This is a genomic window from Bacillota bacterium (assembly GCA_012842395.1).
Lineage (GTDB): Bacteria > Bacillota > SHA-98 > UBA4971 > UBA4971 > UBA6256.
In genome coordinates this window covers 57,672-115,342 of the sequence record DUSX01000029.1, presented here as the reverse complement: position 1 = coordinate 115,342, position 57,671 = coordinate 57,672, and the positions used below count along the sequence as shown (strand labels likewise).

59 protein-coding genes and 3 tRNA genes (1 of these 62 only partly in view) are annotated in these 57,671 nt (G+C 60.7%); 21 read left to right on the top strand and 41 right to left on the bottom strand.

Annotated features, from left to right (window positions below; translation table 11 throughout):
• Nucleotides 1–37: 37 nt before the first annotated feature.
• The 7 genes from nagZ to GX515_08770 all read right to left on the bottom strand — a co-directional run bounded on the left by nagZ (nucleotide 38) and on the right by GX515_08770 (nucleotide 8,886).
• The gene (gene nagZ / locus GX515_08800) at nucleotides 38–1,678 is read right to left on the bottom strand and encodes a beta-N-acetylhexosaminidase (protein HHY33093.1); all 1,641 of its coding nucleotides are present in this window, start codon (nucleotides 1,676–1,678) and stop codon (nucleotides 38–40) included.
• 37 nt (nucleotides 1,679–1,715) lie between these two features.
• On the bottom strand, nucleotides 1,716–2,612 hold the full coding sequence (gene murQ / locus GX515_08795) for an N-acetylmuramic acid 6-phosphate etherase (GenBank protein ID HHY33092.1): 897 nt from the start codon (nucleotides 2,610–2,612) through the stop codon (nucleotides 1,716–1,718).
• Between the two features lie 280 nt (nucleotides 2,613–2,892).
• Nucleotides 2,893–3,882: an ATP-binding cassette domain-containing protein gene (locus GX515_08790; protein HHY33091.1), complete on the bottom strand. Its 990-nt coding sequence runs from the start codon at nucleotides 3,880–3,882 to the stop codon at nucleotides 2,893–2,895.
• Nucleotides 3,879–4,868 carry an ABC transporter ATP-binding protein gene (locus GX515_08785; protein ID HHY33090.1) on the bottom strand — a complete coding sequence of 330 codons (990 nt, stop codon included), beginning with the start codon at nucleotides 4,866–4,868 and terminating at the stop codon, nucleotides 3,879–3,881. The genes GX515_08790 and GX515_08785 overlap by 4 nt, the downstream gene beginning before the upstream one ends.
• Nucleotides 4,865–5,956: an ABC transporter permease gene (locus tag GX515_08780; GenBank protein HHY33089.1), complete on the bottom strand. Its 1,092-nt coding sequence runs from the start codon at nucleotides 5,954–5,956 to the stop codon at nucleotides 4,865–4,867. Before GX515_08780 ends, GX515_08785 begins: the two co-directional genes overlap by 4 nt.
• 16 nt (nucleotides 5,957–5,972) lie before the next feature.
• The gene (locus tag GX515_08775; protein ID HHY33088.1) at nucleotides 5,973–6,941 is read right to left on the bottom strand and encodes an ABC transporter permease; all 969 of its coding nucleotides are present in this window, start codon (nucleotides 6,939–6,941) and stop codon (nucleotides 5,973–5,975) included.
• Nucleotides 6,942–7,116: 175 nt separating this feature from the next.
• Nucleotides 7,117–8,886, bottom strand: coding sequence for an ABC transporter substrate-binding protein (locus GX515_08770; GenBank protein ID HHY33087.1), 1,770 nt, complete (start codon nucleotides 8,884–8,886; stop codon nucleotides 7,117–7,119).
• Nucleotides 8,887–9,482: 596 nt separating this feature from the next.
• On the opposite strand from GX515_08770, the gene GX515_08765 reads away from it, so the two are divergent.
• Nucleotides 9,483–9,623 (top strand): hypothetical protein, encoded by a 141-nt coding sequence (locus tag GX515_08765; protein ID HHY33086.1) that lies wholly within the window; start codon nucleotides 9,483–9,485, stop codon nucleotides 9,621–9,623.
• Between the two features lie 11 nt (nucleotides 9,624–9,634).
• Nucleotides 9,635–9,844, top strand: a complete 210-nt coding sequence (locus GX515_08760) for a hypothetical protein (GenBank protein ID HHY33085.1) — start codon at nucleotides 9,635–9,637, stop codon at nucleotides 9,842–9,844.
• A gap of 120 nt (nucleotides 9,845–9,964) precedes the next feature.
• On the opposite strand, the gene GX515_08755 is transcribed toward GX515_08760, so the two are convergent.
• The 10 genes from GX515_08755 to GX515_08710 form a co-directional block, all read right to left on the bottom strand.
• The gene (locus GX515_08755) at nucleotides 9,965–11,257 is read right to left on the bottom strand and encodes a DUF1015 domain-containing protein (protein ID HHY33084.1); all 1,293 of its coding nucleotides are present in this window, start codon (nucleotides 11,255–11,257) and stop codon (nucleotides 9,965–9,967) included.
• Between the two features lie 2 nt (nucleotides 11,258–11,259).
• On the bottom strand, nucleotides 11,260–12,936 hold the full coding sequence (locus tag GX515_08750) for a phosphoglycerate dehydrogenase (protein HHY33083.1): 1,677 nt from the start codon (nucleotides 12,934–12,936) through the stop codon (nucleotides 11,260–11,262).
• 131 nt (nucleotides 12,937–13,067) lie between these two features.
• Entirely contained in the window at nucleotides 13,068–14,198 is a 1,131-nt protein-coding gene (locus GX515_08745) for an alanine--glyoxylate aminotransferase family protein (protein HHY33082.1), read from the bottom strand.
• A gap of 430 nt (nucleotides 14,199–14,628) precedes the next feature.
• The gene (locus GX515_08740) at nucleotides 14,629–14,859 is read right to left on the bottom strand and encodes a hypothetical protein (protein HHY33081.1); all 231 of its coding nucleotides are present in this window, start codon (nucleotides 14,857–14,859) and stop codon (nucleotides 14,629–14,631) included.
• 407 nt (nucleotides 14,860–15,266) lie between these two features.
• A complete protein-coding gene (locus tag GX515_08735) occupies nucleotides 15,267–16,493 on the bottom strand; it encodes a Ger(x)C family spore germination protein (GenBank protein HHY33080.1) in 1,227 nt (408 codons plus the stop codon).
• A 5-nt stretch (nucleotides 16,494–16,498) separates the two neighbouring features.
• The gene (locus GX515_08730; protein HHY33079.1) at nucleotides 16,499–17,614 is read right to left on the bottom strand and encodes an endospore germination permease; all 1,116 of its coding nucleotides are present in this window, start codon (nucleotides 17,612–17,614) and stop codon (nucleotides 16,499–16,501) included.
• Entirely contained in the window at nucleotides 17,611–19,233 is a 1,623-nt protein-coding gene (locus GX515_08725) for a spore germination protein (GenBank protein ID HHY33078.1), read from the bottom strand. Before GX515_08725 ends, GX515_08730 begins: the two co-directional genes overlap by 4 nt.
• 302 nt (nucleotides 19,234–19,535) lie before the next feature.
• Nucleotides 19,536–20,828: a serine dehydratase subunit alpha family protein gene (locus GX515_08720; GenBank protein ID HHY33077.1), complete on the bottom strand. Its 1,293-nt coding sequence runs from the start codon at nucleotides 20,826–20,828 to the stop codon at nucleotides 19,536–19,538.
• A 230-nt stretch (nucleotides 20,829–21,058) separates the two neighbouring features.
• A complete protein-coding gene (locus GX515_08715; protein HHY33076.1) occupies nucleotides 21,059–22,060 on the bottom strand; it encodes an Mrp/NBP35 family ATP-binding protein in 1,002 nt (333 codons plus the stop codon).
• 33 nt (nucleotides 22,061–22,093) lie between these two features.
• Nucleotides 22,094–22,555: a MerR family transcriptional regulator gene (locus GX515_08710; protein ID HHY33075.1), complete on the bottom strand. Its 462-nt coding sequence runs from the start codon at nucleotides 22,553–22,555 to the stop codon at nucleotides 22,094–22,096.
• A 227-nt stretch (nucleotides 22,556–22,782) separates the two neighbouring features.
• Between GX515_08710 and GX515_08705 the strand changes: the two genes are divergently transcribed.
• The 14 genes from GX515_08705 to GX515_08640 all read left to right on the top strand — a co-directional run bounded on the left by GX515_08705 (nucleotide 22,783) and on the right by GX515_08640 (nucleotide 31,171).
• Nucleotides 22,783–22,992, top strand: coding sequence for a winged helix-turn-helix transcriptional regulator (locus GX515_08705; GenBank protein ID HHY33074.1), 210 nt, complete (start codon nucleotides 22,783–22,785; stop codon nucleotides 22,990–22,992).
• A 125-nt stretch (nucleotides 22,993–23,117) separates the two neighbouring features.
• A complete protein-coding gene (locus GX515_08700) occupies nucleotides 23,118–23,582 on the top strand; it encodes a transcriptional repressor (protein ID HHY33073.1) in 465 nt (154 codons plus the stop codon).
• Nucleotides 23,583–23,586: 4 nt separating this feature from the next.
• A complete protein-coding gene (locus GX515_08695) occupies nucleotides 23,587–23,805 on the top strand; it encodes a DUF5320 domain-containing protein (protein HHY33072.1) in 219 nt (72 codons plus the stop codon).
• 62 nt (nucleotides 23,806–23,867) lie between these two features.
• Nucleotides 23,868–24,353, top strand: a complete 486-nt coding sequence (locus GX515_08690) for a DUF5320 domain-containing protein (GenBank protein HHY33071.1) — start codon at nucleotides 23,868–23,870, stop codon at nucleotides 24,351–24,353.
• Between the two features lie 173 nt (nucleotides 24,354–24,526).
• The gene (locus tag GX515_08685; protein HHY33070.1) at nucleotides 24,527–24,901 is read left to right on the top strand and encodes a dinitrogenase iron-molybdenum cofactor biosynthesis protein; all 375 of its coding nucleotides are present in this window, start codon (nucleotides 24,527–24,529) and stop codon (nucleotides 24,899–24,901) included.
• 319 nt (nucleotides 24,902–25,220) lie between these two features.
• Entirely contained in the window at nucleotides 25,221–25,598 is a 378-nt protein-coding gene (locus GX515_08680) for a dinitrogenase iron-molybdenum cofactor (protein ID HHY33069.1), read from the top strand.
• Nucleotides 25,595–25,753 (top strand): 4Fe-4S binding protein, encoded by a 159-nt coding sequence (locus GX515_08675; protein HHY33068.1) that lies wholly within the window; start codon nucleotides 25,595–25,597, stop codon nucleotides 25,751–25,753. The genes GX515_08680 and GX515_08675 overlap by 4 nt, the downstream gene beginning before the upstream one ends.
• Before the next feature lie 38 nt (nucleotides 25,754–25,791).
• Nucleotides 25,792–26,646, top strand: a complete 855-nt coding sequence (locus GX515_08670; GenBank protein ID HHY33067.1) for a P-loop NTPase — start codon at nucleotides 25,792–25,794, stop codon at nucleotides 26,644–26,646.
• Between the two features lie 97 nt (nucleotides 26,647–26,743).
• Nucleotides 26,744–27,667: a 4Fe-4S binding protein gene (locus GX515_08665; GenBank protein HHY33066.1), complete on the top strand. Its 924-nt coding sequence runs from the start codon at nucleotides 26,744–26,746 to the stop codon at nucleotides 27,665–27,667.
• A gap of 238 nt (nucleotides 27,668–27,905) precedes the next feature.
• On the top strand, nucleotides 27,906–28,241 hold the full coding sequence (locus GX515_08660; GenBank protein HHY33065.1) for an MBL fold metallo-hydrolase: 336 nt from the start codon (nucleotides 27,906–27,908) through the stop codon (nucleotides 28,239–28,241).
• A gap of 68 nt (nucleotides 28,242–28,309) precedes the next feature.
• The gene (locus GX515_08655; protein HHY33064.1) at nucleotides 28,310–28,720 is read left to right on the top strand and encodes an iron-sulfur cluster assembly scaffold protein; all 411 of its coding nucleotides are present in this window, start codon (nucleotides 28,310–28,312) and stop codon (nucleotides 28,718–28,720) included.
• A 355-nt stretch (nucleotides 28,721–29,075) separates the two neighbouring features.
• Entirely contained in the window at nucleotides 29,076–29,582 is a 507-nt protein-coding gene (locus tag GX515_08650) for a MarR family transcriptional regulator (protein HHY33063.1), read from the top strand.
• Nucleotides 29,566–30,366, top strand: coding sequence for an ATP-binding cassette domain-containing protein (locus GX515_08645; GenBank protein ID HHY33062.1), 801 nt, complete (start codon nucleotides 29,566–29,568; stop codon nucleotides 30,364–30,366). Before GX515_08650 ends, GX515_08645 begins: the two co-directional genes overlap by 17 nt.
• Before the next feature lie 70 nt (nucleotides 30,367–30,436).
• Nucleotides 30,437–31,171, top strand: coding sequence for an ABC transporter permease (locus GX515_08640; protein HHY33061.1), 735 nt, complete (start codon nucleotides 30,437–30,439; stop codon nucleotides 31,169–31,171).
• A 655-nt stretch (nucleotides 31,172–31,826) separates the two neighbouring features.
• Here GX515_08640 and GX515_08635 read toward each other — a convergent pair.
• From GX515_08635 to GX515_08600, 8 genes are all read right to left on the bottom strand, one after another.
• Nucleotides 31,827–32,411: a hypothetical protein gene (locus tag GX515_08635; GenBank protein HHY33060.1), complete on the bottom strand. Its 585-nt coding sequence runs from the start codon at nucleotides 32,409–32,411 to the stop codon at nucleotides 31,827–31,829.
• A complete protein-coding gene (locus tag GX515_08630; protein ID HHY33059.1) occupies nucleotides 32,320–32,649 on the bottom strand; it encodes a ferredoxin family protein in 330 nt (109 codons plus the stop codon). The genes GX515_08635 and GX515_08630 overlap by 92 nt, the downstream gene beginning before the upstream one ends.
• 99 nt (nucleotides 32,650–32,748) lie before the next feature.
• Entirely contained in the window at nucleotides 32,749–32,982 is a 234-nt protein-coding gene (locus GX515_08625; protein HHY33058.1) for a thioredoxin family protein, read from the bottom strand.
• A gap of 107 nt (nucleotides 32,983–33,089) precedes the next feature.
• Nucleotides 33,090–34,268: a permease gene (locus GX515_08620; GenBank protein HHY33057.1), complete on the bottom strand. Its 1,179-nt coding sequence runs from the start codon at nucleotides 34,266–34,268 to the stop codon at nucleotides 33,090–33,092.
• A 7-nt stretch (nucleotides 34,269–34,275) separates the two neighbouring features.
• Nucleotides 34,276–34,623: a winged helix-turn-helix transcriptional regulator gene (locus GX515_08615; GenBank protein HHY33056.1), complete on the bottom strand. Its 348-nt coding sequence runs from the start codon at nucleotides 34,621–34,623 to the stop codon at nucleotides 34,276–34,278.
• Between the two features lie 113 nt (nucleotides 34,624–34,736).
• Entirely contained in the window at nucleotides 34,737–35,858 is a 1,122-nt protein-coding gene (gene arsB, locus GX515_08610; protein HHY33055.1) for an ACR3 family arsenite efflux transporter, read from the bottom strand.
• Between the two features lie 97 nt (nucleotides 35,859–35,955).
• Complete coding sequence (locus GX515_08605; protein ID HHY33054.1) at nucleotides 35,956–36,318, bottom strand: helix-turn-helix transcriptional regulator; 363 nt, start codon at nucleotides 36,316–36,318, stop codon at nucleotides 35,956–35,958.
• A gap of 196 nt (nucleotides 36,319–36,514) precedes the next feature.
• Entirely contained in the window at nucleotides 36,515–36,787 is a 273-nt protein-coding gene (locus GX515_08600; GenBank protein ID HHY33053.1) for a hypothetical protein, read from the bottom strand.
• A 150-nt stretch (nucleotides 36,788–36,937) separates the two neighbouring features.
• Between GX515_08600 and GX515_08595 the strand changes: the two genes are divergently transcribed.
• Both GX515_08595 and GX515_08590 read left to right on the top strand, forming a co-directional pair.
• Nucleotides 36,938–37,555, top strand: a complete 618-nt coding sequence (locus GX515_08595; protein HHY33052.1) for a hypothetical protein — start codon at nucleotides 36,938–36,940, stop codon at nucleotides 37,553–37,555.
• A 71-nt stretch (nucleotides 37,556–37,626) separates the two neighbouring features.
• The gene (locus tag GX515_08590) at nucleotides 37,627–38,682 is read left to right on the top strand and encodes a hypothetical protein (protein ID HHY33051.1); all 1,056 of its coding nucleotides are present in this window, start codon (nucleotides 37,627–37,629) and stop codon (nucleotides 38,680–38,682) included.
• Nucleotides 38,683–39,314: 632 nt separating this feature from the next.
• On the opposite strand, the gene GX515_08585 is transcribed toward GX515_08590, so the two are convergent.
• From GX515_08585 to GX515_08545, 9 genes are all read right to left on the bottom strand, one after another.
• Nucleotides 39,315–39,391: transfer RNA gene (locus GX515_08585), tRNA-Arg, on the bottom strand.
• Nucleotides 39,392–39,462: 71 nt separating this feature from the next.
• Nucleotides 39,463–39,557 (bottom strand) — tRNA-Ser (locus GX515_08580).
• 223 nt (nucleotides 39,558–39,780) lie between these two features.
• Nucleotides 39,781–40,938, bottom strand: coding sequence for a succinylglutamate desuccinylase (locus GX515_08575; GenBank protein HHY33050.1), 1,158 nt, complete (start codon nucleotides 40,936–40,938; stop codon nucleotides 39,781–39,783).
• Between the two features lie 24 nt (nucleotides 40,939–40,962).
• Complete coding sequence (locus GX515_08570; protein HHY33049.1) at nucleotides 40,963–41,115, bottom strand: hypothetical protein; 153 nt, start codon at nucleotides 41,113–41,115, stop codon at nucleotides 40,963–40,965.
• A 55-nt stretch (nucleotides 41,116–41,170) separates the two neighbouring features.
• A complete protein-coding gene (locus GX515_08565; GenBank protein ID HHY33048.1) occupies nucleotides 41,171–42,457 on the bottom strand; it encodes a C4-dicarboxylate ABC transporter in 1,287 nt (428 codons plus the stop codon).
• Between the two features lie 85 nt (nucleotides 42,458–42,542).
• Nucleotides 42,543–43,226, bottom strand: coding sequence for a hypothetical protein (locus tag GX515_08560; GenBank protein HHY33047.1), 684 nt, complete (start codon nucleotides 43,224–43,226; stop codon nucleotides 42,543–42,545).
• A gap of 57 nt (nucleotides 43,227–43,283) precedes the next feature.
• On the bottom strand, nucleotides 43,284–44,132 hold the full coding sequence (locus GX515_08555; GenBank protein ID HHY33046.1) for a hypothetical protein: 849 nt from the start codon (nucleotides 44,130–44,132) through the stop codon (nucleotides 43,284–43,286).
• 183 nt (nucleotides 44,133–44,315) lie between these two features.
• The gene (locus GX515_08550) at nucleotides 44,316–45,983 is read right to left on the bottom strand and encodes a dipeptidase (protein ID HHY33045.1); all 1,668 of its coding nucleotides are present in this window, start codon (nucleotides 45,981–45,983) and stop codon (nucleotides 44,316–44,318) included.
• A 128-nt stretch (nucleotides 45,984–46,111) separates the two neighbouring features.
• Entirely contained in the window at nucleotides 46,112–47,785 is a 1,674-nt protein-coding gene (locus GX515_08545; GenBank protein HHY33044.1) for a peptidase C69, read from the bottom strand.
• 458 nt (nucleotides 47,786–48,243) lie between these two features.
• Here GX515_08545 and pgsB point away from each other — a divergent pair, with 458 nt between their 5' ends.
• The 3 genes from pgsB to pgsW are packed head-to-tail and all read left to right on the top strand — an operon-like array spanning nucleotide 48,244 to nucleotide 50,973.
• Nucleotides 48,244–49,437 carry a poly-gamma-glutamate synthase PgsB gene (pgsB, locus tag GX515_08540; GenBank protein ID HHY33043.1) on the top strand — a complete coding sequence of 398 codons (1,194 nt, stop codon included), beginning with the start codon at nucleotides 48,244–48,246 and terminating at the stop codon, nucleotides 49,435–49,437.
• Nucleotides 49,434–49,865: a poly-gamma-glutamate biosynthesis protein PgsC gene (pgsC, locus tag GX515_08535; protein ID HHY33042.1), complete on the top strand. Its 432-nt coding sequence runs from the start codon at nucleotides 49,434–49,436 to the stop codon at nucleotides 49,863–49,865. The genes pgsB and pgsC overlap by 4 nt, the downstream gene beginning before the upstream one ends.
• Before the next feature lie 10 nt (nucleotides 49,866–49,875).
• The gene (gene pgsW, locus GX515_08530) at nucleotides 49,876–50,973 is read left to right on the top strand and encodes a poly-gamma-glutamate system protein (protein HHY33041.1); all 1,098 of its coding nucleotides are present in this window, start codon (nucleotides 49,876–49,878) and stop codon (nucleotides 50,971–50,973) included.
• A 58-nt stretch (nucleotides 50,974–51,031) separates the two neighbouring features.
• On the opposite strand, the gene GX515_08525 is transcribed toward pgsW, so the two are convergent.
• The 7 genes from GX515_08525 to GX515_08495 form a co-directional block, all read right to left on the bottom strand.
• Nucleotides 51,032–51,844, bottom strand: a complete 813-nt coding sequence (locus GX515_08525) for a radical SAM protein (GenBank protein HHY33040.1) — start codon at nucleotides 51,842–51,844, stop codon at nucleotides 51,032–51,034.
• A gap of 559 nt (nucleotides 51,845–52,403) precedes the next feature.
• Nucleotides 52,404–52,495: transfer RNA gene (locus GX515_08520), tRNA-Ser, on the bottom strand.
• A gap of 161 nt (nucleotides 52,496–52,656) precedes the next feature.
• A complete protein-coding gene (gene serS / locus GX515_08515) occupies nucleotides 52,657–53,937 on the bottom strand; it encodes a serine--tRNA ligase (protein ID HHY33039.1) in 1,281 nt (426 codons plus the stop codon).
• 790 nt (nucleotides 53,938–54,727) lie between these two features.
• Complete coding sequence (locus tag GX515_08510; GenBank protein HHY33038.1) at nucleotides 54,728–55,651, bottom strand: pyruvate ferredoxin oxidoreductase; 924 nt, start codon at nucleotides 55,649–55,651, stop codon at nucleotides 54,728–54,730.
• 12 nt (nucleotides 55,652–55,663) lie between these two features.
• Nucleotides 55,664–56,839, bottom strand: a complete 1,176-nt coding sequence (porA, locus tag GX515_08505; GenBank protein HHY33037.1) for a pyruvate ferredoxin oxidoreductase — start codon at nucleotides 56,837–56,839, stop codon at nucleotides 55,664–55,666.
• Nucleotides 56,839–57,237: a hypothetical protein gene (locus GX515_08500; GenBank protein HHY33036.1), complete on the bottom strand. Its 399-nt coding sequence runs from the start codon at nucleotides 57,235–57,237 to the stop codon at nucleotides 56,839–56,841. The genes porA and GX515_08500 overlap by 1 nt, the downstream gene beginning before the upstream one ends.
• Nucleotides 57,237–57,671: the 3' portion of a pyruvate synthase gene (locus GX515_08495; protein HHY33035.1), read on the bottom strand. 144 nt of this gene lie beyond the right edge of the window; only the last 435 of its 579 coding nucleotides appear in the window; the start codon falls outside the window, past its right edge — the gene reads right to left on this strand; the stop codon is at nucleotides 57,237–57,239. Before GX515_08495 ends, GX515_08500 begins: the two co-directional genes overlap by 1 nt.

Here is a 57,671-nt window from a genome sequence, read left to right as displayed (position 1 = left end):
CTCGCGCAACTAACTGGTAGCGACTGATAGCGACCTTCTACAAGGTCAGGCCGCTTCCGTACTCGCATATCCCTGGAATGGACACGGGCAGTCGCCCCTTCGGCTTCGCCAGGCCGAAGATGAGCTCTGCCACAGCTCGCATGGTGCACTCCCTAAAGCCGTACGCGGCTATGTACGTGCTTACCGACGGAAACATCTGGATGTCATAGGGGTTCCTCATGGCCACGACGACGAGAGGCACCCCTGTATCGAGCAGCGCGTTCACGAGCGCGCCCTGCTGTTCGTAGAGGTGCGCATTGTAGGATCCAACCACGACCACGTCTACGTCGCTCGAGAGCACGAGCTTTACCGCATCCGCTATCTCGACGGCGGTTGGCGACTGGGAGAACACGAAGCTGCGCGCGCCCGGGACAAAGCGCCTGATCGCGACCGCGAGAGGCGACTCCGATAGCTGCTCCTCCTCCACTTGCGTCAGCGCGCGGATGTCGGGGGACATCACCAAGAGGTTCCGACACTCCCGCGGCGCGAGCGGCACGAGCCCCTGGCGGTTTGCGAGGAGCGTCACCGATTGCCTGGCGATCTCAAGGGCCACCTGGCGATTCTCCTCGCTTCCCACGCGCTCCAGGCCGCGCAGTGAGAGATATCTCTCCGGGTCGAGCAATCCGTAGCGCGCCTTCAACGCAAGCACACGCCCGACGGCCTCATCCAGCCGCTCCTCGGAAAGCGTCCCCTTCCTCACGGCGTCGCGCACGGCGTCGAGGGCGGCACCTTGTTCTGCCTGATTGTGGCAGAGGAGGACCATGTCTGCGCCGGCGTCCAGGGCGCGGACGGCGGCCTCTCCCGTAGTGAACCTCTTCCGGATGGCGCCCATGAAGAGGTCGTCCGTGAGGACCACCCCTTCGAACCCCAGCTCGTCCCTGAGCAACCCAGTGAGCACGCTGCGCGAGAGAGTCGCCGGAATGGCCGGCTCAGGCTCCACAGCCGGGAAGAACACGTGCGCGGTCATGATCGCCTCCACGCCCGCCCGTATGGCCGCCTCGAATGGAGCAAGCTCCACGCTGGCCAACCGTTCCTTGCTGTGTGCGACCGTCGGAAGGTCGAGGTGGGAGTCCACCGTGACGTCCCCTTTGCCGGGAAAATGCTTCGCCGTCGCGACCACCCCCGAACGCTGGTACGCTCGTATCATGGCCACGCCGAGCCTCGTGACCAGGGACACGTCCTCTCCGAACGAGCGCACCCCGATTCCGGGGTTCCTGGGGTTGTTGTTGATGTCGAGGACGGGCGCGAGGTTCATGTTGAACCCTAGAGCTGTCATCTCGTCCGCTGTAACCTCGGCGGCCCTGCGCGCATACTCCTCCGACCTCGTGGCGCCGAGCGCCATGTTCCCCGGGAATACCGTCTCGCCGCGGGTGAGCCGGGCTACCACCCCGCCTTCCTGATCTATGGAGAGGAGAAACCCCACTGGGTGTCTGCGGCGGGATGCGATCTCCTGGAATCTGTGTGTGAGCGACTGGGCCTGGCTTGGGCTGACTATGTTCCTTCCCAAGAACACCGCGTTCCCCACTCTATACTTGGAGATGAACTCCTCGTCGGATGGGGTCAGCTCAGGCCCGTCGATACCGACCATAGCTATCTGACCGATCTTCTCGTCAATGCTCATGGAGCCCACGCGGTCCACGCTTGATGCTCCCTTCTTCGATCATATCTCGCCCGACTCATATGGCGCCCGAAGCACGCGCGTCGCCCAAGGCCGCGATTCGCACCGCATCCCTCGTGTGACCGCGCGCCGCCTCCAAGGCCCGCTCCGCCTCAACCCGTCCGACCGACGCGAGCGCCATTACGATGGCCGTCTTGATGCTCCCGCCCGCCTCGTCCAGGAGCCGTTCGCTCTCCTCGCCGCGAAGGCCAGTAGCTGTGGATACGATCCTGACGGCACGGCGCTTCAGCTTCCTGTTGGTCGCCTGCATGTCGACCATGAAGTTGTCGTACACCTTACCGAGTCTTACCATGGTCGCGGTGGATATCATGTTCAGCACGAGCTTCTGCGCGGTTCCGGCCTTCAGCCTGGTGGAGCCGGTCAACACCTCCGGCCCCACGGCAAGCGATATCGCGACATCGACGTTCAGGTCCAGCTTGGCTGCGTGGTTGCACACGATCGCCACGGTCGCGGCACCGATATCCCTGGCCGCTTTCAGCGCACCCCTCACGTACGGCGTGACCCCGCTCGCAGATATCCCCACCACCACGTCCTTCTCGGTGACGCACCCTGCAACATCCCCAGCTCCAGACGCCTCGTCGTCCTCGGCCGCTTCAACCGAACGGAAGACCGCCCCCGGCCCGCCTGCGATTATCGCGGAGACTTGATCGGACGATACCCCGAAAGTCGGCCCGCACTCAACGGCGTCCAGAATGCCCAAGCGCCCGCTGGTCCCGGCGCCCACGTACAGGAGCCTTCCTCCGCTTGCCATCTTCGCAGCGATCATGTCCACAGCCTTTGCGATGTCAGGGATCGCCTCGGCCACGGCCTCGGGGACACGCCGATCCTCCTCGTTCATCAGGCGCAGGATCTCTTCGGTGCTCATCCGGTCAAGCCCTCGGGAACGGGGGTTCATTTCCTCCGTCGTGAGGTCAGCATAATCAGTGTTGTCCACACTCACCACCGCTTTCCGCGCCCTCACATCCACTTCGCGCGCGAGAACCGACGAATGCGGCCCGCGTCATGGCGGTCACTGCATGCCACTGCATATCGGCGAGGGTGCGCAAGTTCTCTTCCAGGCCCCGTCGTGCAAGCACCGGCAACCCCTCCCGATAGTCGGAAGTATTTCTACACCCCCAGTTGGGTGCGATCACTGGCGGTCCCTCTCGAAGGCGGGAGCGCCCCGACATGCGCGCTCACCGAGCATGGAGATGGCAAGCGCACAAGTGCCCCCTGCTCACCTCGCGCGGCTCTGGCTTGACTCTCTTGCACGCTTCCGACACATAGGGACACCTCGGGTGAAACGGACAACCCGGAGGTGGATTGATCGGGCTGGGCGGTTCTCCTTCGAGCTTCACCTTGCTTAGTTTCCGTTCTCTCGGGTTCCAGCCAGGAATAGCCGACATCAGAGCTTGTGTGTACGGGTGAAGCGGCTCGTCAAACAACTCCACGGCCGGCGCCGATTCAACCACGTTCCCCAGGTACATCACCATGATCCTGTCGCTCATGTGATGGACCACATCCAAGTTATGGGAGATGAAGACGAGGCACATGTTGGTCTCGCCCTGGATCCCCTTGAGCAGGTTGATGATTTGGCTCTGAACCGAGACATCCAGCGCAGAGGTGGGTTCATCACAGATCAGCAGCCTAGGGTTCACCGCGATCGAGCGCGCAATGGCGATCCTTTGCCGCTGGCCGCCGGAGAACTCGTGAGGATACCTGCGAGCGTATTCCGGGTACAGCCCCACCTTTCGCAAGAGCTCGGCGACGCGCTCGTCTACCTCCGCCGCGCTGTCGAAGAGCCTATGCGTGTCAAGAGGCTCGCGTATTATGTCCCTCACGGTCATCCGCGGGTCCAGTGAGTCGAAAGGATTCTGGAATATCATCTGCACGTCTTTTCTGAACGTCTGTTTGACGCGCTTTCCCAAAGCCCTCGAGATATCATGGCTCCGTCCGCTCGGATCGTGATAGGTTATGGTTCCGGCTGTCGGCTCGTATATCTTCGCAATGGTCCTTCCTAGGGTGCTCTTGCCGCACCCTGATTCACCCACGATTCCTATGGTCTCGCCTTCACTGATCTCAAAGTCGACGGCCTCGAGCGCCCTCACATAGCCTGTGACCTGGAGGAATACGCCGGATCTTATGGGAAAGTACTTCCTGAGACCGGCTGCGGAAAGGATCTTCATCCGGCCTCACTCCCCTCGTACAGCCAGCATGCCACCGTGTGGCCCCGGCCGAGCTCGAACTCGGGCGGCTCGAGCTCCTTGCACTTGGCCATCGCTCTCGGACACCGCGGGTTGAACCTGCAACCGTCTGGAAACTGGTCGGCCCTAGGCACATACCCCTCGATGTAAGGCAGCTCCTTGCCCTTGTACTCCCGCTTGACGCGGGAAGCAAGCAAACCTGCGGTATAAGGGTGGAGAGGGTTATCGAACATCTCCACTACTTGCGCCTTTTCAACGATCTTGCCGGCGTACATCACATGCACCCTATCGGCGATCTCCGCAACGGTGCCGAGATCGTGAGTGATGAAGATGATGGACCCGTCGTACCCGCTCTGAAGGTCCTGCATGAGGTTGAGCACCTGTGCCTGGATGGTGACGTCCAGCGCCGTGGTGGGTTCATCCGCGATGATTATGTCGGGGCTGGTTATGAGCGCCATGGCGATCATGATCCTCTGGAGCATGCCCCCGCTCATTTCGTGCGGGTATTCGTTGTAGCGCTTTTCAGGATCGGGGATGTGGACCAGCCTTAACGTAGCGATTATCCTCTCCTTGGCCTCCGCGGCGCTCCACGGCATGTGCGCCTGGGCGACTTCTGTCAATTGCTGGCCGACGGTATAGAGGGGATCGAACGACGACATGGGTTCCTGGAACACCATGCTGATGCGCATCCCTCTGATCTGCCGGTACTCCGCCTGAGACAGCCCGACCAGTTCGCGATCGCAAAAGACGATGCTGCCCTCGATCTTCGCCGGAGGCGCCTTGACGAGCCCCAGTATGGAGTGGGCGGTAACGCTCTTTCCGCATCCGGACTCGCCGACGAGCGCAAGGACCTCCCCCCTGTCCAGGTGGAAGCTGACGTCGTCCACCGCCCGCACGATGCCCTCGGGCGTCGGGAAGTAGGTCTTCAGATTGCGCACCGTGAGAATGCGTTCGCTCGTGCCGGTCATACCTTCTCAACCGTCCTATATGGATCAACCGCGTCCCTCAAGGCATCCCCCACGAAATTGAAGGAGAGCACGGCTACCATTATGAATAGTCCGGGCACCATCAGCCACGGGTGGGACTCGAGTTCGCTCAGAGACTGGGCCTGGCTGAGCAAAAGCCCCCAGCTAGTCATGGGCTCCTTGATGCCGAGGCCAAGAAAGCTGATGGTGCTCTCGCCGAGGATCATCCCTGGGATGGACAAGGTCGACACGACGATGAGGTAGCTCAGGGTATTCGGTATCAAGTGTCTCGTGATGATCTTCCAATCTGAGACGCCCATCACCTTGGCCGCGAGAATGTACTCCTTCTCGCGAAGGCTGAGCGTCATTCCGCGCATGACCCTCGCCACCCCCATCCAGCCGATGAGAGAAAGCACCGTCACGATCCCGAAGTACACCCAAGTGCTGGGCCAGCTCGGCGGGATGATCACCGCAAGCGCAAGCCACAACGGAATCCTCGGAAATGACCTGAGGAGCTCGGTAAACCTCTGGATGAGCACATCAACCCATCCACCGTAGTAACCCGAGAGCGCCCCTACGATCGCCCCGATGAAGACACTGAGGAACGTCCCGAGGAGGCCGACGGTCATGGACACCCTGCCGCCGACCAGGATCCTGGAAAAGAGGTCACGGCCGAATCTATCAGCGCCGAGGAGGAGAAGCATCGCTTTGTCGGTGGACGCCTCCACGCCGAAGAGGTGCAGGTCTGTCTCCCAAAGCCCCAGGAACCTGTATTTCTCTCCCCTCACAAAGAACCTTATCGGCACCACGGTGGTGGTGTCCTCGACATAGACCAGCTCGAAGGTGACGGGGTCCCTGCTCCTCTTCATCCCGTATATGTGAGGCCCGACCCATCTGCCATCGGGATCCGTCCACCTTATCTTCGAAGGCGGGGCATAAACGAAGTTCCTGTGGGTCTCAGCGAAATTGTACGGGGATATGAAATCGGCGAGGAGCACCACGAAATAGAGTATCGCGAGCGCCACCAGCCCGACCATACCCAGCTTGTGCTTGAAAAAGCTCTCGACAACCCTTTTTCTGGTTCCTTCCATGTGGACGCTCCCAGCTCTAGCTCATCCTTATCCTCGGATCGAGGAAGGCGAGCGCGATGTCAGCAAGCAAGTTTCCGATCTGTGTGATGAACGCGATGAACATCAAAAAGGCCATGACCAGGTACTGGTCGTGATTGAGCAGCGCGTTGTAGAAAAACGGACCCATCGTGGGGAGGTTCAGCACGATGGCTGCGATTATCGTGCCGCTGAATATGTTGGGAAGCTCCGCTCCGGCGATGCTCACCATGGGGTTGAGCGCGTTCTTCACGGCGTGCGTCCTGATGCGTCGCTCGTCTAGACCATAGGCCCTGAGAGCCGTGACGAACGGGGAGCCCACCACATCGAGCATGTTGCCCCTCATCACCCTCATGAGCCCCGCCAGGCCACCCACCCCAACCACCACGATGGGCATCCACAAATGCTTGAGAAGGTCCACGAATTTCGCGAGGCCCCATGGGGCGCCTATGAACTCAACTGAGAACAGCCCTCCGATGGATGTGGCGCCAGCCTTGAGCGCAAAGAACATCATTATCAGCGCGAGGAAGAAATCAGGGATCGAGATGCCGATGAACCCCACGATGGTCATGGTGTAATCCAAGGGTGAATAAGGGTGTAGGGCCGAGTAAATGCCCATGGGCACGGCAAGGAGCCACTGAAACACAACTGTCAAGAGCGCGACCATGACGGTCCAACCCATCCGCTCCCATATGAGGTCCGCGACAGGCCGCTCGTAAGCAAAGGAGTAACCGAAGTCCCCCCTCGTCACCACGGCTTTCGCCCACATCAGGTACCTTATATAAGCGGGCCTGTCGAGCCCGAGCCGCTCTCTCAGAAGCCTGATCTGTTCCGGAGATATCCTTGGGTTATCCAGGTACTGGCTGACGAAATCCCCGGGCTGCAGCTCGGTGATCCAGAAACAGATCACCGACGCGAGAACCATCATGGGGATCATAATGAGGAACCTTCTCGCTATGAACGCCCGCATCCGCGCCCTCTCCCCTGCCAGTTTAGGACCTTAAGCTGAAACCATGACCCGGCCCGGGCCACCGATTACCGGCGGAGGGGGAGGGGGAGGACGATCTCCCCCTCCACGCCCCAACCGAACACGGCTCAGCCGAACCGGCATGCACAAGCGACAAGCGCCGCCGACGTTGCGGACGCTACTGCCTGTATGCTGTATAGGTCGAGAAGTATACCACGCCTTGTTTGTCCTGCCAAACGTTGCCCAGCGACTTGTTGGCCGCGAAGAGGTTCATCTCCTTGGTGACGAAGATGACAGGGACCACGTCGAAGTAGATCTCTTGCACCTCGTCGTAGACGGCCTTCCTCTTGGCCGGATCGGTCGTGACCGAGCCTAGGTCGAAGAGGGTATAAAGCCTCTTCTCCCAGTCAGTCATGTTGCTCGTGATTGCCGTGAGCGTGTTCTTGTCCAGCGTTGAATAGTGCCAGTAATACAGCTGTGTTCCAGGCTGCCATATGGCCTTGCGGAGCTCGAGGTCAGGCTGGTTCCCGAATGCCCTGATGCCTGCCTCGAAATTGCCCGCGCCGAACATGTTCCCGACGAGCGTCGCGTCGAGAATCTGCAGATTGACCTTGATGCCGGCTTTCTCCAGGTCTTCCTTGAAGATCAGAGCGATGTCCTGGTGATCCTGCGGTGCGCTGGCAACTGTCAGCGTGAACTCAACTCTCTTCCCATTGGGGAACAGCCTGAACCCGTCACGGCCCCTGTTCTTGAGGCCGAGCTTGTCGAGGATGGCGTTCGCCTGCTTGGGATCGTACGGTCTCATGATCTCCTCGACCTTCGGATTGTAGAAGGCCTTATTGGAGGGCAGGACAAGGCCCCCGCCAGGGATCGCGAGCCCATTGTACACCTCATCGATGATCCTCTGCCTGTCGAGAAGGAATTCCATGGCCCTGCGGAAGTCAGTATTCCTGAAGAGTTCCCTCAGATCGGGGTTGGCGACGTCGTAATTAAAGGAGATGTGGACCGGGCTCGGCGTCGGCTGGGTGGGCTGGGCCATGAAGACCGTGAACGGCGCTCCCGCCTTCTCCTTAGCCTTCAACACCGGGAAGTCCTTGGCCGAGACTGCCATGTAATCGATCTCGCCGGACATGAATTTCGCGAGCCTGACTTCGTCATCTTTGATGATGAGGTATTCGAGCTTATCGAAGTAAGGAAGCTGGTTGCCGAACCGGTCGACCTTCCAGTAATTCGGGTTTCGCTCGAGGACGACCTTCTGATCCATCACGTACTCGGCGATCCTGTAGGGTCCGTTGGCGATTATCTCCTTCGGGTTGGTGTTGGTGAGCCAAAGCTCGTTGACTGAGTCGGGCCTCTTCTTGTCGATCTTGCTCTCCAGCTTGTGCTTGGGATAAATGTACGCGGCAGAGAGGTTCATGTAGAACGGGCCGAACGGCGACGGTAGAACGGCTTTCACGGTCTTGTCGTTGATCTTGACCCACTGAATCGGCTTTTTCTTCCCGTCGGAAGTATCCACAATGGTAAACCTGTCGACCGAATTGCCCTTGGCCACGGGGTTCATGATGAAGTTCTCAAAGGTAAAGATCACGTCGTCCGCAGTGAGTGGGACCCCGTCCGACCATTTCACGTCCCTCAGGTGAAAGACCACCTCTTTCCCGTCAGGGGACGTCTCCCACGACTCGGCAAGGCCGGGCCTGATCGCGTTGGTGACCGGGTGCAGCTCGACCAGGCCGGTCATGGTCTGACCGATGACTGTGTAGGCGTTGTTATCAAGTGCCCCATAAAAGAGGAACGACTGCGGCGAGGCCGGGAGCGCAAGGCGCAGCGTGCCCCCGCGGATCGGCTTTGCTGAAGGAGTGAGGTCTTCTTGCTCGACGTAGGGCGCGGCCAGTACCGAGGCGCTCATCAGCAGTACACAGGCAAGGACAACCAACCACAGACGTCTCATCGAAAGACCCTCCTTGTCTTGAGACTTTAACCGAGAGCCCACACGACCCATGGCATCTTGCACAAAGCGTCCTTCTCCAAACCGTGCTTCCCCATCGCATCAGTCCTTTCTCGGTGAGTCTATCCCTGGTGGCATACCTTTACTAAAGTGATGGTTCGCTGCCTCACACAGGAATTCCTGCCGGTTTGCGAAAAATCTTCGCAGGATCCATCTGCCATGGAAGAACTTCTTCTCGGATTATGTCGTCCGATAGGAATTTGCGCACACTTGCCGGATCACGAACACCCACGGCCCCTCAACGAGTCGACGACAGCCTCGCGCCCGCACAGCACAGAGAGGAGCGCCCCGCCTCGCGCAGCTTCCCGGGCGCCGCCGGAAGGCAGCGCGTGCCATCCTGCCGGAGTCCACGTGCCCACATGCTGACGAACAGCGCGAACACGTGACGGTCCGCGTGGCGGTGGCAAGAGTCGGACGACGCGAGCAGACGGCGTTCCGACGGGGCGGCATCGCGACGGGTTGACAAGCGATCGGTTGCCTGGTAAAATCAGGATGCGAAGAAAGGAAAGAGATTGATGGTGCAATGCGGGGTGATTGCCGTGAAAGACTCAGGTCTGGAGAAGCGCAAAGAGCTTGTGAGGGAGACAACCCCCCAATACATCCCGCCGCAATTGCGTCTCACCTATGAGGATTATCGCCGGATGTCATCCGGAGAGCGGTACGAGCTCGTGGAGGTGTAGACCTGAGGAAGATGACACCGGCTCCAAGCGTTCTTCATCAAAGAGTCTCCGGAAGAATCGAGAAGGCATTGAGGCAGTGGGTCGATGACCACCAGCTGGGCGAGGTGTATGACGCCCCGGTTGACGTGGTTCTGAGCGAGCACAACGTCGTTCAGCCCGATATCCTGTATGTTTGCGAAGACCGTCTTGGGATAGTCGTGGTCTCGTCGCCGAACGGCTGAAGCCTCCGGCGCTACGCGCGTGCGACCGAGGCCGACGCGTGCCCGCACACGTGCGCAGGCGCACCCCGTCTCTCTTCCCCCTTCCCGCGCGCGGGTGCCTGCGGAGACAGCCCGTCAAGATCAAAGAGACCCCATGTCCCACATGAGCAGGCCCGCGGGCGCCTTCGGCAGGAAATACGTGGTCTTTTTCGGAAAGAGATAGCCGTCGCATGCCTTCTTCAGGATCTCGCTCGCGGCAACCGCCGGCGGGAAAATGGCGACCTGTGCCTTCCCGGAGAGTATCGCGGCGATGTCTGCCGGGCCGTGGTGAGTGTACGCGACCTCACACGCTGCGCCCGGAATAGCCGCTTTGCACGACGCCGCCTCCTCAGCGATCTCAAGGTCTAGACGCCTCAGCATCTCGGGCGTATCACCACAGTAGGCCAGGACCCATAGGCCGGCACGCGTCACCATCGCAAAGGAGGTTCTGTTGCCCGAGCTAGAGATCTGTGAGCAAAGGCGCGTCCAGAGCCGGGAAGCCAAGTCCTCGCAGCCCTCGGGCGCAGGCGGCTTGCTATTGATGAAGAACGCGGCAGCGTCAACAGTGTCGACTATATCAAACACCGAGAGCATCCTTTCCGCGAGGCGGGCTTCCGAGCCCTCGGGCCACCCGGCCACCACCCTATGCGTCGGGAGCACCACCAAACCGGGATCCGCCGTGGAAACGAGCGCCGCCAGGATGCGCATGTGCCTCCGATCACCGGTCTCACGGGCCAGCCTTTTCATGGACTCACACCTATGGTGGCCGTCGGCGATGACAACCGGGCCCGCGCCGACGACCTCTGCAACAGCGGCGGAGGTCGCCGCATCGCGAATCCGCCACACCCTGAGGACTTCCTCCTCCAGGGTTGCAACGAGGTCCGGCTCTGACCCGTCCCGCACGGAAGCGAGGGCTCGCGCAGCCTTCCCAGATGGATCCTCGTAAAGGCCGATCATCGGACTCGGAAGCGCGTGGGTTGCACGAAGGAGGTTGATGCGGTCCTCCTTGGCGTGGGCCATCGTCTCCTCATGGGGCAGGACGCCCTCACTCAGGTCTAGAAGACCAATAACCGCTGTTCGCGTGTATCTCGTACCTTGCCACTCGAACTCGTGCTCACAAAGATACAGGAACGGCTCTCGGTCGACGGCGAGCACGCCTTCCCGGCGCCACGCCTGCCACAGCCTCGCCGCGTTCGCGTAGAGAGCTGGGTCTTGGCCTCCCGGCGGCGGCACAGTGAGTTCCAAGCGGACTACGTTCCAAGGGCTCCGGTCCGCGAGGCGCCTTCCCTCTTCCGCGTTCACGACGTCGTAAGGCGGCGCGATGACCGCGCCAAGATCCGCCCCTACCTTGAGTGGGTCGTAGTACACGGCCCTGAAAGGCATGATTTTCGCCATGGTCAGTCTCCCCGTGCCGCGGCGACTTGAGCCTTGCTGTCAGAGTCCATCCTCGCTCCGTCCCCGTTAGGGACCGCACATTCAAGGTACACAGGCTTCACAGAAAGCACACCCGCAAGGCGCGCTATCTCAGCCAGCGCCTCTGGCGGGGCTGGCGAGTCTATCCCCAGGACCATTATGGCGTCCCCTCCTCTAGCCTTGCGTGCTACCTGCATTTCTGAGATGTTCACGCCGGCCTTCCCGAGCGTCGTGCCGACCGTGCCGATTATGCCGGGTTGGTCCACATGGGGACAAACAAGCATGTACGGAGTGAACGCTATGTCCAGGCGGTACCCGTTGATTTGTACCAAGCGCGGCATTTGCCTTGTGGAAAGCACCCCGGCTACCGACGTGGTCCCCTTGTTCGTGGAGGTTTCGACGGATATCTCCGTCGGATTCCCGCCTCCGTGAGCGCGGTCGGCCCCGTCGGCCACGCGGAGCTCACTCACGGCAATGCCCCGTTCTCTCGTGAGTATCGGCGCGTTCACGGTGTTCACATCCTCCCCGAGAAGCGGGGAGAGGACCCCCTTGAGCACGGCGCTAAGCAGTGGCCGGGTGTCGAGAGAGCTCAGCTTGCCTCCCCAGCCCACCCGGACCGAAGCGATCATGCCCTCGGACCACTGCGACGCGAACTTCCCGAGGACCTCCGCAAGCGGCATGAACGGCGCGATCTCCCGGAAAACCTCGGCCGAAGGCACCGGAACGTTCACAGCATTCGGCACGAGCTCACCCCGGAGCACCGCCAGCATGGCCTTGGCGGTCTCGATGGCGACGCTCGCCTGGGCCTCCGATGTGGACGCTCCCAGGTGAGGAGTCACGATAACGTTGTCCAGAGCGAGAAGAGGGTTGTCAGGAAGCGCAGGTTCGGATGCCAGAACGTCCAGCGCCGCACCTGCGATTTTGCCCGACTTGATGCCCTCTACAAGCGCGGGCTCGTCCACCACCTTGCCCCGCGAGCAGTTGATAATACGAACGCCGTCTTTCATCATGGCGATCGTCTCGCGCCGGATAAGGCCCACGGTCTCCGGCGTCACCGGCACGTGGAGGCTGATGAAGTCCGAGTTCGCGAACACCTCGGCCGGCTCGGCCGGCACCACCCCCATGCTCGCGGCTTTGCTTGCCGAGACGCCCGGATCGTACGCCAGGACCTTCATGCCGAGCGCGAGCGCCCGCTTGGCGACCTCGGCTCCCGCGCGGCCAAGGCCGAAAATGCCTAGCACTTTGCCGCGAACCTCCGTCCCCATGAACCTCGCGCGCTCCCAGCCGCCAGACTTGACATGGGCGCACGCCTGCGGGATATTACGTGCGAGGGCTAGAAGCAGCGCAATCGTGTGTTCCGCGACGGCAACCGAGTTGCCGCCCGGCGCGTTCACGAGCACTATCCCGCGCCTCGTGGCGGCTTCGGCATCGATGTTGTCCACGCCCGCCCCCGCCCGGCCGATGACTTTGAGGCGCTCAGCCGCGGCTATGCACCGCGCCGTCACCTTGGTGGCCGACCTCACCATAAGCCCGTCGTACTCCGGGATTCGCTTCAGCAGAGCCTCCTCGTCAAGCGGCTTTGAGACGTCCACCTCGGCCTCGGTGCGAAGAAGCTCTATTCCTTCCTTTGCTACGCCATCTGTAACAAGAATCTTCACCATCGCGATGACGACCCCCTGGTCCGTTCCCTTTCCTCGTTGAAACCCTTTCCCCTGGCCACAGTCCTGTAAGGCTTGGCTTCACCGGCCCGGCCGGCGCTCGCCCAACCCTCAGCTGCAAGCGCCGCGAATGCTTAACCGCGCAAGACTTGCTCAGCCGCGGCGACCGCACGGCCGAAACCAGGAGTCGGCACCTCTAGGTCTGACAAGGCCATCTCTAGCGCGGAAAGCGTGACGACGACATCGGACCAGCCCACGGCCCCGACGTGCCCGATTCTGAAGATCTTGCCCGCGAGCTCCCCCATTCCGCCGGCAAGGATGACATCGTAGCGGTCCCTGAGCGTCCCCAGAAGCTTGTGGCCGTCCGCACCTGCAGGGAGCTTGACCGCTGTTACCGTATTCGAAGCACAGTCGTCGGCCGCCAGCAGCTCAAGGCCTAGTGCACGCACGCCCGCACGCGTCGCGCGCGCGAGAAGCGCGTGCCGCGCGAACACCGCGTCCAAGCCCTCTGCGAGGATCATCCGCACAGCTTCACGCAGAGAAAAGAGAAGTGAGACGGCCGGAGTATAAGGCGTCTGCGGGGATGGCTTTTCCAGGAACTTGCGGGCACTCACGAAACTGAAGTACACGCTGCGCGCTTTCAGCTTCTCCGCCCGTTCCCAAGCCCTCGGGCTCACCGTGACGAAAGCGAGGCCGGGCGGGCACATGAGGGCCTTTTGCGACGCCGTGACGAGCACGTCTATCCCCCAGGCGTCCGTCTCGATGTCGATGGCGCCCGCGGAACTCACGGCGTCCGCCACGAGCAGCACGTCCTCCCGGTCAATTGCAGCTCTGATACCCTTCAGGTCCATCGTCACCCCCGTGGACGTCTCATTATGGGTTACGACCACCGTGGTGATGGAACTGTCCTTGCAGAGGGCGTCACGGATAGCCTCGGGACTTACAGGGGTGCCAGGCTCGGCTTTCACTATCACCACATCTGCCCCGCTCGCTCTATATATCTCGGCGAATCTCGCGCCGAACTCGCCGGCGACTCCCACGAGCACCCTCTCCCCCGGCGCTGTGAGGTTCGCAGCCGCGGCTTCCATGGCACCCGTGCCAGCAGATGGAAACGTCAGCACCGTGTTCTGAGTCTTGAGGATCTTTTGGAGCCCACGGGTCGTCTCCGCGAGCAGTTCCCCGAACTCGGGGCCACGGTGGTTGATCATCGGAGCCGCTCCGGCCAGCGCGACGGTTTGCGGAACAGGAGTCGGTCCGGGAATCATAAGATACTGGCGGTGTCTCACGGTGCCGATCACTCCTCTCAAGTCAAGCGCCGCTATTTGCGGACTCTGGACCCTCTCGTCCACTCTGGACCATCTATTGGGACGATTTGTTAGGCGACAATACCGCCCGAAAAAGCGAGCGCCCCCGACCGCTCAGCCGCGGACGCGCGCGAGGCCGGGAGGCATTGTTCCCCTCGGTGGTTTTTAACGTGGACGTTGAGGCGCCCGATCGAGGACCCCGGCTTGGCGACCAGTGCCGGCGGCAGTATGGGGCACCCAGCTGTGACGCCGGATCCCATCGTTGCAGCTTGTTAAGCTTGTCACAAAGATAGCAGCTCTAGGTCTCCTATGTCAAGTACATTTTGGGTGCCAGACCGTTTTCTGTGCGTGCTATCCAGCGGCTGCCAGCCCCGTCTCCTCCGAGTGGCTTTCAGAGATCGCTCCGAAGATCGTTCGGAAAGATCATTCTTGTGAGGAATTCGATTCCCTTAGCTGGATTCGGAACAGGCACTCCTATCGTTTGGAGAAGGCTCAAGGTGAAAGCAAGGACAACGAGCGCGATGAAAAGCGCGAGTTCGCCGCGTTCCTTTCGCCGGATTATCCCAGGGAGCTCGTACGCGACGATCGCGGCGAACGCTAGGATCAACAGCACAACGCGCACCCACCAATCCCCCCAACTGCCCCTAAGTGAGGATGCATTAGTCCTCGCCCCTCTTCCGGTAGTTGCGGGGTTGCCGGTGTTGCACTCCGGGGACGGCGCACTTGCGGCGCGCCTCGTTCGAATTCGGCGCTTAAGACAGCCGAATTCTCCACGCCCCGTCGTGCAATCACCGGCACCCCCCCAAGAAAGTCGGCAGCACTTTTGCACCCTCGTTTATTGGTTCTGCGGTTCTGCCTGCACCGGTCTGCCTACACTGGCTTCGCCCTGACCCGTAGCGGGTCTTGTCCTGCGGCAGTCCGTCTCGGCGCGGTGCCTCCTGGCGAGCATACCCAGGTGACGGCCGGAGGTTGCTCGCCCCGCCACGGCCGCGACAGCCGCTCGCTGATTCGCCACCTAGGTCGCCCTCGTCACCTGATCTCTGAGCTCTTCACGGTGAGGCCCGTCCTTCTCAGCTTCGCCTTGACTTCGACCTTTACATCGATCTTGCGAAACTCTTCATCCCATCGGTCCCTGAACTCGTCAGCCCATTTCTTCGGGTACCTCCGGTTCAGTTCGGCGCCGAATCCAAAAATGTCCGAGCCAAGCTCTTGTGCTCTGGCCACAGCAGCCAGCACTTCGTTCTTGATCACCGTGGCCATCCTCCGCTCCATACTGGACCATGCCTCAGGCATTCCGAGCAGATCGATGAAACCTTGGACATCGCCGACATTGGCATCGGCCTCAATCTTCACCGTGACGGTGACCTTCCCGCTCCTGACCTCAGGTTTGAAACCGCCCCTTGCACCGAGGATCTCGAGCCCTACGAACTTCCCCTCCTCGCGAGGGTTCTCGATGACGATGATCCCGCTGCGCACCTTGCCCATGACCCAATTGAACCCCCTGGTCTCTGGCTTATTGAGCCAGCCGACCAGCCGGTCGTCCTTGAAGACCGCGGCTCCGGTGAGCCTGGCCGACCCGCCTATCGTCTCCCTTTTCAATTCCCCGCGAATGTCAAACTCCTGCGGCCTCGGGACGATCTCCGCGCGGGTGGCTATGGGGTCTATCCCTTCCCCTTCGAGTCTTTGCAAGAAATCATTCAGCATGCCTTCACCGATCGTCGACAATCCTTGCCGGGCCCCCTGTACCAGCCCCATGCCGCCCTCTGACGGCATCTGCTCGAGCTCGAACTCCACCTGTAGAAGGTCTGATGCCTTTGCCCCCTTGGCCACAATCATCCATATCCGACGACGTGACTCTCCGTCACGGCAAAACAAGTCCAGAGCGTCCCTGATACCCTTCCGCGCCAACCCTTCACCAATCAAGATGAACCGGTTGTGCGCCCAAAACGGCCGCCGGGGAGACTGGGAGAGGAGGTTGCGTACTGCTTCGAACACGGTGTATCCCGTGCTGCTCACAGTCCAGAAAGGTTTCTCGTCGGCAGCCCCGCGAACCGCTTCGCCGCCTCCTATGGCAAAGGGCTTCGCTATCTGAACCGTGACCTGGATCTTGCCCTGCTGCGGCGCTTCATCGATCCCGGCCGCGAGGACGAACCCTATAGTCTCTATCTCCCGTCGATTCCAGCACCCCGCCGTGGTCATCAACGCCGCCGTGAGAAGGAGTCCAGCTGCAGCTCTCCGCAATCCGATCCACGACACCGGGATCACCTTTCCAGGCCGCGTCCAAGCGGCGGCTTGGTCCGAAGGAACGCGGCGAGGTAGAGAACGGCCATTGTGCCGACCGTCGTGATGAGGGAATAAACCCCGAAAACCTCGAACCGGAGGAAACGCCGCAGGGCGGGGTCACTCTCGAAGGACAGCATGCCGAGCGCGACAGTCATGGCACCAAGCGGGTATACGAACGACTGATACCGCGAGATGCCGAATACTTGAGCGAGTCCAACAGCGCATCCCCAGAGGAACAGGGCGACTTTGATCGCGGAGGTCAGCGTCCACGCTGCCATTATGAGCGCCTCGATCCTTTCAAAGAAGTTGGCAATGCTTATCATCCTGCTCAAGCTGAATGCCGGCATTGCTAGGTCTGGAAGCGCGGGCCCGAAGACAGCAACCAAGGCAACTGCAAGCCACGTCATGAGCGCGCCGCTGACGAGGACAGCGTGGACAGAATAGCGCGCAGCATCCCGTGGCCGGGCAAGGCAGGGAATGATCATGCCTAGGATAATGAACTCAAGAAAGAAGGAAACGACAGTCCCCGTCGGGAGCATAAGTGGGCGGAATCCGCGCGCCAGAACTGGCGCGAGGTTCTTGAAACGCATCTGGTCGTATGGGAGGACCAACACAAGTGCCGCAAAGAAGAGAACGACCCAGAGGATGCTTTCACCCATTCGTCCCACGACCTCGAGGCCGTTCCGGGCGGCGTTGGCCGCTAGAAACACCGTCGCGACCATGAAGACGAGCACGGGCGTCTCCGGCATGATGGCAGTTGTGTATGATTCTCCGAGCTCTCTTGCGGAGCAAGAGGCGACGAGCATCCAGTACCAAACCAGGATCATCCCGGCGAGCTTCCCCAGGCACCTGCCAAGCAAGAGCTCGGCCTGTTCGATGATGGTCTTGTCAGGGGCCCTAAGCCCGAGGCGCGCCACGAGCAGCACGAAGATCACTGACACGAGCGTCCCGAGCAGAGTCGTGACCCAGATGTCCTGCGGCGGCTTGACCGCCGCTGCGGTCGGAAACGTCATGCTTATCGCCGCCGCCCGGATCAGCACGAGAACCGCCGCAAGCTGTCTACCTGATATCTTGCCGCCTTCGACCTCTCTCATCTCACGTCCTCCGTGTCTAGGAGACGTTGAACCTCCTCCCTTTCAGGAGAAGGCGGCCTGGGCTTAAGGCCAGGCGCCTGCCTTATCGGAGCCTTCTTGCCGGTGAACTCGGGCCGGCGGCTCATCGCCCACCAAGGAACTCGCACCAAGGCATCCTTGAGGTCCGAAAGCACCAAGGGAGCAAGTGGCTCGAGGTACGGCACTCCGAATGAGCGCAAGCAAGTCAGGTGAGTCAGGAGAGCGAACATCCCCATGGCCACCCCGAAGAACCCGAGGGCACCGCCCAAGGCTGTCATCACGAAACGGAGAAGGCGTACAGAGATAGCCAAACTGAAAACCGGAGTCGCGAACGATGCGATCCCAGTGAACGCCACCACCATGACCATGGCTGGCGAGGCCAAACCCGCCCGTATGGCCGCGTCACCGACGACAAGGGCTCCTATGATGCTGACAGCTTGCCCAACCACCCTAGGCAGGCGGATCCCGGCCTCGCGCAGTGTCTCAAAGACGAATTCCATTAGCAGCGCTTCTACCACGGCGGGAAATGGTATCCCCTCTCGCTGAGCCGCGATGCTCAACACGAGGGGAGTGGGCAGCATCTCCTGGTGGTACGTGGTTAGAGCAACGTAGAACGCCGGCAAGGTGAGCGAGATAAAGAACGCAGCTATCCTTAGGAGCCTTATGGCTGATCCGGCAAAATACCGCTCGTAGTAGTCCTCGCTTGATGTAAGAAACATCGTGAACGTGGCCGGGACGATGAGAACAAACGGGGTGCCATCGGTGAGGATCGCGACCCTCCCGTCGATCAGCGCCCCTGCAACCCTGTCCGGTCGCTCGGTACGCGCTATCGTCGGGAAAGGAGAGAACGGTGCATCCTCGATGAGTTCCTCTATGTTGCCGCTCTCGTGAATTGCATCGACATCGATCCTCTTGAGTCGGGCTCTCACCTCCTCCACGATGTCCTCGTTGACCACTCCTGCAATGTAGGCGATGGCAACCCTCGTCCTAGTGATGCGCCCTATCGTTACCTCTTCTATCCAGAGTTGAGGGCTCACGATCCTCCGCCGCAGGAGGCTCGTGTTCGTGCGCAACGCCTCAACGAACCCCTCTTTGGATCCCCTCACGGTGGATTCGGTGGTCGGCTCTTCTACGCTTCTCTGCTCCCAGCCGCGCAGGGCGCAGACGAGGCCCTTTGCAACTCCATCAACCAGCACGCCGCCGTCCCCGCGGGCTATGCCGCTGATGAACTCCCCCAGGGTCTCGACTTCTTCAACGTCGCTCGAGGCGAGAAGGCGGGTCTTGAGGTCCTCGTATGCCTGTGCAGGATCGGTCCATTCAAGCTGGAGACCGGTGATCCGCTCCACAACCGCCTCAGCGATCAGTCTCTTGTCCACGAGGCCATCTATGTGTGTGACGAGGACGGAGATCCTTCCCCGGGCACCGGCCCGCAGCTCTCTCGTGACCAGATCCGGGCTGTTGCCGAACGCGGACTCGATCCTCTCCCGGTTGACAGACAGGTCGGCAGATACCAACACCTCAGCGCGCCGCGGCTCGGTTCCTCCGGAACCGCGCACCCCCGCTATCCGTCGGAAGAGAAGTCGCCATAGCGTCCCGAGCACGATGCGTCAACCCCGTTTCACGCATTACGCGCAGCAGTCGCCGTACCCCTCGCGACCCTTCTGTCTATGAGATATGGTCTACGGTGGCACTATGTGGCGTTCGATATCACTCTTGCCTAAAGCAGGCAGATTTATGCGGAGTCATCTGGGAACTTCCACGTGGGAACTTCCACGCCGGGTGGCGCGAATCGGGGCAACAGGACCCCGGGCCGGAGGCTTGCTGGGAGTATTCGGTGGCCGTCACGAAAGCAGCAGAACTAGTGAAAGTAGTGATGAACGATTCCGTTAGGTCTCCGCGAGGCTCACGCCCCGGAACCCGTCCGCCCCTTGAGGACTGAAACAAGCACCTGGTCTGCTGAAGCCATCCCCTCAGAGCCGAGACGCGCCAGGTTGCAGAGGGTTGCCTCGAGGTTAGGCCCCACGAGGCCGTTCCCGGCGGGGACTGCTCTCCCGTTCACCGCAAGCAGAGCTGCCTGGCACGCCGTCATCACGGTGGACCAGACCTTAAGGGAACAGCCTACCTTCCCGCCATCGCACAGCATTCCCGCGAGCGTGGCGACGACGTTCGTCACGGCCGCGGACATCACGCTGACGTCGCCACCGCAAAGGCAAGCGAGTCCGGCTGCGACTCCGGACCCGCCTCCCAAAGCGCACCCGCAAACAGGCGACAGGCGCCCCAGGAACTCCTTGACATAAAGGCTCGTAACAAGGCTCGCCGCGAGAGCGCGCGCCATCTTCTCGCGCGGCGCGCCTAGCTCCTCCGCGCCTAGGAGCACCGGCACGCTGGCGGTGATGCCGAGATTGCCACTGCCACCGCAAGACGCAACTGGCAGCTGCACCCCGGCCATCCGCGCGTCACAGGCCGCGGCCGCGTGGAGTGCCAGTCTGGCCCCGATACCCCGGCCCAGTATGGCCTCGGGAATCGCGCCATGCCGCAAGGCATTTATGCCGATCCCGTCGTCCGTCGCCAGCCCCGCCTTGGCCATCGCGAGATTCAACGAGGCGCGCTCCAATAAGAAATCGAGGTCACCGGGAGGTATGCTGGAGACTGCGGAGAGCACGTCCGCGAGGGTCCCGATAGTCCTTGGGGAGACAACGCCGCGCTCTTGCTCCGCGCTGCTGGCGTTTGTCTCACAGCCATCCACCGCCAAAAGCTTGACCCACGCATGTCTTTCGCGAGTCTCGGCGATCGCGACCCCGCGGTCGGTCACGACCCGCGCGTGGATATATACTCGAGGCACCGAATCCTGGGTGGTCACCGTGACCGGGCAACGTTCACGAAGGCGGCGGGCCTGTTCGACCGCTTTCTCCGACACTAGAGAGAACAACTCCAGGCCGGCGTCGGGGCGGTTCAGGACGACGCCCAAGAGCGCAGCAACCTCGATCCCCGTGTCGCTGGTGCCCGGTATCCCGACCGCCCATGCGTTCTTGAGCACGTTCGTGCTGAGCGAGACAGTGATCTCCCGAGGCTCACCCCCGATAGCGTGGTATGCGGTGGCGGTCGCCAGCGCAATGGCCGCCGGTTCCGTGCACCCGACGGCGGGGGTGAATTCCTTCGTAAGCAGCTCCACGAGGCGCATCCCTGCAGTGACCACGACTGCCTCACCTGCACAACTACCGAGTTTCTTTGACCACCAGGGGACTACCCGAGGCCAAGGTGCGCTGCCGCACCCAACCCACCGCCATCATACACGATTCGCGCCACGCCGCCAAGCCCGCCGCCACCCTCCATGCCTCCACCCTCCACCCTTTGTGCCGTTTTAGCTATGGTAGCAGCCGCCTGCGGTATGCGGCCCTGCCACACATGGTGACGGCGCGACAGCCTTCACTGTACCTTCGACTCATGGTCTTTTGCTTTGAGCTTGTCCATGTGATCCAAGATCTTCACGATGAAATCCACAACGCTGGCAACAGCGTCGGGGTTGTAGTCTTCAATCCGTCCCTTGTCGCACAGCTCGGAAAGCTTCGGGTCAAGCGGCAACGTGGCAAGGAGAGGTATATCCGTGGCCTCTGAGACGGCCTGGCCCTTGCTCGGCCCGAAGACCTCATGCTTGTTGCCGCAGTGCGGGCATATGACATAGCTCATGTTTTCCACGAGGCCCAAGAGGTGGGTGTTGAGGATCCTTGCCATCTTGATGGCCTTCTTCACAACCATCACCGCGAGGTCCTGAGGCGACGAGACTATCACTATCCCGTCAAGGGGGAGTGACTGCATAACGGTGAGGGGCGCGTCGCCCGTTCCTGGTGGGAGATCCACGAAGAGGAAGTCGAGGTCTCCCCACACGACGTCCGTCCAGAACTGCTTCACAACGTTCGCTATTATCGGGCCGCGCCATATCACGGGGTCGTCCTCATGCGGAAGGAGCAAGTTGATCGACATCACGGGTATCCTCAGAGTCTCGCTCTGCACGGGAAGCAGCCCGAACTCGAAGCTGTCTGCACGCTTTTTGATGCCGAACATCCTCGGGATGCTGGGCCCGGTAATATCCGCGTCGAGCACCCCGACCTTGTACCCCTCTCTTGCGAAGGCCGTGGCGAGAAGCGCCGTGACAGACGATTTCCCGACGCCGCCCTTGCCGCTCATCACCGCCAGAACGTGGCGGATGTCGTTGAACTGGCTCTGGGGAAGCTTCTCAATGGCTGACTTCGCCTTGTCTGGGCGAACCCTTTCATCCTGCGCCTTCTCATGTTGAAGCGGGCACGTGCCGTCTGCCGCCGCCTGACACGAGCTGCAATCCTCGGGAGTGCAGCTTTCCGGGGCTCGTTCCTCCAAATCGCGGCCTTCGCCGGCTTGGCTCGCGTTTCGGGTCTCGATCTTCTCGCTCATGGGTCATCCTCCTACTCGCGTATGACGCGCTTTTCAGTCTGGGAACTTGGATACCGAGATATTCGGGTTTCGCGAGTCTTTTTCAAGTCTCGAGCACGACGCGCACCGCGCCTGGTTTTCGTATACTCTGCAACCAGAGCACAGGTCGGCCTTGTCAAGCACCATGTGGCAGTAGGTGCCATCCTCTTTCCAGCAGACCCTGGTGCGCACATTAGGCTGGGCGAGCGTGCCGCCGGGGCAGTTGTCCAGCCACCAGCACGGGTACATGTCCACAAGCGCCCTGACGCCGGCAAGGTTCAGGCCCTTTTGCTCGGTGAGATATCTGATGAACCTGAGCCGCCTGAGGTCATTCGCGGAGTACAAGCGATGCCCTTTTCTGCGCACTGGTCTCACGAGTTTATGCCGTTCCCAGATCCGAAGGGTCTCAGGGTGAACGCGAAGGAGATCGGCAATGACTCCTATGGTATACGCTGGCATGTCGTCGCTGAGGATCACGCGAGGCACCTCCCCCAGGCTCCCGTCGCGGGCCGGACATCGCCTCGGAATCGCCCACCCACATTCTATAGGTACTAATGGTCCTCGTAAATGACTTTCGGGTATCATGCCCAGGCGTTCGCCTCTCCCCTTGAGGACGCCCAGGAGCGGTTTGGGCGAGCCCGCAGGAACAACAGATGCGACGCCTGTCTTCGCAACGCCCTCAGGTGAGGCGGCCACGCGAGACCTTGGCAGGACTCAACACCAAGGCCAAGTACGGCGGGATACTCGGCCCACTCAGGCGAAGGCCCTGCACAAGCCAAGACATAGCCAATGGCCTCGGCCTCAACCCGAATGAGGTCTCGAAACTCCTCGGATCACTCATGGAGCTGGGCCTAGTCAAAACCAGCAGGTCTGCTGATGGGAAGGCATACTTTCATCGGGGATTCGTGGAGTAGGCTCCGCCTATCGCTGGGTCACATGGCAGGGTTTTTTCATCAAGATTATTGACATATGACCACAACCGTGGGTATACTAATAATGAGCCTATGACCATTACCTGAGCCTAGTCAGGAGCATGACGATGATAGGTTGCCCTCCTCAACAAGCGAAAAGCAAGCCAGTCGAGGGGTTCCGGATCACACCTCAGCGTCGGGTCATTCTGGAAACCCTGAAGAGCCATCCAGGCCGGCACCTGACGGCCGAGGAGATCCTTCGCGCCGCCCGCGATAGCGGCTCAAAGCTAAGCATGGCTACAGTCTATCGCGCACTCGCCGGTCTGGAAAGGGCCGGCCTAGTGAGCCGGCTTGCCACCGGTGGTGGCCCGGCGGCATACGAGCTCGTCCCCACGCATTCCGAGCCGCATTGCCATCTCATCTGCCTCGGCTGCGGAAGAGTGTTCGAGATCGGCGGGCTTCTGCCCGAGGGTTTCGTGGAGGTTGTCGCGAAGGCCGGGAACTTCCGGGTCGCGAGCGGGTCCATAGGGATCTTTGGCTACTGCAAACAGTGCGAGTCAAAACAAGAAGCCGCCAAACGGAAGGAGATGTGAAGCGATGCCGCGAGGCGACGGAACGGGGCCGATGGGCCTGGGACGGATGACCGGCAGAGCCGCTGGATACTGCGCGGGATTCCCCGTTCCCGGGTACATGAATCCAGTGCGATTCTGGCGTAGAGCCTGGTGGGCAGCGAGGCTCGGGATGGGCCTCGGGCGAGGCCTTGGCATGTGGGGAAGAAGGCAGGCCGTCATGAGAGGTCGCAGAAGATGGTGGTAACAGTCACGACAAATAGCAGCAACAGTGATGGGAACAGAGCGAGCCGAAAGGAGGTGTAAAGGATGCCTAGAGGCGATGGAACAGGCCCTGCGGGCCTTGGCCCGATGACAGGAAGGGCAGCAGGCTACTGCGCCGGGTACCCCGTGCCTGGGTACATGAATCCCGTCGGCCTTAGGGGCGCGGGATTCTGGCTGAGACCGAGACCCTATTTCGGTTGGGGAGCCGGGTTCGGCCGTGGCAGGGGTTGGAGACGGACATACTACGCAACCGGCCTGCCAGGCTGGGCGCGGCTCGGTTATCCCGGCTGGGCGGTCCCAGGTTATTGGGCCGCACCCGCTGCCCCTTACCCGGCGTTCTACGGCGCTCCCTTTGCGGGTACCGCGTACGCCGGACAGAATCCGGAGGAGGCAGCCAAGGCCGCAGTCGAAGACGAAACCGCTTACCTGAAGGAGCAAGCGGAGTTCCTGAAGGAAGAGCTCAAGGCGATCGAGGAACGCCTGAAGGATCTGTCCGACCCCGAGAAGCGTAAGACCGAGGAGGACAGGTAGCTTCTTTCAGATTCAAAGTCCAGCCATTCAAGACGTCACCCGCTACTCCCACGCGCTGAGGGAGAGAGGAGGCGGACACCCCCAACCCGCCCCCTCTCTCCCGAAGCAAACACCGGGCCAGGATCGTGCTGATGATAGTTGACAATCGACCACCGGGAAAGAGGGTTGGCAAAGTGAGATTGGCAGTAACCGCTCAAGGCATGGACTTGGACTCGGCCATCGATCCGCGCTTTGGCAGGTGTCAGTATTTCGTATTCATCGATACAGACAGTGAAGAGTTCGAAGCTGTCACTAACCAGAGCCTCATGTCGTCGGGCGGCGCCGGCATCCAGAGCGCCCAGTTTCTCGCAGACCGCAAGGTCGGTGCCGTCATCACGGGGAATGTGGGTCCCAATGCCGCACGTGCGCTGCAAGCAGCCGGGATCCAAGTTTACACCATGACCTCGGGAACGGTGCGTGAGGCACTCAAGGCGTACAAAGAAGGAAAGCTTAACACAGTATCGGGAGCCACCGTAGGCTCGCATTTCGGCATGGGACGCTTCAGTTGAATCGAGACCGGCACGCGTCGCGTGTCACGCGTGCCTTTGCTTTCATTAGAGCTGTCCGCGCCACCTAGACTGATGCCGGGCCAACATGCCTGCAGCGTAGTTCGTTCCGATGGCGGTTCGGTTCTGGGTGCCGATTTCACGGGCTAGCAAGGTTGGGCAATGTCGCACAAGGTCGCCGCAGGCAATCGCGCCATCAGGCGCGCGCGTCGGCACCGGCTATCCAAGAGACCTCCTTGAGGGGGTTCTATCAGAGGAGCGCGGCGAAGACTTGTGGCGCCACGCATGTAGGGCGCCGTATTCAGAGGAGGTCGCAGGAATAGTGAAGATCGCAGTGGCAACAGACGGCCATATGGTCGCCTCACATTTCGGCAGATGCCCCGAATACACGATAGTCACAGTGGACGATAACGGAAACGTGGCCAACAAAGTCGTGATCCCCAACCCAGGACATGAACCCGGGTTCCTGCCGGAATACCTCTCGAAGCTCGGAGTCTCCTGCATAATCGCCGGTGGCATGGGCCCGAGGGCACAAGGGCTCTTTGCTGAGAAGAACATTCGGACTGTGACTGGAGCTTCGGGGCTCGTGAGCGACGTGGTCGCTTCGTACCTCGCAGGTTCGCTCGAGCTGGGCGAGAGCCAATGTGAACACGGCGCGCATCCCGGGGGATGCGACCGGCACGACGAGCCTCGCGCATGACGAGGTCGGCAAGCCCGATACGACGAGCCAAAACAACACCGCCGGGGCTCGCGACCGGCCCAGGTGGGGTCGCGCATATCGACCCGGAGAAGTGCACGAGTTGCGGGGCATGTGTTGACGAGTGTCCATTCGAAGCAATACACCTCGAAGATTGACCTCTTCTGCGTCAGAATCGAAACGGTGGAGATGGCCGATGATTGTAGCGATAGCGAGCGGAAAGGGTGGGACCGGCAAAACCACCATAGCAGTGAACCTCGCCTTGACCCTGGAAGGCGACATGCCCGTTCAAGTGGTTGACTGCGATGTCGAGGAACCGAACGTACACCTGTTCCTCCGCCCCTCGATCAACGTTTCCGAACTAGTCACCCTGCCTGTGCCAGCAGTTGACCGGGCCCTCTGCAACGGGTGTGGTAGATGCAGCGAGGTCTGCGCTTTCAACGCGATCATCGCCATCGACACCCAAGTCATGGTTTTCCCCGAGTTATGCCATGGGTGCGGAGGATGCAGCCGGTTCTGCCCGCAAGGCGCTATATCCGAGGAGCCACGGGACATAGGCGTCGTCGAAAGCGGGCGCGCGGGACGGATAGAGTTCGTCCAGGGCAGGGTGAACGTGGGCACCGCCCTGGCCCCGCCAGTGGTGAGGGCGGTGAAAGCCAGGATAGACAGCGCTCGATCGAAAGTGGTGCTTGTCGACGCTCCTCCCGGCACATCGTGTCCTGTGGTGGCGTCTTGCAAGGATAGCGACTTCTGCGTGCTGGTCACGGAGCCCACGCCATTCGGCCTCAACGACCTCGTTTTGGCGATCGACATGGTGAAGGCACTGAACATCCCCTTCGGGGTGGTGATCAATCGTTCGGGGCTCGGCAATAAGGAGGTTCTCACGTATTGCAGGCGAGAGGGAATACCGGTGCTACTGGAGATCCCGTTTGATAGAAGATACGCAGCGTGTTATGCCAGGGGAGGGCGGCTCGTGGAGGAGTTCCCAGAGCTACGTGAGGCTTTCCGGGGGCTCTGGCGCAGGATACGTGTGCTCACTTGCGCCGAATAGTGCGGCGCCGAGCGGTGCGATAAGGCTCTCGCCTTTTCGAGGAACGGCGGACTTGGTCGTGAACTGAGTGACACGGCCTCGAAGGGATGACATGGAGTTGAAGGAACTGCTGGTCATAAGCGGCAAAGGAGGCACCGGAAAGACGTCCCTAGTTGGGGCATTCGCGGTGTTGGCAGACAATAAGGTGCTTGCGGACTGCGACGTGGATGCGGCCGACCTGCATCTTGTTCTGGGACCAAAGATACGCGAGACCAAAGAGTTCTATGGCTCGAAAAAGGCTGTGCTCGACCGCGAGAGATGCGACGGATGCGGTGTTTGTGTGAACGTATGCCGCTTCGGGGCGATAAGCATCGACAACAGCCGTCGCAGCAACATGGCCGGTGCCACGATCCGGATCGATCCTCTTTCGTGCGAAGGGTGTGCCGTGTGTTTCCACGCTTGCCCCCAAGGGGCCATAACCATGGCCGATAACCTCTCGGGTCATTGGTTCATCTCAGACACAGAGTACGGCCCGCTCGTCCATGCCAAACTCGGCGTTGCGGAGGAGAACTCCGGCAAGCTTGTGACTCAGGTACGGCGCGAGGCCAGGTCTATAGCAGAGGAGCGCGGACTGGACTACATCATTACTGACGGACCGCCCGGCATAGGGTGCCCAGTGATATCGTCCATTTCGGGCGTGGACCTAGCGCTCATCGTAACCGAGCCCACGGTCGCCGGCTCGCACGATATGGAGAGGATCCTTCAGCTCGCGAGGCACTTCGATGTCAACGCGGCGGTCTGCATCAACAAGTACGATCTAGATGAGACCAAGGCGGAAGAGATCGAGCGCTATTGCCGGGATAATGGAATACGGGTCATAGGGAAAATCCCATTCGACGAGGAAGTAGTTAGCGCCCTGGCAAAGGGGATGCCTGTGGTGACACCTCTGGGGACCGCCGACCGGAGCGCCGATCGGAAGGAAGGAAAGGCCTCGGCAGCAATACGACGGATTTGGACGGAGGTCTTGTCCTGCCTCAAATAGACCACCGCGTTTGTGGTGCCCCCGCGATCCCGCGGATGCGAAGGTGGTCCCCGGGGTCGTGAAATAGGTGCGAGGAGCTGATACATGTGGGTGAGGCGGCCGCGCATGTCAAGATTACCGTGCTTGTCGACAACTGGGTGAAGCGGCGGAGGATATCGTCCTCTCGGGAGAGGTAGTCGGAACCACTGAGTTCGAGGATGTGCCTCGTGGGTTCCTGGTTCAACGGGGCGAAGAGCTCGTGACTGATTTGCTCCCAGACGACCAATCCTTGGGCATTAGGACCTCCAAGGGCCTTGTCATCGTGTTGGGATGCGGTCACGCCGGCGTCGTTAATACCATTAAGCGCATTCAGAAGGTCTCCGGGATGGAAAAGGTGCACGCCGTCATCGGCGGAACGCATCTCGAGAAAGCCACCATGAGCCGGATCCATCTTACGATCCAGGCTCTCATCGAACTCGGAGCAGAGAAGGTGATCCCCCTTCATTGCACAGGGTTTGCAGCATGTGCTGAAATGGCGCGCCAACTAGGACAAAAGTTCGCGCTGGGGAGCGTCGGCGCATCTTTCGTCTTCTGATTGTTATTCCCGCGTCTCTGCATTGGAGAACTACATTCGGAATCTAAAAGGCAGGGGCATTTTACAATATGTTTTACAGCGAGAAGGTATTGGACCATTCCCTTAATCCCAGAAACGTGGGCGAGATCCCGGACGCGGATGGGGTTGGGACCATTGGCGACCCGAGGTGTGGTGATTATCTCAAGATGTCCATCAAGGTCAAAGATGGGAGACTGGTGGACGTCAAGTTCAAGCTGTGTGGGTGCCCCGCAGCCATCGGGACGAGCAGCGTAACCACCGAGCTTGCCATCGGCAAGACCCTCGAGGAAGCGTACCAGATCTGCGACGATGACATAATCCGAGCGCTTGGCGGTCTCCCAGACCAGAAAATCCACTGTTCTGTGCTAGGGCCTGCGGCTCTTCGCCTGGCCATTCTCGATTACATCTCGAAGGCTAAGAAGCGCGCGTCCGCAAGTCAGGATCAGCACTCCGCGAGCTAGGGCCCGCGGTTCGAGGGCCATGCCGATACCGCGGTCCCTATGACCCCCTATGCCTCCCGGTTGGCTTCGCCTGCCCGCCGGATCGGATCGCCGGCCCCTGCTTGGCGTATCCCTTGCCATGCCGCCTTGGGCATGGAACCTCCTTAGGGAGCCCTGCTCTAGCCCCCCACGCCACCCCACCCGCAGAGGCGTGACCAAGCTCCCCGCGCGTCGACTCGCCGGGGAGGGCGGTGTTCATCTAAGACTTCATGGCGCAGAAGACGATCTCGAGTTCTGCGCTCTCTATTGACTTTATGGTTAAAATACTTTATAGTCAAACTGTTGTTCCCGAACGCGTACCAGGAGGGTAAATGGTGTGGAGAAGACACCTAGGCAAAACCGCGACGCCCCCGACACCCACGGCGACAGCGACTCCTCAGCGCGCGAAGCCGCGCATGCCTTGTGGGACCTGTGGCGCCTATGGAAGAGGCATTCCCGGTCGGTTCACAAAGGTGACCGCACTTTCGAGCAGCACTTCCTTTTGAGAAGGGTCGCGAGAAGGGGCTCTATCACCGTCTCCGAGCTCGCGTCCGAATTGGGCATCACTCCTGGGGCCGCGACCGTTGCGACCAGAAGGCTCGAGAAGGCCGGCCTCCTCAGCAAGGAAAGAAGCGAGGTCGACCAGCGCGTCGTCACGCTGAGGCTCACGCCCGCCGGAAAAGCTTGCCTGGATGAGCTGGATTCGATCAGGCTCAACGTGCTTGTTTCTCTCCTCGAACCCCTCGACCCCGACGAGAGAATGACGCTCGCGAGGCTAGTACAGAAGGTTGCCCACGGTCAACTCGAGGAAAGCGAGACGACAACACATGAGGAAAATGATTGAGGTATTTGACCTGGTCAGGAGCTTCGGCCCCCATAAGGCGGTGGATGGCATAACCTTTGACGTGGACCCAGGCGAAGTGTTCGGCCTGGTGGGGCCAAACGGCGCCGGGAAAACCACGACGATAAGGATGCTCACCACCCTTCTCAGGCCGACGCAAGGCCGAGGCGTGATCGGTGGCTATGACATAGTCCGCCAGGCCAGGGAGGTCCGGCGTCTCATCGGGTATGTCCCGCAGATGCTCTCGGTCGACGGCTCGCTTACTGGTTACGAGAACCTGCTCTTCTTCGCGCGGCTTTACGATGTGCCGTCCGGGGAGTGCCACGAGCGGATTCGGCACATGCTCGCCTTGTTGGACCTCGACCATGCCGCGGACTCCCTCGTCAGGACGTATTCAGGTGGGATGATCAGGAGGCTCGAGATCGGGCAGGCGATGCTCCACCGCCCGAGAGTGCTCTTCCTGGATGAGCCCACGGTAGGGCTCGATCCCATGGCTCGCCGCAGCGTTTGGGACCACATCAAGAATCTCCGCACGACCTACAACACCACGATCCTTGTCACAACCCACTACATGGACGAAGTGGAAAGCGTGTGTGACAGGCTTGCCATCATGCATCTGGGAAAGATCTCAGCCGTTGGGACCCCGGAAGAGCTGAAGAGACAAGTGGGCAGGGACAACGCCACCCTTGAGGACGCTTTCGCGTATTTCACAGGGTCGACTATGGAGACAGGGGGGACCCTGCGTGACACCCTTAGAGTCAGAAGAACAGCGCGAAGATTGGGGTAAGGGGACCGAGCTCTCCTGGGCCAAACGCTTCCTGCGAGAGCTCTCCGCAATCATCGCGAAATCCTACACCATGGCGGAGATGGAAGTCCGCAAGTTGAGACACGACCCTACCGAGCTCATGACCAGGGCCGTGCAACCCATTCTGTGGCTCGCCATCTTCGGCCAGGCGATGAGCAGGGTGCGCGCCATCCCGACGGGAGGGTTCACTTACCTGCAGTTCATGACCCCCGGCATCCTTGCCCAGTCGGTGGTGTTCATCGCCATTTTCTACGGGCTATCGATCATATGGGAACGGGACATGGGAGTTCTTCAGAAGTTCCTCGCCACGCCGACTCCTCGCGAGGCGCTGGTGCTCGGGAAGATGATCTCGGCAGGCATAAGAGGGATCAGCCAAGCGATCATAGTGCTCGTCGTGGCGGCCGTCCTGCGCGTTCGTCTCCGCGTGACCGTTCCAGGCGTGCTCGGGGTGCTCGTCGTCATCATGCTGGGAGCTGGCTTTTTCGCCGGCCTATCCATGATCATCGCCTCCATCGTGAAGACCCGAGAAAGGTTCATGGGAATAGGCCAGGTTATAACTATGCTGCTTTTCTTCGCATCCAACGCGCTCTACCCGATCACCATCATGCCGGCGTGGCTCCGGGTCGTGTCTGTGGCCAATCCCTTGAGCTACATCGTCGACGCTCTTCGAAGCTTCCTGGTGACTGGCGACCTCGCGCGAGTGCCTCTTGACCTCGGCGTCCTGGTGCTCGCGGGCTTAGTCGTGACCTTCGTGAGCGCGTTCATGTATCCGCGGGTGGTGGCATGAAGCGCGAGGCCACACTTCGTCATTCTATCTTATCTTTGTCCTGCCGAAATGGCGCGGCGACCCATGGGCGCCCAGGAAGCAGGGCCTAGCCTGCAAGCCTGCTAGCCTCCTGGCGCACGATATCATGCGGCGAGGCCCGTTTCCGTGTCTGCGGGCCGCCCGGAGCACCTATGGGGGCGACCGCCGCGGGCACAGGGGAAGCCCGCGCAACGGTCCCCGGGTCGCGGTGCCATTTCGGCATCGCCTGCGTTGCTGCTCAACGGATCCGCGGCCGAAAGACGTCTCCGCCAGCGCCGTCTGGTTCAGCGGTTAGTGGGATCCGTAGCGTTCTCCTCTTCATCCAGATCGATGATCCGGATGTCGCAGCACTTGCTGTGCCTCGAGGAAGGTTTCTGAGGTGACTTGCTGGCACTGCAGCAGCCGGATGCCCTGGCAGCTGATGATCCGCTTGTCGACCCTTTTTGGCTCTTCGAGCCCTCGTGTTTCGACCCCTGTCTGAATATCCCCCCAAGGATTCCTTTGTTGTTTAATGTCTCTGCGCTCAAACGTGACACCTCCCTATGTTTCCTAAGGCGCTTGACTCGCCCGCTATCATCTGCCTAAGAACCGCCGGCAACTCAACGGGACGCAAGCAAGAGTCCGTCGAGTACCGGAGTCAGAGAAGCCAGTTGAACAGGTACCCGGCTATCGTCGCCGCTGAGAAGATGGTGATCACGAAGGCGATCACGAGCCGCCTTCGGAAGATCGAGTTCAGCAGCAGCACCTCGGGAATGCTGGCGCCTGCACCGCCCAGAATGAGGGCCACTACGGTGCCAAGGCTCATCCCCTTGTCGATGAGCACCGAGCTTATGGGTATTATGGTCTCCGCGCGGATGTAGAGCGGCACTCCGATGGCCGCCGCTATGGGAACGGCCAACGGATTCTTTCCGCCCGCCAATCGGACAACAAGCTCCCGAGGGACCCAGCCGTAGATGAATGAACCGACTGCCGCACCCAGAATGAGATATGGCAGGACCTGTCGAAAGAGGCCTACAGCCTGCGTGAAGGCAGACCCGAGTTTCCGTCTGATGAGTTCGGCGCGGGTTGCCGCCTCCTCGCGTGCTACCGACGCGTGCTTGCCCCCCAGAACTCTGACTCGCTTGACCTCCTTAACCAGCCCCAGGCGCTCCCATAGCGCGCCGGTGAAGGCGGCTGTCACGAGGGAAAAGGCGCCATACAGCGTCGTGGCTTTGATTCCGATATTGCTTCAGTACTGACAGGGGTGGGAACATTATGGCCTCCCCCGGGCACTGCAGGGCACACGAGCTGCAGCCCACGATGCAGTTGAACGGGTTCTTGACTACTGGCATCCCCCTCTCCTCGTCCCACTCGTAAGTCCCGTGTGAGCAGAACTCGTAACATGTCCTGCAGCCTGTGCACTTCTCAACATCAATCGTGGGATACCAGGGGATCTGTTCGCGCGGCACTCTGTAACCCAATTCAAGGTTCCTCCTCCCTCGCGCTTTGCCCCAGATGTCCAGCGACACCGGGACACCCTGGCCCCGTCGCCCGGTGCGACGGGGCCACCGAACTGTGCGCTACTTGCTGAACCATTCTCTGATCTGTGATTCTGTGGGAATCTTCCCCTCGATCTTTTTCTCACCGTCCACGAACACGGCCGGGGTCATCATCACCCCTCGCTCGATGATCTCGTCAATGTCGGTCACATGGACGATATCAGCCTCGATCCCAAGCTTCTTTATGGTTTCGGCGATCATCTCCTCGGTTCTACGACATTTGGGGCAACCTGTTCCGAGTATCTCTACCTTCACGACTGTCCCTCCTTTCACGCCTTCGCGTCATGTGCACGCGATCCGGAGCCTGCACGCGTCTCGGCCCACGGCTTGAGCATTCGAATCCCTGCCGCCTGCGCAGTGACCTATGCGACGATGGCTCCAAAGATCATCCCGCTTATCGTTGCCATGACGACCACCAACGACACATAGGCAATCGTCTTCTTCGGACCAAGAACGCTGTTGATCACGATCATGCTCGGAAGGCTAAGCGCCGGTCCGGCAAGGAGGAGGGCCAATGCCGGCCCCTGGCCCATCCCGGACCCGAGAAGCCCCTGGAGTATCGGGATCTCGGTCAGCGTCGCGAAGTACATGAAGGCCCCTACCACAGAAGCGACAAAGTTCGCGAGGAGCGAGTTCCCGCCGACGAGCGCCGCCACGTAGTGCGACGGGATGAGCCCGCTATCGACGCCCGGCCGCCCCATCAGGAGCCCCGCGACCATGACTCCTCCGAAGAGGAGCGGCATGATCTTCTTCGCGAAATCCCAGGTTGAGTCCTCCCAGGCCGCGAGCTCCTCGCGCCTGAACCAAGCCTTGAGCATGTATCCAAGGTAGGCGAGAAGCGCCACGACCAGGTACCACTTGATCCTGAAGACGTCGCTCCAGAACCCTACGGGCTCGGCAGGCTTGCCCCACGCGGCGAACACCAAGATGAGGACAAGCGTCGCGAAGTACGCAATCGTCTGTCCCAGGCTGCGCTCGCCTTTCTCAGCCGCCTGTGCCGTCGCCGATGCGAAGCTCTTCTGCCGGTTCGTCTCCTCGCCCCTGAAGAGAGCCGCCATCGCAAGCCCTATTACCACGGAGAAGAGCACCGCACCGATGGCCCTGGCAAGCCCGATCTGCCACCCCAGGACCCGCGCGGTCAATATGATTGCGAGCACGTTGATGGCCGGCCCTGAATACAGGAACGCCGTGGCTGGGCCAAGGCCCGCGCCGCGCTTGTATATCCCCATGAAAAGCGGCAGCACCGTGCAGGAGCACACAGCGAGTATCGCCCCGGACACCGAGGCCACCGCGTACGCAAGCCACTGCTTCGCGCCCCGCCCGAGATATCTCATCACAGACCGCTGCGAAAGGAAATTCCGCATCGCTCCGGCGATAAAGAACGCCGGGACCAGGCAAAACAGCACGTGCTGCCTGGCGTACTCTTGCAACATGTGGAACGCTTCAAGTATCGCTGTCTGCACGCGCGGATTGCCGAGTGGCGCAAAGTATGCGAGGAGAAACACCCCGGCTATTACCGCAAACGCCTTCAGTTCCTTCACGGAGCATTCACTCCTTTTTCCGCAACGCACCGGCGCAGGCCAAGACGCACTCTCCGTCGTCAGCCATCTGGTCGATGCACCTCATGAACTGGTACACACACTGCGCTCTGAGACCATATACCACGTTGAGCCCTTCTTTTCTCGAGCTGACCACCCCTGCCGCCTTGAGCACGGCGAGGTGCTTGGAGATCGTGGACTGGTCGAAACCCAACCGGTCAACGAGGGCGCACACGCACTTCTCCCCCTCGGTAGCCAGGATTTCGACTATCCGCGCCCGGGTCTCGTGGCCCAGCGCCTTGAACACCGCCACTCGTCTTCTGATGATCTCATCATAAGCCACTTGCGGCACCTCCATGGCTATATTGCCATATAGCCATGGCAAAGTCAATAGAATCCTGCGCGGACGTCTTGCACTCGCGCAGGTTAACGTGGCGCCCGGACCAGGTGACGAACCGTTCCGCGTTTCACTCATGTCGATGGCTGCCCTTGCGGTCCCAGCCCAGGCTTTCCCGGCACCGTCTTCGGAGCGGGAAACCAGTGTTTGGTCCTGTTCGCGATGGCGACGAGGCTGAGCATGATCGGCACCTCTTCGAGCACTCCGACCACGGTCGCAAGCGCCGCCCCTGACTTCAGACCGAATAGAGAGATCGCCACAGCCACTGCGAGCTCGAAGAAGTTGCTTGCGCCGATCATGGCCGCTGGAGGCGCCACCGTCCTGTCCACCTTCCACACTTTGCACCACGCATAGCCTATCATGAAGATGAGATAGGTCTGGATCGTGAGCGGAACCGCTATCAGAAGTATGTGGATGGGATTGCTCAGGATTATCCCGCCCTGGAAGGAGAACAGGATTATGAGCGTAAGCAGGAGGCCTATTATGGTGAATGGCTTCAGCTTCGGAAGGAACTGCGACTCGAACCATGCGATGCCCCTCGTTCTTATGAGGCGCACTCGGGTGTAGTAGCCGAAAGCAAGCGGTATGACGACGTACAGGAACACCGACAGGAGCACAGTGTCGTACGGCACCACGAGCTTCGTGAGCCCGAGCTGGAACATGACGATGGGAGCGTAGAGGACGAGCAACACGAGATCATTGATCGCCACCTGAACGAGAGTGTGCGCGGCGTTGCCGCCCGAGAGATAGCTCCAGACGAACACCATTGCGGTACATGGCGCGGCTCCGAGGAGGATGGCCCCGGCCACGTACTGCCGCGCAAGTTCAGGGTCTATCAACGGCTTGAAAAGTACCCTCAGGAAGAGCGAAGCCAGCAGGAACATCGTGAAAGGCTTGATGAGCCAGTTGACAACCAGCGTCACTATCAGGCCTTTGGGTTCCTTGCCCACCCTGACGATGCTCCCGAAGTCTATCTGCACCATCATAGGGTATATCATGAACCAGATCAGAATGGCGACCGGGATGGAGACATGGGCGTACTCCCACCTGCTCAGGAGCGCGGGAACGCCCGGGAACACCGAACCAACCAGGATCCCAACCACGATGCAAATGGCCACCCAGACCGTCAAGTACTTCTCGAAGAACCCTAACCCTTGTGCCCTGCCTGGCCTGCTCTGTACAGCTTCCTTAGCCATGGCTACACCTTCGCCTCCTCCACCCCTGCACTTCCGCACGCGACCTCATTCAGGATTCGGCTTGCGCTGCCTCACATTCGCATAAAGGCGTCCGCAGCTATTTGCACCGTCGCGGCGCCTTGGGATTTGTCTCAATCTCCCTTACCTTGTCCGCAAGCGCCTCCATCCCCGGGGTCTCATCTATGGGCGCATTGAGAATGCCCTCGAGCGCTCGCCAGCACTCCCTAAGCCGCTCGGCGTTCGCTTCGTAGAATACCCACTGGCCCTCCCGCGAATCGTTCACAAGGCCAGCGTCTTTGAGAGTGGCAAGATGATGGGAGATTGCAGGCTGCGTGATCCCGAAGATCTCCTCGAGCTCGCACACACAAAAAGTCCTTCCGCACAACACCTTGAAAATCTTGAACCTCGTATCCTGCCCGAGGGCTTGCAATACTCTGACCGTCTCGTCAATCGGCCCCATGACATCACCTTCGCTAATATCTGCATATCGACATATCTTTATTGCTATGGCCATCTTACTCCCGGCTAGGTCTTTCGTCAACCCCCCAGACACCCGGCCGGTGGCGTGGCCCCCTCCGCCGCAAGAGAAACTCAACCACCCCAAGGGCAGAGCCCTACCGCCAAGCATCGCGCGTCGAGGAATCACCGCCGCCGGTTCATGCTCGAATGAGCCCAAGTCTCGTCAGAACGCGCGCAAGGCGGTCTTCCACGACCGGAACCATGGCGATCTCGCGGTAGCAGAGCTCCCCGAGCAGAATGAGAATGAGGGCAACTCCGTACGTTGCGACACCTCCCAGGAGAGAGGTTGCGACAGCGGCGACGGTGCCCGGAGCACACCTGAATAGTCCTTGATGAAGACCTCTCGCGACGGCGCGGAGCCCGAGCGACGGCCAGTAAAAGAAGTTGCGGACCTTTCGCCCCACTATCATGGATGGTACCGTCCAGCAGACAAGGAAACCGGCGTGGTCGCGGCGAAGTAAGCCACGGCGCCACGCCACAGAGCGTCTGAAACGGGCGGGCGCTGCCTCGCGCTGATTGGCGAAATGGTCTAGTCCCGGGCGGGAGGGAGGAGCTGGCTGGTGAGCAAAGTCGAATCCGTCTTTGTCGTTCTCCTCATCGGGCCGGTGGCACCCATCGCCTTGTTCCTGTGCGGATGGTGGGCTAGCCTCGGCATCGTCCCGGAGAAGCTCGTCTTCATGCTGGTCTTCGTGGGATTCGGAACCGGGGTCGCCATCGACATCGCCTTTCTCAAGAGATGGGTGCGGACGGCATATTCGTGGAATGAGAAGCTCTTGCTTGCCGTTTTCCTGTTCTATTCGGTGTGCGTCTTTGGTTTCTTCATGGGCGTTCCCGTCTTCAACCTTGCGGTTGGAGTCGCCGCGGGCCTCTTCTGGGGAAGGAGACTCCTCCACCTTGGCGTCGACGAAAAGAAGGCAGCCCACGACGCTCTCAGGGTCGCCCGAGCGTCAGCGTGGGCTATCACTCTGGTCTCATTCGCCTCCGGCTACTTCGCGACGAGAGATGTCGCAGATACGGCACGGAATCTCCAGGGGATGCTGGGCCTGCCATTCACGCCGACTGACCGCATGGTTGTCGCGCTCATCGTCACCGGGGGCCCGGCCCTTATCGTTGCTCAACATTGGTTGACGAAAAAGTCGGTTCTCTGGGCATATCGGCTCGGCCGAGCTGCCTCGTGAAAGACGCGCCGCCTATGCGCTGCTCAAGTCGTTTCTCGAATTCACCGTCGAAGAAAGGAAGGAGAATCGACATGTGCGCACAGCGAGATCCCATGAGGAGGATTTGCAGGGGAGAATTCACGAGGGTATTCCTTGTCCTTACCGTAGTCTTGAGCGCCCTGCTTTTTGCTCCGACGTCCTATGCGGAGTACTCCACTGGCCCGCGCCAAACCGGAGAAGAGGTTCTACTGGAACTCCTGGTGTGTCCGACGAGATTCATGGTCAGGGTAGCCAGTAACGGCTGTACGGACAAGAATTCCTTCAAGATCGACGTGAAGAAGGAAGCGGGGTTATCCCCGAAAGTACCACACTACCTCTTGACGATCGTTCGGGTCCGACCTGATGAATGTAAGGCGATAGTAGATGACGGAGTCCTACTTCTATTTGACCTGGCAAGAGATGTCGGATTGACAGGCGATTTCACCTATTCCATCACCAACCCGGTATATTCGTTGTCCCGGGTCCAACCTTCAGAGAACTCTTTACTCTCCATTATCGAAAGACACTTCACTCTGGAACCTCCCAAATCCAGAGGGGCAGAGCCGGAGCCGTTTGCTGAATTCTCAATGGATCATGGCTATTTTACGTGCTACCTCCCGACCCGTTGGAAGCTGGAGCGGGACCCAGAAGGCGATGAGAAAGCCGGTATTTTCGAGGTCCGACTGACGGTGTCGGAGAAGGCCAAGCCGGAAGACGGCGAGAGCTACTTCTTTCCCGACCCCCTTATCTACGTGGGATACTACAGGAAGGACAATCAGCAAAACAAGACCTATGAAAGTTTCATCAAGGACTATGAGGAACTGCTCTTGAGAAGAGAGGGCAGCGACCGATCGCGGTACGAGAAGCCGAAGGAAATCGAATTTGGTGGCAGAGAAGCCACAGAAATCACCTACGAAGTCTACCAGGAAGTACCGCGTGGGCCGCTGGTCACGATCAAATATCGGCTAAAGGCCAGGTTCATCGTGGTGAAGGGCGACGAAGGTTTCTATGTGCTTGCCTATAAGAGCCCACAAGAATTCTACGACGAGTATTCACATGTTTTTGAAGAGGTGGTCGAGACATTCGAGATAGGCGGAACGAATTCATGAGCGACCCATTTGAGTATGGCGCCATAGGTTTTCGTCTCCTTTCTTGGCGACGTTAGGGTTGCCGGTGTTGCCCTCCGCGGATGGCGCGCTTGCGGCACGCCTCGTTCGAATTCCGCGCGGGAGACATCCGAATTCTCCACGCCCCATCGTGCAAGCACCGGCAACCCTGGGCAGGACCGCCCCGCCGAAAGGTAGCGCGAACTTTTGGCGACATACTTGGCCATTTGGCCATTACTGGAGCGTCTCCTACAGTGCCCGTGAAACCTGGCACGCCCGCCTTCTTTGATGCTTCACGCCAGGTTCCCGTGGGCGCTTACAAGCAGCCAGCGAGAAACGGCGAAGTCGAGGTGTCTGTTTGCCTCTCGGAAAACTCCCGAGAGCCGGTGGGTAACCGGCGGGCAACCTGCGGTCAACCTGCAAATCGACTGCCGACCGGCCCGCGCGGATGACAAAGCCCCGGAGCAACCCGCCCCGGGGCTTTCGCTCTCCAGGTACCTAGCCAGTACGTTTGCCTGTCCAGCCCACGCTGGCGCCTAGCTGGGCTTTCGTCTAGTGACAGGTCGGTTTTCACCCGGTTTTCACCTTGAGTAACCTCGACCTGTAAGGTTTTGGCATCGCATCGCCGAAATAGCTGGCGCGCCCGGAGGGACTCGAACCCACGACCCTCTGATCCGAAGTCAGATGCTCTGATCCACTGAGCTACGGGCGCGCGACTCTTATGTGCATACGCGACTAGCTATGTGAACAGACGGCCCGTAGGCCGCCGTTGTCATCGAAAAATGGCGGAGAGAGGGGGATTCGAACCCCCGCACGGTTTGTTCAACCGTCTAAAGGTTTAGCAAACCTTCCCCTTCAGCCAGCTTGGGTATCTCTCCGCGCGAAATCGATTATTCCGTTGCGGTGCCATCCGCAAGCCTCGCCTCTGGCTTCGCGGCGGCCGTGCCATGTCTCGCGGGGCTACCCTCCGCGTGACTGGCGTCGGCACTGTCATTGTAGCACACTTGCAAGGCGAGGGCAAGACCCGTAGACCCGCGCGCCTCGCGCTCCCCTGACACGCATGTCAACCAACCGAGCTCGTCACCCGCGCCGCTCAGCCGGTCACTCAAGTATGACGCTATCGGGGTCCACCGCCGCCGGGTTGAGCAGATAGTGGCCCACATCATTCTCCATGAGGTCCTCGTATCCAGGTGACTCGATGACGATCTCCCTATCCGGATTCTCGCTAGACCACTCGGAGCAAAGCGCCTGTACGGTTGTGAGGTGGCGCCCGACGCGCATCTTCATTGGCTTGCCGGATTCGTCGTAGTCCGTGAAGAGCAGCCCCCGCTTTCCCGCTATCAAGAGAAAATCGTCTTTGCCGTCGATTATCAAACTTTCAGTCTTCGGGCCCGTAGGCTGGTCAAGGAACGGCCCTGACGCCTCAAGCAGGAACGGATACGCGGAGGAGTGATCCGCGATCTCTCTGTGGGTCAACCCATGATAGTTCTGCGGAGACGGCTCCGTGTGGATGTCAAAAAACTCGGAGCTGATGTTGATGCATGCCATGGTCGCGATGGTGATGTCCTTTGTGGGAGCGACTATGCAGTTGGTCACGGGGTAGAGGAGTTCCGCTTCGTGCAGGTCTATCACTATGTCCACTTTCTCCTGCTCGATGAGACGCATCGCCGCGTACGACGTCTTCTCAGTAAGCGTGCCGTTCGCCCTCCCCGGCCAAGTCCGGTTCACGTTCCTTATCTCAACGTAGGAGAGTAGCTGGCCGCTGGGGTAGTGCACGTAGACGTCGGGATCAGGCCACTGGTCCAGCGGGTTGGTGACGCGGTCGCCCATCTGGAACGTCCGTTCCCCCCAATCAGTCTTGATGTGGAAATACAGCGGGTAGCCGGACGAAGGCTGAGTCCCCGTGGACCCGCTACGATTAATATGAGGGATCACTATTAGCTTGCCCGCATCCACCTTAGCGTTTTCCACGAGCAGGACGGCGGCCACTATGCCTGAAGACTCGTTCGGGTGACTCCCTCCAAGCACTAGCACGGTGCCTCCCGGCTTTGAGCCCTCCAGGATGAATACGTTGGTGTCGTTAATGGTCCCCTTGAGCGGCGCGAAGTAGTCGCTGAGCTTGGCAACCCTGGTCACACCCGGGCCTTTCACGATGGTTTCCTTGAAGTGCCTGTGAGCGTAAAGCTCGGACCCACCGCCCACGAGCACGATGAGAGCAAGGGCGACGATGATGAGCTTCCCTATGAAGTGCCTGGACATCGGATTCCCTCCTCGCGGTCTGCGTTACTTGATGCGAAGTATCCGGAGGACCAACGGAAGCGCCACGATAGCGTAGAGGGCGGCTTCCTCTAGGTTCTTGGTTTTCATGAAATTCCAGATCACGAGGATAAGCATGTAGCCGACAAGAGCGTAGTACAAGAGAGTTATGACCGACACCCGGTGTCACCTCCAAAATCTAGCGCCGTCAGTATCCTGGAAGTCCCCCCGCCAGTCATAGGGCAAGAAAGCCCAGAGCTTTGCTGAAGACAACCATCAGGGTCCCCACGGCCGCCGTCGCGACCCAGGGAAGCCAGGACGTCTTCATGAACGTCGCGTATGAGCCCTTATACCCGACCGTCTGGAACACCAACCTCGCGATGATGGCCGTCGGCGGAAGGGCGTCGCCGAGGAACCAAAGGAGCGACAGCCCCGAGAGAGCGATCACGGGGTCCATACCGATGGCGTTAAACGTCCAGATGAGCGGGATCCCGAGGACCGCAGCGCCGCCGAACGTGAGGATTCCTTCGGAAACGGGGATTATTATGGGTAGCAAGCAATAGATGAGCACCATCGGCATGCAGATGACCGCCAGGGAGAGAAGCCCCCTCACCCCTGTTGCTGTCATTATCTGGATCAGCGTGCCCACAACAGTGCACGTGGCGAGGAGCGGCAGGAGCTGGTGCATCGTGCTCCTGGAAAGCTCGACCACGTTGATTCTCTTCGGGCTCACGAGGAGCGCCACCACAGCCGAGATGCTGAAGATCAAGGGGAGTCCCAGGATAGGCATTGAATGTGGCCATATTCTGGAAGCCGCAATAAGCCCGAACAGGACCACGAACGGGATTATGACCCTGGCAGGCGTCATTCCCTTCGGGACTTCTGGGAGCTCGGTCACGGTGGATTCCGACGACGTTTCGGATCGTCTGAGCCCGAGAGTGAACACGGTAAACACGCCGAGGACAAGCACAGAGAGGCCAAGCGGAACCTCAAACCCTACATACGGAATGGCCGTGCCAGCGCAGGTCATCATAGCCCACACGTTCACGGGAGGCGCAACCGCAGACAAGCCGGCCAGGAAGAACACTATGGCTGCAACGCGTTCCGGCGAGATGCCCATGAAACTGAGCGCGGACGCAACGGTCCCTCCTACCACAAGCACGGACACGCTCCCGGCCCCGGTGAGAGCCCCTGGGATGAGCATGATGAACATGATCAGCACGAGCGCCAGCGGACGGTTGTTCCGGAACCTTCTGACTATCGCCCTGACCGCGTAGTCCACCGCCCCTGCTTCCTTCATTATGTTCATGAAAACGGTCGCTGTGAAAAAGATAAGGCAGAGGTCCAGATATGTTATGGACCCCTCGGCTATGTGGCGGGCAGGAAACCATATGCCGCCCGCGAACGCGCCCGCAACCGCGGCAAGGAAGATGCTCAGCTCCACCGAGAGCTTGGCGGCGGCTTTGGCAATGACGTACGTCGCGACCATTACGAGAAGCACAATGACGACCTTTGCGAGCATCCCGATTCTCCTTTCTTGCGGTCCTCGCGCGAAGAGGCAAAGGCACAGACGAACGAAGCATCAAGCGTCTGGCCAGCGTCGGGGCTTATTTCTTGATCCCGAACACCTGCGCCATAAGGTCTGCCATCTCTGTCGTGTTCTTGGCGACCGAGAGCGGTATGCCGTTCTCCTTTGCTATGTTCGTGAACCTGTCATCGAAGTTGCTGGCGCTCATGACCATGAGGTAATCGACGTATGGAGCCACCGCGTCTATGATCTCTTCTTGCTCGCTGCCTTTCCGGCCCCGCCCGGACTTTCCTTCCACGTGCATTCCGATGAGGAGGATGCCCTTGCTCTTGCAGTAGTTGATTATCTTCTTAAGCCGTGCGACCTCTCCGGCGACGTCAAGTCCCGAGGCGCCCATTCCCTTCAGGCTCGCGCCCATCACGAGGATGACGGTCTTGTAAGGGGCGCCGCTCGCATACTTGCCTTGCTGGTGGGATTCAACGTGCACACCGGGTCCGGGTTTCATGCCCCCGAGGCCAACCCCGGCGGCGATCTCCTTCTCGGTAGGGACGTCAGCCCAGTCGTACGGCAGCTTGATCTTGTCCGCAAGCGCGTTGGCCACGTAGATGCCCGTGCTCTGTCCGGCCGAGACGATTAAGAGAGGCAGCTTGGCGGATGGAATCTCCTGAGCGAGGCATGCCCCCACGCTACCGGCAACTAGCGTTACCAAGACCGCAAACACTAGCACCTTAGCACCATGTTCGGACAGAATACACCGTGTCATTTCAGAATCACAGCCTCCTTAGATTCGGGTAAGCACAATTCGCCCCAGTAGGGCAGGCTAGCAGTCGCACGCCGTTCCGAACACCACGAGGTCCTCGCCCGTGGCGCACCACACATCCCCACGCCTGCTTTCGAGGTAGTCCAGGAAACCGATGAACGCCTGCCACCAAGGGTTCCCGGGGTCGGGCTTCGTGACTGAGGCAGGATGCCATTCGATCACTAGAGCCTTGCCCGTGGCAATGCAGTCATCGAGAACCCTGCACAGAAGGCCTAAGTACTCCTTGGAATTCATCCTCTTCGACGCGGGCACGTCGCAGAGAATGCCACTCGCGCCATCGGGATAGAGCGCCCTGGTAACACCGAATACGCCGAAGCCGTGTTTGGGCGGGAAATAGAGGATGCTATCGAACTCGCCGGGCGCCGAGCCCACGCTCGCCATGAAGTACATGAATCCGAGCTCATCGGCTACGTCCACGCTCGCGTCGTTCCACGTAAAACTCGTTGCCCTGAACCCCTTCGGACGTTTTCCAGTGCAGGCGGTGACCGCGCCGGCGATGGGCTGGGCGAGGCTCAGCTGTTCCTCGTATGAGAGCTTCGAGATGTCCGCATCGACCTTCACGCCGACTTCATAGCCCTTCCCGGCGATCTCCTTCAGATACGCCTGCCACTCGGGCGTGAGGTCCGACCGGCTCACCCATAATGTGGCCCTCAACCCACGTCTCACAAGCTCATCCATCATCGCCCTCACGGGGCCCAGCTCCTCGCCGTCGCTCACCTGGATATTCACGATGGGTTCCGCGGCCGCTGCCGCTGTTGCTACGGGTGCAGCGACAGGCGAATCAAGGAGGCACAGGCCCAATGCAACCACCACTGCCACCGTCGCGGAAACGAGATTCCGGGAATTCACCCCATCTCCCTCCCCTTGTCGCGTGCTTCCTCGTCGAACGTAGGCGCTACGGGATGCGCGTCGCGCCTCCCCAGGACGGCGAGACGCCCGTTGCCAAGAGGAAAAGGGCCCCGGCCCGCTCCTGCGTGAAGTCACTGCCAAACCGGGGCCCGCTCATGCCCAACCACACGGGCTCGACCCGGGCTACTGCTTGTACCAGTCGCCCGTATCGAACTTGATCATCATCCTCACCCACTCTTCAGGAAGGGTCGGAGTGGTGATCTTGCCGTTTTCCGTGATCGTGAGCGCATTGTACTTGCACATGAGCTTGTCGAGGAGCGCCCAATAGGCGTCGCGCGCGGCCTCGACGTTCCGGTTGCAGTAGTCGGTCAGGAACTCCACTGCAAGAGCGGGATCTTGCTGATACAGCTGAAGGGCGGCAGCGTCTATGGCCGCCTGGGTCTTGAGCGCGAACCCCTCGTATTGATCGCGAACCGCCTGGATGTCCTTGCTGATATACGAGTACTTAAGGTCCGCGTACGTGCTCACCGTTGATACCGCCCACCAATACGAAGTGCGGGTGAGCGTGTGGTGGTCCCCGGCCTCGGTGTTCAGAGAGCTGGAGATCTTGGTGACGCTGTTATAGAACGGCACGTACGTGCTGGCGTCCGGGTCCGCCGGGGCGTACCAGAGCACTCCACCGATCTCATCGGGGAGGTATGCCCGTGACTGCGTTATTATGCTGTACTCGCACCCGGGTATCGCGATCATACGCTGGAACGCGTACCGTTCCCCGTCGATGGGCGGGATCGTGCCCTTCCTGCGAGGATCGCCCCACGGCCCGGCCATGATGCCCTTTGTGGCATCGTAGGGCGTACCCTCATAATGGTCGCGGTTGATCGCGGCGATGTCGGCTATGGAGAGCTTCTTGTCCACAGGAACGGAGAAAGGCAGATTCTCCTCGTTGAGGGTGCTCGCGAGAGACGGGGCTGCCAGGCAGAAGATGCGCCAGACGCGCCTCGCGCACGTGGCATAGCGAGTAGCGTTGCAGAAGTGCTTCCTCCAGCTGAACGGCTCCCCGCTCGACGGATCGTACCAGCCCTTCTCGATAGCGAACTCCTTTATGCCCGGGCCGTACATGAAGTTCTCGGAGTCGTCCCAATCGATGACGTCGATGACCGCGTTGTTGCAGCACGACGCTATGTGACCATCCGGGACCCTCTCCGCTACCCAGTAGGCGCCGGGGTCACCGCACCCAGGCTCCCAGAGCGGGCCGGGGCCGGAGATCTCGAACAACCACACCTCGTGAGGATCCGACACGGCAAGGGCTTCACCGTTGTCCTTGTAGCCGTACTTCACCGCAAGGTCACCCATGACGCGGATGGCCTCCCGTGCGGTAGCTGCCCGCTCCATCGCGAACATCGAGAGGTTCGTGATGTCCAAGATGCCGTTGCTGTTCTTGGACTCAGGCCGGTTGCTGGTCGTGGTCTCGCTGATGCCGACCTGCTTTTCATTGATCATCCCGAAGATGCCTTTGATGTAGCCGTACGTGTGTTTCACCTGAGGTATGAAAACACCCGTGGATTTCATCGCGTCGTGTATCTGGTACCCGCCCGTGAACTGCGGGAGGAACGGCACCTCGACCGTCGCGCCCTCAGGCCAGTCCTTCGCCGGAACCTTCTCGATCTCGAATGTGCACATGCCGCAGTCCGCGGTCTGGGTTACCGAAGCGGAACCGTCCACAGACGCCCCTGGCGTAACCAGTATCGTGGTGCATGCAAGCGCGCCGACAGAAAACAGACAGATGGCAACGGCAACAACCGAGGATGTCACCCACATTCTCGAGCGCGCGAACCAGCCGGATTTCGCCATGTTATGCCACCTCCAACCCACTGGAAGGGTCATACGTTCGTGACGCGCGGGCCCTTGACTTGCCCGCGGCACACCCTCTCTCCGTGTGTTCTACATCCCTGCGAGCGGCCCGGGCGACGGGCCATCGCTCACTTCTTGTAATGGTCCGGCTCGTCAAGCTGGATGACTCTCTGGAGCCACGACTCGGGATAACCTATCGTCTTCACCTTGCCGTCTTCAATCATGAAGCCGGCGTTATACTTCCAGATGAGGTAATCGAGCAGCTCCCACCATGCGTCCCGCACGACTTCCACGTTTCTGTTGCAGTACCTCGTCAGGAACTCGACAGCGAGCTTCGGGTCCTGTTTGTAGAGGTTGAGCGCCGCGGCTTCTATGGCCGCCTGAGACTTGAACGCAGCGCCCTCGTACTTCTCCTGCCAAGCATTGATGTCCTTAATCATGTAGGAGTATTTCAGGTCCGCATACGTGCTCACTGCGGAAATGGCCCACCAGTAGGACTTGCGGGTGAACTGCTGCTGCGAGCCGGCCTCGGTGTTCATTATCGGGTTGATCTCGGTCATCGAGGCATAAAGCGGCACGTAGCACGTTGCGTCCGGGTTCGCGGCGCCGTACCACACCAGAGCACCGATCTCGTCCGGCAGCCAGCCGCGGGATTGTGTGGTGATCGTGTACTCGCATTGAACGGACGAGATCATTCTGTTCCACGCGTACGTCTGGTCGCCGACCTTCCAGGTCTGAGGCTGATACCTGCGCGGGTTGCCCCACGGGCCCGCGGTGATGCTGGTCCTCATGTCAAACTGAGTGTCCTCGTAGTGATCGCGCTGCAGCGCGCAGATGTCCTGGATAGAAAGCTTCCTCTCCGCGGGCACCGAAAATGGCGGATCCGCCTCGCTGAGCTTTGAGGCGAGCGAGGGCGCGACCCTTCGGAAGACCTCGCATACACGCCTGTAGCTGTAGTCGGTCCTGACCGCGCCGTTGAAGTCCCAGCGCCAGTTGAGCGGCTTGCCGCTGGCCGGGTCCCACCAACCCTTCTCTGCCGCGAACTCCCTGATGCCCGGGCCGTACATGAAGTTCTCATGATCGTCGAAATCGATATTGCCGATGATGGCGGAGTTCGCCGACACGGCAACGTGGCCGTCCGGCACCCGCTGCGCCACCCAGAATGCGCCTGGCTCCTCGCTTCCCTGTTCCCACAGGGGACCGGGGCCTACGATCTCGAACACCCAGCACTCCTTGGGGTCAGAGATCGACAGCTCCTCGCCGTTGTCCTTGTACCCGTATTTGACTGCGAGATCGCCCATGATCTGCACGGCCTCGCGAGCGCTCGACGCGCGCTCCATCGCGAGAACCGACAAATTAGTTATGTCAAAGAACCCGTTGGGGTTGCGGAATTCGCGACGCCCGCCTATTGTTGTCTCCCCTATCCCAACCTGCTTCTCGTTGATCACGCCGAAAAGGGCCATGATATAACCGTAGGTGTGAGGCACCTGCGGAATCTTGTTCCCGGTCGGATTCATTGCCACCTCATGAAGTTGATACCCGTTGCTGTATTGGGGCAGGTTGAGCACGTCGACCATGGAACCAGGCTCCCAGTCTTTGGCGGGCACTTTCCAGATCTGGAACGGGCTCGAGCCGCTGTCACACGTATGTGTGACCGAGGCCGACCCGTCCACCGAGGCCCCAGGGGTCACCAATATCGACGTGCATGCAAATGCGGCGAGAGAGAATACCGCCGTCGTGAGGATCATGACGATCGGGACGATGCAGGCCTTGCGCCATATCCAACCTTTCTTCTTCACCATCTTGCAGTCCTCCTCCGTTACGCCGTGTTGAACAATGCGTCAGCTGTTCCCGTCCCTCTTTGGCGTCCGCCGCTTTTGAACGGCGAGCGTAACTTGAGCTTGATGCGTTAGACACCCTTGCGTGCGTCGTGCGACGACAGCGCAAGCGACGTTGCTAGGCCTGATATCACCTCCCAACGGGTGGTTTCCCGACGAAATCGGCAGCTGAACCCACCTATCGATGGGCAACTAGCCCAGGGTATAGGTTTTTAGATTCTCCAAGCTATGCCCGACTCCTGCTAAATGCGAGATAAAAAACCAGTAAAGGTAGAAAGGAGATGTGCAAGGAACGTGAAGCCATCACGGAACCGAATGGAACCGAACGGCTTCCCAAGCGCTGCTGGATCGACATCTTGAGTCAGCAGGAAACGGCCTGTACTGAGGCGAAATGGTTTTTGTGGAAGGAGCGCGAGGTCAGAGTGGCTTTTCTTGCATTCTTGTGCGCAGGCGTAGCGCTCGCGGGTTTCGTGGAGTACTGGAGCCACACCAGGCGAGTGCTTGTGATCCCCATCAGGGTTCATGTGAACGGGACGCGGGGAAAATCCACGACAACTCGCTTGATAGCCGCAGGGCTTCGCGCAGGGGGGCTCCGCGTGGTAGCCAAGACCACCGGCACGGCAGCGAGACTCATCTTGGAAGACGGATCGGAGCTGCCTGTGCGCAGACGTGGTCGGGGACGGGGAAACATCGCCGAGCAGATGAAGACGGTGGCGCTCGCGGCAAAGCGCAGGGCGGACGCCCTCGTACTGGAGTGCATGGCCCTCGAACCGGAAAACCAGTGGGTCTCCGAGCATAGGATGATCCGGTCCACGATCGGAGTGATCACGAATGTCCGAGACGACCACTTGGACGTGATGGGCCCCCGGCTGCTCGATGTGGCCCGGGCACTTTCGCTTACCATACCTCGGGAAGGATGCCTCGTGACGGCCGAGAACGCGTTTCTGGATGTCTTCATGGAGCGAGCGCGGGCGCTCGGAACCTCGGTACACGTCGCGGACGCATCCGAGGTCCCCGATGAGGTGAACGCGGCCTTCTCATACGTGAGCTTCAAGGAGAACGTCGCGTGCGCGCTCAAAGTGTGCGAGCTCGCGGGGGTCGCGCGGGATGTGGCCATTTCCGGCATGCTCAGCGCACGGGGCGATCCTGGTGCAATGAGAGTGCTGAGAATCCCTCGAGGAAGCGGCGACTATGTTCTGGTAAACGCATTCGCCGCCAACGATTACACGTCCACCATGCTCATATGGAGGATGATCGTGGAAGGGAGCATCCTGCGCGACGTCGGCGAAGGTATGCCCGTCGCGGTCGTGATGAACAACCGCGCAGACCGCATTCCAAGGATCCGCGAGCTCTCCAGGCTCGTGGCGTGCGAGGTCCGACCGCGGTACGTCTTTCTGATAGGCGAGGCCGCGAGGATTGCCGAGGCCGAGCTCGCCAGGAGCGGAATGGACCTGCGCCGGGTGGTGGACGTCTCATCCCTGGATGAGCCCCGCTCGGTGCTGGACAAGATCGAATCCCAGGTTCCGGGGGGCGCAGTGCTCTTTGCGGTAGGAAACACGAAGGGCATGGGGCAACGACTAGCTGAGTTCTTCGAACGAGACGGTGAGACGCTGTGACCATCGCGTTATCGATTGGAATCGGACTTATCGCAAGCTTCCTGTTCACCGAGATCACAGGCTTGTACGGCGGCGGACTGGTCGTCCCGGGTTACCTCGCCCTCTACCTGGATCAGCCCACGCGAGTGGGCGCAACCCTGCTCCTGGCGGGCATCACTTACGCGGTCGTCTGGGTGCTGTCCCATGCTATCATCCTGTACGGACGCCGAAGATTCATGGCCATGGTGCTGACGGCGTTCTGGCTGGGCTGGTTGGCCGTCAAGCTCGGCGTATGGATCCCCGGTGCGAGCCAGGAAGTCAGGGCCATTGGATACATCATCCCCGGCCTCATCGCTAACGATATATCCAAGCAGGGCGCTATCCGGACATTCGCATCTGTCCTTCTCCTGGCGGCAGTCGTCCGTCTCGCGCTGGTTTTGGTGAGGTGATCGCGCCGACATGCCTGCTTGGGGGATGAAACGCGGCCGGGTATCAGTGGTGTTCCTGTTAGTCGCGGCCGTTCTGGCGACCGCCGGGGTCTGGGTCGCCCGCACGTCCGTTCGCGACGGGACAGCGCCGCGTCCTTACCATGACGCGCAGGTTGAGGCTGCGAACCTCATGATGCGGTGCACTGCCGCCATAAGGGAATACCGCCTTTCTCTGGGAATCCCCATCGACCGCGACCTCGACCCGAACGAGACGGGGCTCATCGGAGGCGAGTTCACGGAGATCACGACGACCGCCGGGAACCTCGAGGCCAAGCGCACTGCGACTAACCCGGCTTTCGCAGCTCTCATGGTAAAGTTCTTCAAAGAAGCCGGCCTCGAGCCCGGGGACGTCGTCGCGGTCGGGGCGAGCGGTTCGTTCCCTTCGCTCATCTTAGCCACGTTGTCAGCTGCGCGCGTCCTCGGCCTGCGGCCCATAACCATATACTCGATAGGCGCTTCCACGTATGGCGCGACCTTGCCTAACTTGACATTCGTGGACATGCTGGCGCGCCTGAACGAAGAGGGACTCATCCCGTACAAGTTGGCAGCCGTGTCCCTGGGAGGTGACAAGGACGCCGGCGAGGGCACCCTTTTCGGCGAGGGGAAGCGCGTGATGGAAGAGATAGCGGCACGCGCAGGCGTGCCCCTGATCAGAGAAGATACCGTGAGCGGGAGCGTTCGGCGAAGACTCGAGGTGTACAGGAAACTGGCCGCGGGCGAGCCAATAAGGTGCTTCGTGAACATAGGGGGGGCCACGCCGAACTACGGGAACACCCTCACATCGCTGGATTTCCCCAACGGGCTCGTCGTGCACCCCCCTGTCATGTCACAAGCCCCCGACCGCGGGCTCATCTTCGAGTTCGCGGCCGCAGGCGTGCCCGTGATCAACCTACTTGACGTCCGCGGTCTCGCTCTGAAAAACGGGCTCCCCATCGACCCCGTGCCGCTCCCTCCAATCGGCACGGGACGAGTGTACGAAACCACGGGATACTCACGGGTCGTGGCCCTGGTCGCGCTTGTCGCGAGCTGCGCGGCGATCTGGGCCGGGACGGCGGCCTGGAAACCCTGAGACGCCGCGGCTCGGCTGCAAAGCCGATGACCGGCAGGACAGGAGGCCGGGCGGGACATCAGTCTCGGTCGAAGCCGTATCGCGCTGCAAGCTCGCCCCCGACAGCCCGGACCGCGGAGGCGAACTCGGCCCTATGGGCAAGCGCCTCCCGGAAGCGTGGGAGCTTTTCGGGCAGGCGGCGCTTCATCGCGGCAGCCAGCGACGCTGTCATGGGTGGGTAGAAATTGAACGGGTCCAGACTCACGTACGAAGCGCCAGAGTCTCTGGCCCGTGCGTAGATCGGCTCGAGCTGTTCCCAAAGTTCACTGATCCCTGGGATGGCAGGAGCAATGAACACCCACGTTCTCAGCCCTGCTGCCGACAACTTCTCTAATGCCGCGAATCGCCTTGAAGGAGGAGACGCTCCAGGCTCCAGCGCCCGAGCGATCTCGTCGTCCGCTGTGCTGATGCTGAAGCCCACCTCGACCCAGGAAATGGCACCGAGAATGTCCATGTCGCGGGTAACGAGGTCGGACTTGGTCAGGATGGAAACCTGGGCGGGGCTTATCGACATCTCAGCCAAGCACGCCCGCGTAAGCCTGGTCTTGTGCTCAACGGGTTGATAGGGATCCGTTACGCTAGATAAGAGAATGACTCCGCGGTTCACCCGTCGCAGTGCGCGCCGCAGTGCTGCCGGAGCGTTCGCCTTGATGTCGACGAAGCTCCCCCACGGTTCCTGACGGCCCCTGAACCGGCTCACGATGCATGGCGCATAGCAATACACGCAAGCGTGGGCGCATCCCACGTATGGGTTAAGGGAAAAGTCCACGCCAGGGATCCCGGACTTGGTCAGGATCGACTTGCATTCGATTTCTCTCGTCGTCGGCACCATACGACACCGACTCCCTCGTCTACCGGCTTGCTCTCCGGGGGCGTTGCTGACGTGCCGCATCGTCACCGCACGTCGGCCAAGCATCATGTTCAGCTTCAGCGCCGCGTCCAGCGTCGCCGGCGCGTGGCAGAACGAGCCTCGCCGTGGCCTCGCCGTGGGTGCAGCCGTTCCGCTCCTGCAAGGGCAGGAGCACGGCGGCGGCGACGGACGCAGGGGCCCTAGGTTGCCGGTGTTGCGCTGCGGGGACGGCGCGCTTGCGGCGCGCCTCGTTCGAATTTGGCGCGCGAGATAGCCAAATTCTCCACGCCCCGTCGTGCAAGCACCGGCAACCCTGGGCAGGCCCCCCTCCGCCGGAAAACAGTGCGGACTTTTGGCGACATACTTGGGCGCAAACAGCGTTGCGGCCCCCTGGAGGCTATGCTGACGGTGAGGCACGTGCGTCAAGGGGCGACCGTGGACCGGCGGGGTACACCAGATGTGACGCGATGTGACGCCAATGCGTGGGGCGCGCGACACATGGTGTTATCGCGAACGCGAATAGCATCACGTACATAAATAGTGGCGGAGGAGGTGGGATTCGAACCCACGAGGGCCCAGAGGACCCTGGCGATTTTCAAGACCGCTCCCTTAAGCCAGCTCGGGCACTCCTCCGCAGGCCCTGCTGGGAGATGGACGAAAGGCCTCTCCCGACACGACGATTATACCACGCACGGCCTTCCCAGGGCAAGGAGCACGCCGGCGCGCGGCACCGAGCCCGCCAGCCAGCGCAGCGCGCGGCGCAGACGGGCACGTGCCCGACGCGAACCCTCTTTCTATCCCTTCGCGATGCGTTCGAGGCCGTCCATGTACGGTCGAAGGGCCTTCGGGACGATCACCGATCCGTCCGCCTCCTGGTAGTTTTCCAGGATGGCGGCAAAGGTGCGGCCCACCGCGAGCCCAGACCCGTTCAGCGTGTGCACATACTCGGGCTTGGCGCCCGGGGCGGGACGGAACTTGATGTCCGCACGTCTCGCCTGGAAGGCCTCGAAGTTGCTGCACGACGAGATCTCCACGTACCGTCCGTAACTCGGCATCCAGACCTCCGGATCATATTTCTTCGCGGCTGCGAAGCCGACGTCGCCCGTACACATCATGACGACCCGGTATGGCAGCTCAAGCCGCTTCAGGACATCCTCAGCGTCGTGTACGAGCTTCTCGAGCTCGTCGTAGGACGTTTCAGGCCTTACGAACTTCACGAGCTCAACCTTGTCGAACTCATGCTGCCTCACAAGGCCCCGAGTGTCTCGTCCGGCGGACCCCGCCTCCGCGCGGAAGCACGCCGTGTAGGCCACGTGGTATATGGGAAGCTCGCTCGCCTCGAGGATCTCGCCCCGGTAGAGGTTCGTCACAGGCACCTCGGCCGTGGGGATCAAGTAGTAATCAGTGCCCTCGCAGCGGAACATGTCCTCGGCGAACTTCGGGAGTTGGCCCGTCCCTATCATGCTCTCGCGGTTCACAAGAAACGGCGGGTAAACCTCGGTGTAGCCGTGCTCTTTGGTGTGGAGGTCGATCATGAACGCAATGAGCGCCCGGACCATGCGCGCGCCCGCTCCACGGAACACGGTGAACCTCGCGCCGGTTATCTTGGCGGCGCGCTCGAAATCAAGAATGCCGAGGTCAACGCCGAGCTCCCAGTGGGGCTTGGGCTCGAAGTCGAACTTCCTAGGTGTGCCCCACCGGCGGATCTCGACGTTCTCTGACTCGTCCTTGCCGGTCGGGACCGACGAGTGCGGGATGTTAGGGATCGCGAGAAGGAGCGACGTGAGCTTTTCATCCAGCGCCCTCACCGAGTCATCCATCTCCTTGATCTTGGCGGACACGTCGCGCATCTCCAGGATGGCGTCGGTAGCGTCCCCCCCGCTCTTCTTGACCCGGGCGATTTCGTCGGAAACCTCGTTCCGACGCTTCTTCAGCTGCTCGACCTCGTAAATGAGCTTGCGCCTTTCCTCGTCTACGGCAAGCACCTCGTCGAGAACGGCGTCGTCTTCCCCGCGCCGAGCGAGGGCGTCCCGCACGATCTCAGGGTTTTGTCGTATGAGCTTGATGTCCAGCATGTTCATCCCTCCGTTGTCTATCCGCTACCAATCCACTAGTCTGCTGTTCCTGTTCCCGCTGCTTTCCCACTGCTCACAGCCGCGCACGCCGTCAGGCGCGAGGCCGCGCCGCGTGCTCCCGCTTACACGCTTCCCCTCCGCCAGGCCCGACCCCGTGCGTTGCCCGACGCGGCGTGCCGTGCGGCGACGCTGCGTGCTGCTGCGGGCCGCGTCAACCTCGCGTTGGTCGCCCTAGCGCTGGTCACGGCCTTCGAAGGCCCGGGAACGCGATGACACCGCGCACGGCGGATGTAAAAAGCCCCTCGCCCCCTGGGACAAACCCATGGGGACGAGAGGCTTGTGCTCCCGCGTTGCCACCCCGATTGGCCGGAGGCGTAGGCGACCACGCCACGCCCGCTCGACCCTCTCAAGAAGCGTTAACGGGCAAACCCGGCAGGGCATACTCGGCGCCCATGCGGCGCGCCTTTCAACCCGCGGCTCTGAGGTGGATTCGGCGGGCCTGCGCGCCGGTTCACACCAGACCCGGCTCTCTTCAGCGGGAGGCCTGACGCCTACTTGTCCTCGTCATCGCCTTGGCTCGGACCGTCTTTAGGATCATCTCTTGCCTGTTCCGAATTCGCGTTGCGCGTTTGTATATCCGATTATAACACCCGGACGCCCGCGAGACAACCCTTGACCATCTTGACCGCGCCCGCTCGGCGCGACCGGGGCGCGAGCGCGAGGGTCCGTTGCCAGAACGCACGCCCGTGCCTCGCCGCCACTCGGCTGTTGCGCTGGCTGGCACAGGAACTTAGGCCATGCCCGCCCGCGCCAGAAGGGCCTCCCAGTTGCGGTCGATGTCGGCCTGGATCTCCTCGATGATGTGCTCGTTCTCCGGCCGGAAGAGATGGCGGAATCGTCCCTGCTTCTCAAGCCATCCGCGCACGGGCTTCTTCTCCCTGGGCTTGTGGGTGATGCGCCACGTGCCGTTTTCGACCTCGTACAACGGCCAGAAGCATGTCTCCACGGCGCCCCGCATGATCTCGATGGTCTCGGACGGATCGAACTGCCACCCGAGCCTGCACGGCGCAAGGACGTTGATGAACGCCGGGCCCTTCACCGCAAGCGCCTTTTGGACCTTGGTGACGAAGTCGTTCCAGTGACTCGGCACCGCCTGCGCAACGTACGGGATGTTGTGGGCCGCCATGACCGCGGTCAGGTCCTTGCGGAACTGCGTCTTCCCGGGAATGACCTTCCCCGCGGGGCTTGTGGTCGTGGATGCACCCTTGGGAGTCGCGCTCGACCTCTGTATGCCCGTGTTCATGTAGGCCTCGTTGTCGTAGCAAATGTAGACCATGTCATGCCCGCGCTCCATCGCCCCGGACAGCGACTGGAACCCAATGTCGTAAGTGCCGCCGTCGCCGCCGAAGGCGATGAACTGGATATCCTGCGTTATCTTGCCCTTCTTCTTGAGCGCCCTATACGCTGCTTCCACCCCGCTGATGGTGGCGGCGGCGTTTTCGAACGCGTTGTGGATGAACGGAACCCTCCACGACGTGAAGGGATATATCGTCGTCGTCACTTCGAGGCACCCGGTGGCGCACCCGACAACAACAGGGGTGTCAACGGCTTTCAACGCCTGCCTCACGGCTATCGGAGCGGCGCAACCCGCGCAAGCACGATGCCCGCCGCACAGGAGTTCTTCCTTCTTCGTAAGCTCCCTCAAGTTTGCCATTCCTGCCGCCTCCTATTCCCTGACCCCGAGGTAAGTCACGGGCGACGCGATCTTGCCCGTCTCGGCGATCTTGGCAAGATCCCAGAATACCCCGGCTATCTGCTCGGTGTCGATGTCCCTGCCGCCGAGGCCGTAGATGTAGTTCACCATCTTCGGCCCGGGCGCGTCATACATGGCGGATCGCACGTCCACGAACACGGGCCCACCCATCGTGGAGAGGCCGTCTGCCCTGTCGAGAACAGCGATGGCCTTCTTGCCTGCAAGCGCCGCCACTATCTCCTCGTGCGGGAACGGCCTGAAGAGCCTTATCTTCAGTAAGCCTGCCTTCAAACCCTTATCTCTCAGGTCGTCAACGACCACCTTCGCGGTTCCTGCCGCAGAGTTCAGCACGACCACAGCCAGCTCGGCGTCGTCCAGCCTGTATGCCTCGAAGAGACCGTAGCTCCTGCCGGATATCTTGGCGAACTCCCTCGCCACGTCCAGCACCACGTCTTTTACGTGCGTCTGGGCCTCAGCGAGCTGACGCCGGTGCTCGAAGTACCAGTCAGCGAAGTCCAGCCCGCCGAATGTGGCAGGGTTGTCCACGTCGAGAAGCGAGTACTTGGGGGTTCGCTGGCCGATGAAGCTGCGCACCACGCCGTCGTCGAGAAGCTCAGCGTTCTCCATGCCGTGGCTTACGATGAAGCCGTCCATACAGACCATCGTGGGAAGCTGAACATCCGGATGCTCCGCGATCCGTACCGCCTGAATCAGGTTGTCGTAAGCTTCCTGCGCGTTCTCGGAATAGAGCTGGATCCACCCGGAATCGCGCGCTCCCATTGTGTCGCTATGGTCGCAGTGGATGTTGATGGGCGCTGACAACGCCCTGTTCACGACCGGCATCACGATGGGAAGCCTCAAACCGGCTGCGATATACAGCATCTCCCACATGAGAGCGAACCCTTGCGACGAGGTAGCGGTCATCGCCCTTGCACCCGCCGCCGACGCGCCGATCGTCGCGCTCATGGCCGAGTGCTCGCTCTCCACGGTGACGAACTCCGTATCAACATCCCCGTCTGCCACGAAAGTGGAGAAGATCTGGACGATCTCGGTTTGCGGAGTTATCGGGTAGGCAGCCACCACGTCAGGGTTGATCTGACGCATCGCCTGCGATACAGCTTCGTTTCCGGTAATCGCCACTTTCTTCATCACTTTCCACCAGCCTTCCCGCTGCTCTTTGAACGGCACCCGCACCCCGCGCCCACGGGAGCACCCGTCTCAGCGCTTCCAGAGCCCTCAGGCCTCTCAGCCTCGAGCTCCGTCTCGAGGCGCATATCTATGCACTTCGCAGGGCACTCATGGGCGCATATCCCACAGCCCTTGCAATGCTTATAGTCGATGCCGATCATCTTGCCCTCGCGCACCAGAATGGATGAGTCAGGGCAGTAAATCCAGCATGTCATGCAGTGCCTGCACTTCGCCTCGTCCCAGACAGGACGGTAGGTTCGCCAGTCGCCGGTCTCGTACTTGTCCGCGCTGCCGGCCTCCAGGATAAGCCCGCCTATCGGCACGTCCTTCCAGCCCTTTACTTTTCCATTAGCGCTCATTACTCCGACTGCACCTCCTGGTAGGCCCGCTCGATGGCCTTGATGTTGCCCTCGATGACCTCAGGCTTCGACCTGAACTTCATCTCAAGCTTGTGCCGGGTATCAGCTATGAACTCCTCCAGCGTCATAAGGCCTGTCGCCCTTATTAGGGCACCCATCATCGGGGTGTTTGGAATGGCCCGGCCGATGGTGTCGATGGATATCTGCGTGGCGTCAACGGTGAAGACCTTGCCGCTTTTCACCTTGAGCCTCGTCCGCATCTCTGCCGGAGAAAGATTCGTGTTCACAAGATAGATCCCGTCTTCCGGCACCCCCGACGTCACGTCGTTCTTCCCGATCAGCGTCGGGTCAAGGACCACTACTATCCTAGGGTTCGACACGTGGCAGTGCATCCTCACGGGCTCGTCGCTGATCCGGTTGAATGCCAGCACGGG

Coding starts and splice junctions, on each gene's coding strand:
- murQ (HHY33092.1), bottom strand. CDS start 2,612: ATGAACCCCCGTTCCCGAGGGCTTGACCGGATGAGCACCGAAGAGATC.
- GX515_08790 (HHY33091.1), bottom strand. CDS start 3,882: ATGAAGATCCTTTCCGCAGCCGGTCTCAGGAAGTACTTTCCCATAAGA.
- GX515_08785 (HHY33090.1), bottom strand. CDS start 4,868: ATGACCGGCACGAGCGAACGCATTCTCACGGTGCGCAATCTGAAGACC.
- GX515_08780 (HHY33089.1), bottom strand. CDS start 5,956: ATGGAAGGAACCAGAAAAAGGGTTGTCGAGAGCTTTTTCAAGCACAAG.
- GX515_08775 (HHY33088.1), bottom strand. CDS start 6,941: ATGCGGGCGTTCATAGCGAGAAGGTTCCTCATTATGATCCCCATGATG.
- GX515_08770 (HHY33087.1), bottom strand. CDS start 8,886: ATGAGACGTCTGTGGTTGGTTGTCCTTGCCTGTGTACTGCTGATGAGC.
- GX515_08760 (HHY33085.1), top strand. CDS start 9,635: ATGACACCGGCTCCAAGCGTTCTTCATCAAAGAGTCTCCGGAAGAATC.
- GX515_08755 (HHY33084.1), bottom strand. CDS start 11,257: ATGGCGAAAATCATGCCTTTCAGGGCCGTGTACTACGACCCACTCAAG.
- GX515_08750 (HHY33083.1), bottom strand. CDS start 12,936: ATGGTGAAGATTCTTGTTACAGATGGCGTAGCAAAGGAAGGAATAGAG.
- GX515_08745 (HHY33082.1), bottom strand. CDS start 14,198: ATGATTCCCGGACCGACTCCTGTTCCGCAAACCGTCGCGCTGGCCGGA.
- GX515_08730 (HHY33079.1), bottom strand. CDS start 17,614: ATGAGAGAGGTCGAAGGCGGCAAGATATCAGGTAGACAGCTTGCGGCG.
- GX515_08715 (HHY33076.1), bottom strand. CDS start 22,060: ATGAGCGAGAAGATCGAGACCCGAAACGCGAGCCAAGCCGGCGAAGGC.
- GX515_08700 (HHY33073.1), top strand. CDS start 23,118: ATGATAGGTTGCCCTCCTCAACAAGCGAAAAGCAAGCCAGTCGAGGGG.
- GX515_08695 (HHY33072.1), top strand. CDS start 23,587: ATGCCGCGAGGCGACGGAACGGGGCCGATGGGCCTGGGACGGATGACC.
- GX515_08690 (HHY33071.1), top strand. CDS start 23,868: ATGCCTAGAGGCGATGGAACAGGCCCTGCGGGCCTTGGCCCGATGACA.
- GX515_08675 (HHY33068.1), top strand. CDS start 25,595: ATGACGAGGTCGGCAAGCCCGATACGACGAGCCAAAACAACACCGCCG.
- GX515_08670 (HHY33067.1), top strand. CDS start 25,792: ATGATTGTAGCGATAGCGAGCGGAAAGGGTGGGACCGGCAAAACCACC.
- GX515_08655 (HHY33064.1), top strand. CDS start 28,310: ATGTTTTACAGCGAGAAGGTATTGGACCATTCCCTTAATCCCAGAAAC.
- GX515_08645 (HHY33062.1), top strand. CDS start 29,566: ATGAGGAAAATGATTGAGGTATTTGACCTGGTCAGGAGCTTCGGCCCC.
- GX515_08640 (HHY33061.1), top strand. CDS start 30,437: ATGGCGGAGATGGAAGTCCGCAAGTTGAGACACGACCCTACCGAGCTC.
- GX515_08615 (HHY33056.1), bottom strand. CDS start 34,623: ATGGAGGTGCCGCAAGTGGCTTATGATGAGATCATCAGAAGACGAGTG.
- arsB (HHY33055.1), bottom strand. CDS start 35,858: ATGGCTAAGGAAGCTGTACAGAGCAGGCCAGGCAGGGCACAAGGGTTA.
- GX515_08605 (HHY33054.1), bottom strand. CDS start 36,318: ATGGGGCCGATTGACGAGACGGTCAGAGTATTGCAAGCCCTCGGGCAG.
- GX515_08600 (HHY33053.1), bottom strand. CDS start 36,787: ATGATAGTGGGGCGAAAGGTCCGCAACTTCTTTTACTGGCCGTCGCTC.
- GX515_08590 (HHY33051.1), top strand. CDS start 37,627: ATGTGCGCACAGCGAGATCCCATGAGGAGGATTTGCAGGGGAGAATTC.
- GX515_08575 (HHY33050.1), bottom strand. CDS start 40,938: ATGTCCAGGCACTTCATAGGGAAGCTCATCATCGTCGCCCTTGCTCTC.
- GX515_08565 (HHY33048.1), bottom strand. CDS start 42,457: ATGCTCGCAAAGGTCGTCATTGTGCTTCTCGTAATGGTCGCGACGTAC.
- GX515_08560 (HHY33047.1), bottom strand. CDS start 43,226: ATGACACGGTGTATTCTGTCCGAACATGGTGCTAAGGTGCTAGTGTTT.
- GX515_08550 (HHY33045.1), bottom strand. CDS start 45,983: ATGGCGAAATCCGGCTGGTTCGCGCGCTCGAGAATGTGGGTGACATCC.
- GX515_08545 (HHY33044.1), bottom strand. CDS start 47,785: ATGGTGAAGAAGAAAGGTTGGATATGGCGCAAGGCCTGCATCGTCCCG.
- pgsW (HHY33041.1), top strand. CDS start 49,876: ATGCCTGCTTGGGGGATGAAACGCGGCCGGGTATCAGTGGTGTTCCTG.
- GX515_08525 (HHY33040.1), bottom strand. CDS start 51,844: ATGGTGCCGACGACGAGAGAAATCGAATGCAAGTCGATCCTGACCAAG.
- serS (HHY33039.1), bottom strand. CDS start 53,937: ATGCTGGACATCAAGCTCATACGACAAAACCCTGAGATCGTGCGGGAC.
- GX515_08510 (HHY33038.1), bottom strand. CDS start 55,651: ATGGCAAACTTGAGGGAGCTTACGAAGAAGGAAGAACTCCTGTGCGGC.
- porA (HHY33037.1), bottom strand. CDS start 56,839: ATGAAGAAAGTGGCGATTACCGGAAACGAAGCTGTATCGCAGGCGATG.
- GX515_08500 (HHY33036.1), bottom strand. CDS start 57,237: ATGAGCGCTAATGGAAAAGTAAAGGGCTGGAAGGACGTGCCGATAGGC.